45 protein-coding genes and 4 pseudogenes are annotated in these 48,263 nt (G+C 61.0%); 15 read left to right on the top strand and 34 right to left on the bottom strand.

What is annotated here, in order from left to right:
• Nucleotides 1-539 precede the first annotated feature (539 nt).
• Entirely contained in the window at nt 540-2,219 is a 1,680-nt protein-coding gene (locus WCA85_RS26230) for a putative bifunctional diguanylate cyclase/phosphodiesterase (protein WP_424067781.1), read from the top strand.
• A gap of 192 nt (nt 2,220-2,411) precedes the next feature.
• Here the strand turns inward: WCA85_RS26230 and WCA85_RS26235 are convergent, their stop codons facing one another.
• From WCA85_RS26235 to WCA85_RS26255, 5 genes are all read right to left on the bottom strand, one after another.
• The gene (locus tag WCA85_RS26235; RefSeq protein WP_424067782.1) at nt 2,412-3,974 is read right to left on the bottom strand and encodes a methyl-accepting chemotaxis protein; all 1,563 of its coding nucleotides are present in this window, start codon (nt 3,972-3,974) and stop codon (nt 2,412-2,414) included.
• Nucleotides 3,975-4,079: 105 nt separating this feature from the next.
• Nucleotides 4,080-5,156: a porin gene (locus tag WCA85_RS26240; protein WP_424067783.1), complete on the bottom strand. Its 1,077-nt coding sequence runs from the start codon at nt 5,154-5,156 to the stop codon at nt 4,080-4,082.
• A 209-nt stretch (nt 5,157-5,365) separates the two neighbouring features.
• Complete coding sequence (locus WCA85_RS26245) at nt 5,366-5,977, bottom strand: CoxG family protein (protein WP_424067784.1); 612 nt, start codon at nt 5,975-5,977, stop codon at nt 5,366-5,368.
• Between the two features lie 275 nt (nt 5,978-6,252).
• The gene (locus WCA85_RS26250; RefSeq protein WP_424067824.1) at nt 6,253-6,648 is read right to left on the bottom strand and encodes a PaaI family thioesterase; all 396 of its coding nucleotides are present in this window, start codon (nt 6,646-6,648) and stop codon (nt 6,253-6,255) included.
• A gap of 69 nt (nt 6,649-6,717) precedes the next feature.
• Nucleotides 6,718-7,929, bottom strand: a complete 1,212-nt coding sequence (locus WCA85_RS26255) for an NADP-dependent isocitrate dehydrogenase (RefSeq protein ID WP_424067785.1) — start codon at nt 7,927-7,929, stop codon at nt 6,718-6,720.
• A 258-nt stretch (nt 7,930-8,187) separates the two neighbouring features.
• Here WCA85_RS26255 and WCA85_RS26260 point away from each other — a divergent pair, with 258 nt between their 5' ends.
• Complete coding sequence (locus WCA85_RS26260) at nt 8,188-9,183, top strand: LysR substrate-binding domain-containing protein (protein WP_424067786.1); 996 nt, start codon at nt 8,188-8,190, stop codon at nt 9,181-9,183.
• Nucleotides 9,159-10,736, top strand: a complete 1,578-nt coding sequence (locus tag WCA85_RS26265) for a class I adenylate-forming enzyme family protein (protein WP_424067787.1) — start codon at nt 9,159-9,161, stop codon at nt 10,734-10,736. Before WCA85_RS26260 ends, WCA85_RS26265 begins: the two co-directional genes overlap by 25 nt.
• Nucleotides 10,737-10,793: 57 nt before the next feature.
• On the opposite strand, the gene WCA85_RS26270 is transcribed toward WCA85_RS26265, so the two are convergent.
• The 7 genes from WCA85_RS26270 to WCA85_RS26300 all read right to left on the bottom strand — a co-directional run bounded on the left by WCA85_RS26270 (nt 10,794) and on the right by WCA85_RS26300 (nt 18,339).
• Entirely contained in the window at nt 10,794-11,819 is a 1,026-nt protein-coding gene (locus WCA85_RS26270) for an XdhC family protein (protein ID WP_424067788.1), read from the bottom strand.
• A 47-nt stretch (nt 11,820-11,866) separates the two neighbouring features.
• The gene (locus tag WCA85_RS26275) at nt 11,867-12,244 is read right to left on the bottom strand and encodes a RidA family protein (RefSeq protein WP_424067789.1); all 378 of its coding nucleotides are present in this window, start codon (nt 12,242-12,244) and stop codon (nt 11,867-11,869) included.
• A gap of 3 nt (nt 12,245-12,247) precedes the next feature.
• Nucleotides 12,248-13,648, bottom strand: a complete 1,401-nt coding sequence (locus WCA85_RS26280; protein ID WP_424067790.1) for an MFS transporter — start codon at nt 13,646-13,648, stop codon at nt 12,248-12,250.
• 64 nt (nt 13,649-13,712) lie between these two features.
• Entirely contained in the window at nt 13,713-14,201 is a 489-nt protein-coding gene (locus WCA85_RS26285; RefSeq protein WP_424067791.1) for a (2Fe-2S)-binding protein, read from the bottom strand.
• Between the two features lie 3 nt (nt 14,202-14,204).
• On the bottom strand, nt 14,205-16,508 hold the full coding sequence (locus tag WCA85_RS26290; RefSeq protein ID WP_424067792.1) for a xanthine dehydrogenase family protein molybdopterin-binding subunit: 2,304 nt from the start codon (nt 16,506-16,508) through the stop codon (nt 14,205-14,207).
• Entirely contained in the window at nt 16,505-17,383 is an 879-nt protein-coding gene (locus WCA85_RS26295) for an FAD binding domain-containing protein (RefSeq protein WP_122152437.1), read from the bottom strand. Before WCA85_RS26295 ends, WCA85_RS26290 begins: the two co-directional genes overlap by 4 nt.
• Nucleotides 17,384-17,502: 119 nt before the next feature.
• On the bottom strand, nt 17,503-18,339 hold the full coding sequence (locus WCA85_RS26300) for an alpha/beta fold hydrolase (RefSeq protein ID WP_424067793.1): 837 nt from the start codon (nt 18,337-18,339) through the stop codon (nt 17,503-17,505).
• Between the two features lie 137 nt (nt 18,340-18,476).
• Between WCA85_RS26300 and WCA85_RS26305 the strand changes: the two are divergent.
• From WCA85_RS26305 to WCA85_RS26335, 7 genes and pseudogenes are all read left to right on the top strand, one after another.
• Nucleotides 18,477-18,554: pseudogene (locus tag WCA85_RS26305) on the top strand (IS6 family transposase); the annotation flags it as partial.
• 207 nt (nt 18,555-18,761) lie between these two features.
• Nucleotides 18,762-19,454, top strand: coding sequence for a GntR family transcriptional regulator (locus WCA85_RS26310; protein ID WP_424067794.1), 693 nt, complete (start codon nt 18,762-18,764; stop codon nt 19,452-19,454).
• 84 nt (nt 19,455-19,538) lie between these two features.
• Entirely contained in the window at nt 19,539-20,540 is a 1,002-nt protein-coding gene (locus tag WCA85_RS26315; protein ID WP_424067795.1) for a TauD/TfdA dioxygenase family protein, read from the top strand.
• A 167-nt stretch (nt 20,541-20,707) separates the two neighbouring features.
• The gene (locus WCA85_RS26320) at nt 20,708-21,235 is read left to right on the top strand and encodes a 2,4'-dihydroxyacetophenone dioxygenase family protein (protein WP_424067796.1); all 528 of its coding nucleotides are present in this window, start codon (nt 20,708-20,710) and stop codon (nt 21,233-21,235) included.
• Between the two features lie 65 nt (nt 21,236-21,300).
• The gene (locus tag WCA85_RS26325) at nt 21,301-22,611 is read left to right on the top strand and encodes an MFS transporter (RefSeq protein WP_424067797.1); all 1,311 of its coding nucleotides are present in this window, start codon (nt 21,301-21,303) and stop codon (nt 22,609-22,611) included.
• 5 nt (nt 22,612-22,616) lie between these two features.
• Entirely contained in the window at nt 22,617-23,345 is a 729-nt protein-coding gene (locus WCA85_RS26330; RefSeq protein WP_424067798.1) for an SDR family NAD(P)-dependent oxidoreductase, read from the top strand.
• 167 nt (nt 23,346-23,512) lie between these two features.
• Nucleotides 23,513-24,244 (top strand): IS6 family transposase, encoded by a 732-nt coding sequence (locus tag WCA85_RS26335; protein WP_424067799.1) that lies wholly within the window; start codon nt 23,513-23,515, stop codon nt 24,242-24,244.
• A 134-nt stretch (nt 24,245-24,378) separates the two neighbouring features.
• Here WCA85_RS26335 and WCA85_RS26340 read toward each other — a convergent pair whose 3' ends face one another.
• From WCA85_RS26340 to WCA85_RS26370, 7 genes are all read right to left on the bottom strand, one after another.
• Complete coding sequence (locus WCA85_RS26340) at nt 24,379-25,875, bottom strand: M81 family metallopeptidase (protein WP_424067800.1); 1,497 nt, start codon at nt 25,873-25,875, stop codon at nt 24,379-24,381.
• The gene (locus tag WCA85_RS26345) at nt 25,872-27,170 is read right to left on the bottom strand and encodes a Zn-dependent hydrolase (protein ID WP_424067801.1); all 1,299 of its coding nucleotides are present in this window, start codon (nt 27,168-27,170) and stop codon (nt 25,872-25,874) included. The genes WCA85_RS26340 and WCA85_RS26345 overlap by 4 nt, the downstream gene beginning before the upstream one ends.
• Nucleotides 27,171-27,200: 30 nt before the next feature.
• On the bottom strand, nt 27,201-27,902 hold the full coding sequence (locus tag WCA85_RS26350; protein ID WP_424067802.1) for an ABC transporter ATP-binding protein: 702 nt from the start codon (nt 27,900-27,902) through the stop codon (nt 27,201-27,203).
• Entirely contained in the window at nt 27,899-28,666 is a 768-nt protein-coding gene (locus WCA85_RS26355) for an ABC transporter ATP-binding protein (protein WP_424067803.1), read from the bottom strand. Before WCA85_RS26355 ends, WCA85_RS26350 begins: the two co-directional genes overlap by 4 nt.
• Nucleotides 28,663-29,706 (bottom strand): branched-chain amino acid ABC transporter permease, encoded by a 1,044-nt coding sequence (locus tag WCA85_RS26360; RefSeq protein WP_424067804.1) that lies wholly within the window; start codon nt 29,704-29,706, stop codon nt 28,663-28,665. The genes WCA85_RS26355 and WCA85_RS26360 overlap by 4 nt, the downstream gene beginning before the upstream one ends.
• A complete protein-coding gene (locus WCA85_RS26365; RefSeq protein WP_424067805.1) occupies nt 29,703-30,563 on the bottom strand; it encodes a branched-chain amino acid ABC transporter permease in 861 nt (286 codons plus the stop codon). The genes WCA85_RS26360 and WCA85_RS26365 overlap by 4 nt, the downstream gene beginning before the upstream one ends.
• Before the next feature lie 113 nt (nt 30,564-30,676).
• On the bottom strand, nt 30,677-31,885 hold the full coding sequence (locus WCA85_RS26370; RefSeq protein ID WP_424067806.1) for an ABC transporter substrate-binding protein: 1,209 nt from the start codon (nt 31,883-31,885) through the stop codon (nt 30,677-30,679).
• 253 nt (nt 31,886-32,138) lie between these two features.
• On the opposite strand from WCA85_RS26370, the gene WCA85_RS26375 reads away from it, so the two are divergent.
• A complete protein-coding gene (locus tag WCA85_RS26375; protein WP_424067807.1) occupies nt 32,139-32,996 on the top strand; it encodes a FadR/GntR family transcriptional regulator in 858 nt (285 codons plus the stop codon).
• Nucleotides 32,997-33,023: 27 nt separating this feature from the next.
• On the opposite strand, the gene WCA85_RS26380 is transcribed toward WCA85_RS26375, so the two are convergent.
• On the bottom strand, nt 33,024-33,152 hold the full coding sequence (locus WCA85_RS26380) for an FGGY-family carbohydrate kinase (RefSeq protein WP_424067808.1): 129 nt from the start codon (nt 33,150-33,152) through the stop codon (nt 33,024-33,026).
• Nucleotides 33,153-33,209: 57 nt separating this feature from the next.
• Nucleotides 33,210-33,518, bottom strand: a pseudogene (locus WCA85_RS26385) (DDE-type integrase/transposase/recombinase); the annotation flags it as partial.
• A gap of 82 nt (nt 33,519-33,600) precedes the next feature.
• Here WCA85_RS26385 and WCA85_RS26390 point away from each other — a divergent pair.
• The 3 genes from WCA85_RS26390 to WCA85_RS26400 all read left to right on the top strand — a co-directional run bounded on the left by WCA85_RS26390 (nt 33,601) and on the right by WCA85_RS26400 (nt 35,521).
• A complete protein-coding gene (locus tag WCA85_RS26390) occupies nt 33,601-33,921 on the top strand; it encodes a hypothetical protein (RefSeq protein WP_424067809.1) in 321 nt (106 codons plus the stop codon).
• Between the two features lie 15 nt (nt 33,922-33,936).
• A complete protein-coding gene (locus WCA85_RS26395) occupies nt 33,937-34,380 on the top strand; it encodes a hypothetical protein (RefSeq protein ID WP_424067810.1) in 444 nt (147 codons plus the stop codon).
• A 70-nt stretch (nt 34,381-34,450) separates the two neighbouring features.
• Complete coding sequence (locus WCA85_RS26400; RefSeq protein WP_424067811.1) at nt 34,451-35,521, top strand: SagB/ThcOx family dehydrogenase; 1,071 nt, start codon at nt 34,451-34,453, stop codon at nt 35,519-35,521.
• Nucleotide 35,522: 1 nt separating this feature from the next.
• On the opposite strand, the gene WCA85_RS26405 is transcribed toward WCA85_RS26400, so the two are convergent.
• From WCA85_RS26405 to fliG, 11 genes and pseudogenes are all read right to left on the bottom strand, one after another.
• A complete protein-coding gene (locus WCA85_RS26405; protein ID WP_424067812.1) occupies nt 35,523-36,023 on the bottom strand; it encodes a universal stress protein in 501 nt (166 codons plus the stop codon).
• Nucleotides 36,024-36,205: 182 nt separating this feature from the next.
• Nucleotides 36,206-36,427, bottom strand: coding sequence for a CDGSH iron-sulfur domain-containing protein (locus WCA85_RS26410; RefSeq protein WP_424067813.1), 222 nt, complete (start codon nt 36,425-36,427; stop codon nt 36,206-36,208).
• Entirely contained in the window at nt 36,424-36,933 is a 510-nt protein-coding gene (locus WCA85_RS26415) for a putative 2OG-Fe(II) oxygenase (protein WP_424067814.1), read from the bottom strand. The genes WCA85_RS26410 and WCA85_RS26415 overlap by 4 nt, the downstream gene beginning before the upstream one ends.
• Before the next feature lie 918 nt (nt 36,934-37,851).
• Complete coding sequence (locus tag WCA85_RS26420; protein WP_424067815.1) at nt 37,852-38,298, bottom strand: copper chaperone PCu(A)C; 447 nt, start codon at nt 38,296-38,298, stop codon at nt 37,852-37,854.
• A gap of 27 nt (nt 38,299-38,325) precedes the next feature.
• The gene (locus tag WCA85_RS26425) at nt 38,326-38,460 is read right to left on the bottom strand and encodes a hypothetical protein (RefSeq protein ID WP_424067816.1); all 135 of its coding nucleotides are present in this window, start codon (nt 38,458-38,460) and stop codon (nt 38,326-38,328) included.
• 558 nt (nt 38,461-39,018) lie between these two features.
• The gene (locus WCA85_RS26430; protein ID WP_424067817.1) at nt 39,019-40,062 is read right to left on the bottom strand and encodes a lysylphosphatidylglycerol synthase domain-containing protein; all 1,044 of its coding nucleotides are present in this window, start codon (nt 40,060-40,062) and stop codon (nt 39,019-39,021) included.
• Nucleotides 40,063-40,066: 4 nt separating this feature from the next.
• A pseudogene (locus tag WCA85_RS26435) lies at nt 40,067-40,489 on the bottom strand (bacteriohopanetetrol glucosamine biosynthesis glycosyltransferase HpnI); the annotation flags it as partial.
• A 483-nt stretch (nt 40,490-40,972) separates the two neighbouring features.
• Nucleotides 40,973-41,572 (bottom strand): hypothetical protein, encoded by a 600-nt coding sequence (locus tag WCA85_RS26440; RefSeq protein WP_424067818.1) that lies wholly within the window; start codon nt 41,570-41,572, stop codon nt 40,973-40,975.
• Nucleotides 41,573-41,786: 214 nt separating this feature from the next.
• Nucleotides 41,787-42,023: a hypothetical protein gene (locus WCA85_RS26445; protein ID WP_424067819.1), complete on the bottom strand. Its 237-nt coding sequence runs from the start codon at nt 42,021-42,023 to the stop codon at nt 41,787-41,789.
• A gap of 299 nt (nt 42,024-42,322) precedes the next feature.
• The gene (locus WCA85_RS26450) at nt 42,323-42,529 is read right to left on the bottom strand and encodes a hypothetical protein (protein ID WP_424067820.1); all 207 of its coding nucleotides are present in this window, start codon (nt 42,527-42,529) and stop codon (nt 42,323-42,325) included.
• A 47-nt stretch (nt 42,530-42,576) separates the two neighbouring features.
• Entirely contained in the window at nt 42,577-43,572 is a 996-nt protein-coding gene (gene fliG / locus WCA85_RS26455) for a flagellar motor switch protein FliG (protein ID WP_424067821.1), read from the bottom strand.
• Between the two features lie 580 nt (nt 43,573-44,152).
• On the opposite strand from fliG, the pseudogene WCA85_RS26460 reads away from it, so the two are divergent.
• Nucleotides 44,153-44,401, top strand: a pseudogene (locus WCA85_RS26460) (response regulator); the annotation flags it as partial.
• A 446-nt stretch (nt 44,402-44,847) separates the two neighbouring features.
• Here the strand turns inward: WCA85_RS26460 and WCA85_RS26465 are convergent.
• A complete protein-coding gene (locus WCA85_RS26465; protein WP_424067822.1) occupies nt 44,848-46,362 on the bottom strand; it encodes a putative bifunctional diguanylate cyclase/phosphodiesterase in 1,515 nt (504 codons plus the stop codon).
• A gap of 143 nt (nt 46,363-46,505) precedes the next feature.
• Nucleotides 46,506-48,089 (bottom strand): glutamine-hydrolyzing GMP synthase, encoded by a 1,584-nt coding sequence (gene guaA, locus WCA85_RS26470; protein ID WP_424067823.1) that lies wholly within the window; start codon nt 48,087-48,089, stop codon nt 46,506-46,508.
• Nucleotides 48,090-48,263 lie beyond the last annotated feature (174 nt).

A 48,263-nucleotide genomic window follows, 5' to 3' on the forward strand; every position in this document is an offset into this window, starting at 1 on the left:
CGGACGCGGCGCAGCAGGCCATGTTCGCGCACATTGATTTTGTGGGGCGACAGTTCACCATCTTGGGAATCTGAAACCAGGCGCCGATCGCTGTCGTTGGCAGTCCATGGCCAGATGGGTTTCCGACTGAAAAAGCGCACCTAGAGGATCATCGCTCTCGCGCCGGATGGGGCTGCCTTTTGGAGTTTCCAATGCAACGGTGCAACATGGTCGAAATGGATGATAACGCTTAAGACTGCTAACGCCCATCAAGCGCCATTCGACTGCGCCGGAGCTCGTCTCCGTACGACTACAGCAGTCGCACGGGCCTCCGCACGCGCCGCCCGTGAATATGCACTGAGCGCGTGCGCGCACGCCGCATCGCAGCCCTACCCAGAACGGCGCAGCGTTGCACTGACCGCGTTGTGCAGCACTGGGCGGCGCCCTCTCGCCGAAGCTTTTCAGTTCACAAACACTTTCTATCCCTCTACGATACGCAATATTGGCGGTTTCAGACATAGGGCGGGACCGCGGCCCGGTCCGTCAAGGGAGACAAACGCGTGGAAGATTTTCAATTGCTCGACCACATCACGGACGGGGTAATGTCGCTCGATCGCGAGTGGAAGTTTCGAAACATCAACCGCACCGCTGCGCGGCTGCTGAAACGTCGATCCGAGGACCTACTGGGTCGCGAGATCTGGGCCGAATACCCAGACCTCATCGGGTCAACCTACGAAACGGCCTATCGGCAGGCGGCCGAGACAGGTATGCCCAGCACCGCGACCGATTTCTACGCGCCGCTCGCTACCTGGTTCGAAGTGCGGGCGTTTCCATGCGACGACGGCGTCATCGTGCTGGTTCGCGATGTCACCGAAGCGCGCGCGATCTCCGAACGCTTGTCGCGCCAAGCCACGCATGATGAACTGACCGGCCTCATCAACCGGCGGGAACTGCTGCTGCGCCTGAACCGCCTCATCGACGAAGGCGCGGCCGCTTCAGTCGATCTACTCTTCATCGACCTTGACCGCTTCAAGGATATCAACGATTCATTTGGCCACGCAGCGGGCGATGAAGTGCTGCGTGTCATCGGCGAGCGTCTTTCGGAAACGTTTACCGAAGGCGCCCATGTTTCGCGCATCGGCGGTGACGAATTCGTAATTTTCCTCGTCGACGCGCCCGAGGGCGAGGCCGCGCGCGTCGCGCACGACATCACCGTACGCATGCGCGAGCCAATTCAGACGCCGTGCGTGCGGGCCCCGGTGGGCGCGAGCATCGGTGTGGCACGCTACCCCATGTTGGCATCGAATGCGGACGAGCTGCTGCGTAACGCGGACACCGCGATGTATTATGCAAAGCGCGCGGGCGGTTCGCATGTGTGGTCATTTGGCAAGGAGGATGCGCAGCGCCTCTCGCATCGCCTGCGGCTACGCGCAGATCTGGAGAGCGCGAGCGCCGCGCGCCAGTTCGAACTGTACTACCAGCCACAACTGGACCTGCATACTGGTCGCGTCTACGGAGCCGAGGCGCTTCTGCGATGGAACCATCCGCAACTGGGGTTGCTCGCGCCGGCCGACTTCCTCGACGTGCTGCTTGAATCGCCGGCCTACGAGGCGACGGGCGAATGGCTAATTCGGCTCGCGTTCCGCCAGGCGGCGCAATGGCAAGCGACGAACCGAATGCCGTTCAAGGTCGCCGTCAATCTCTCGGCCACGACGATCCAAAACTGCGATCTCGCCGCACTCGTTTCCGAGGCGGCCGAGGCGTCCGGCGTATGCGCTTCCGTACTCGACATCGAGGTGACGGAGACTGCTGTCATGAGCGACTTCGCTGCCGCGTCGCGCGCGCTTTCGGCTGTGCGAAGGCTCGGCGTGACCGTCTCGCTCGACGATTTCGGCACCGGCTACTCCAGCCTCGCATACCTCATACGGCTACCTGTCGATCGCCTCAAGATCGACAAGTCGTTCGTGCAGGAACTCACTGTTAAGGAGACCTGTCGCCAGGCACGCGTTATGGTCGAAGCGATGGTGGCGCTCGCGCGGGCGCTGGGCATGCGAACGGTCGCGGAAGGCATCGAGACCGAAACACAACTCGTCCTCGTCAAGGAGCTCGGGTGCGATGCCGTGCAGGGATACTTCATTGGCAAGCCGGTATCGGCAGCGCGCATCGAACCTTATGCAGAGATGCGGTTTGGCCCCGTCGCGACTGCGTTTTCGTCGTCGCAGGGCTCACGAAGCCGATAGCGCCAACGATCAACCCGTAGTCGCCCGGTTCACATTTCTTCTGGTTGCGCCAGGTGAGCCGGCATCTGGGTACTAGCGGATGCGTGAACATACGTTTCACCCCCCTCGATCGGGCGGGCGCGTCCGTGCGCGGGCCAAACGCGATCCGCGTCTGGCCCGCCATGGGTAGGAGAACACCGGTGATTGCCCCTCCTACGGCATGTTGAGGGCTCCTTCTTCAAGCTGGAACACCGCCACGGCGGTCTGCAGCTTGTCGGCCTGGTCTTCGAGCGATTGAGCCGCTGCAGCCGCCTCTTCCACCAGCGCCGCGTTCTGCTGCGTCACTTCGTCCATCTGCGAGACCGCGCGCGCCACCTGGTCGATACCGTTGCTCTGCTCCTCGGAGGCTGCGGCGATCTCGCCCATGATGCCGGTGACACGCTGCACCGAACTAATGATCTCCGCCATCGTGCGACCCGCCTGGTCGACCAGCGCCGAGCCGGACTGCACCCGCTCCACTGAGGTATCGATCAATACCTTGATTTCCTTGGCCGCCGCCGACGAGCGCTGCGCGAGACTCCGCACCTCTGCCGCCACCACCGCGAAGCCGCGGCCCTCTTCGCCGGCGCGTGCCGCTTCGACCGCGGCATTGAGCGCCAGAATGTTGGTCTGGAAGGCAATCCCCTCGATGATCGTTATGATATCGGCGATCTTCGCGGAGCTCTGATTGATGTCGCCCATCGTCCCGACCACCTGCCCGACCACCGCGCTGCCGCGGTTGGCGATCTCCGACGCATTCGCGGCCAGCGAGCTTGCCTGGCGAGCGCTTTCGGCGTTGTGCTTAACGGTTTCGGTCAACTGTTCCATGCTCGATGCGGTTTCCTGCAAGGCCGACGCCTGCTCCTCCGTGCGGGAAGACAGATCGAGGTTACCCGCGGCGATCTGGCGCGTGGCCGTCGCAATCGATTCGCTGCCGACGCGCACGGAACGAACCGTTTCGGTCAGGCTACGCTGCATCTTTGCGATACCCGAGAGCAGGAAGCCCATTTCGTCACGCGAGCGCACCTCAACGGGGCGGCACAGATCACCCGCCGCGATCGCGTCAAAATGTTCAAGCGCATCGGCCAGCGGTTGGGTAATCGCCCGGCGCAGCGTCACATACGAGAACAGCGCCGCTGCCAGTCCCAACACGAGCTCACCGATGCTAACGAAGCGGAATGCTCCGAAGGTGCTTTGCGCCGCGCGGTACCCCTCGTGGGCGCCGGTAAACTGAAACTTGCGCAACCCGTCGTCGGCCGCCGCCATATCGCTATAGGCGGCTTGCACCTGTCTCACGCCGTCTCCGAGTTTCGGTTTGTCGTTCGCCAGGACGCTGGCCGCGAACGCATCCATCGACCGATGCAACGCATCGCGTTTGCCCACGACGTCCTGCGCGAGCCGATCTTCGTCCGTGCTGCGCGGAAGATCGAGATACTTCCTCCACCACATGTCCGACGTGGCGCGCATCGCGTGTGCGCGTTCAAGCACGGCGGCCACGTCTGGGGTCCCGCTCAGGATGGCTCCCTGATCGAGCGCGAAACGTTCGTGCGCCGCGAAAATCTCGGCGTTGGCGATGGCGACGGCGCTTGGCATCTGAGTGGTCAACGTCTCGTTATAGGCGGCGTTTGAGCGACTCATGCCGAGCAGACCGAGAACACTGGTGACCACCAGCAGCGCTGCAAGAAACGCCATCGTCAGGCCGATCCGTGCTTTTATCGTGATGCCCTTGTTCAGCATACTTGCTCCTGTGACTTATCTGGCGGGCGGTGATTGGGTTCGATGTCGTCGTCGCCAAACCGGTGCGCCAGCACGCGCCATGCGGGCGGGCGCAAACCGGTAGCCTCAAAAGAAATGGTGCACACCCACGCGAAACGCAGTCTGGTTCGGCCCGTTCGCGGCCGCCAGAAGCGGCATCGCCGCATTGCCCACGCCGTCCGCATGCTGATATGTAACTTGGGCGTAGATGATCGTGCGCTTGGAAAGCGAATACACGTCTCCTACGCCCACTTCGTCATACCGTGTGTCCCCGAGCCACGATACATATCCACCCATCGTCAAGGTATTCGCGAAGTTGGTGTTGTAGTCAGCACCCAGTTCGACCGTGCGCATTCGCACGGAGTCGGCCGCGGTCGCGAGGTTTACCTGCGTGACCACGCCATGGACCTGGAGCTTGTCCGTCGCCTTGTATAACGCGGAAAGACCCGCGATGTCCTGACGTTGCGCGGTAAAGAGTGCCCCGTTGGCAAATGATTCGCCAAGGAAGCTCTTTTCGCCCAGACCCGAGATGAGATTGATCACATGGTTTCGCCAACTGCTATACACCGCGGATGCGCGGAACGGCCCCCGGGAATAGACAAGATCCGCGCTGTAGACCCTGCCGGGCTGTGTACTTGAATCGTCGAAGCCGTAAATGCCGCTCGCGTTGAACCCGTCAATCGTCGGCGTCGTGTATTTCACCGAGTTGTTGATCGAGTCGCCGGTGATGCCCAGATTGTCGAGATTGGCGGGATGAAAGAGATAAAAATTGTATTGCAAGCTACCGTTCGAATTGACCCGCAGCGCATCGGTCGCCAGATCAAGTTGGCGACCAAGCGTGAGCGTCCCGTAACGAGGACTCGATAGCCCTACCCACGCGAACTGACTGAATGCATCTCCGGCAATCGTCCCCTGGCCAGTGTTGGATTTAAAGCCGTTTTGCAGGGCAAAGACGGCGCTCAACTGATTGCCGAGGTCCTCCGTCCCGCGAATACCGTAGAAGTCTGGAACAGCAACCGGACCCACCGTGGCAGTCCGGCTACCTTGCGCGTTGGTGTCGAAGGTGATGCCTTCATCGATGCTACCGTACAACGTCACACTGCTTTGAGCATGAGCCCCGGTATTCAAAGTCGCAAGCAGAAGTGCCAGAAGCGTTTTTCTCATTTAGTTGGTCTCCTCGTTATTAGATTCGGATTGGGTGTCGGCGTGCTGGCATGTTCGTGTGCATGGCCAGATGGGTATTTTTTATTTCGTTAACCTAATTTATTGCTCTAATCTGTCGCCCGTCCGTAGGTTGGCGATGTACTTATCGCGCGGCGCTGGAAGGTCTCGAAACGCTTCGCAAGACACCTCAACTTCCACGATCCGGCCGATCAATGCATCCGGTAGGCCGCGAAGGCGGCAATCACCACGACCAGTCCGATTGCAACATGCCATATGCGACGGCCGCTCGCGGTCCCCTTTGCAACGGGCCGCGCTGGCTCCGTGCGCGGCCGCGTCTCCACGGACGGGTCCATTGACGCCAGGTCGGGTTGCGCGTCAGCCGGTCCCGTAATCGCCACGGTGAAATGACGGAAGAAATCTTCTGCCATCTTTCTCGCGACGCCATCGATCAAACGCGCCCCTACCTGCGCGAGTCGGCCACCCACCTGAGCGTGCGCACGATAAACTAGCCGTGTACCGTCGCCCTCGGCCAGGAGATTCACATACGCGCCTCCCTTGCCAAACCCGGCCGCGCCGCCGGAACCTTCGAAAGTCAACGAATACGACTCGGGAGCCTGCAGATCCGTCAATGTCAGCTTGCCGTTAAAGCGTGCCTTGACAGGACCGACCGCCACCGCCATCACCACCTTGTAGTGGTTCTCTTCAACACGCTCCAGCGACTCGCATCCCGGCACGCAGACACGCAGTATTTCTGGATCATTCAGCGCTTCCCATACGCGCTCACGCGGCAACTGCAAGATCTGTTCGCCCGTCAATTCCATGCTGGTCTCCTTTTGCTACGGACAACGCGCGGCTTGCTCGCCAGGGGCGACATCGGCGCTGCGGTTGAGCCGTGAGTTGGGTGCCATCTCGCCCGGACCACGTCCTTTCCTTCCATGCTGCAGAAGTGGTATCGAGACGGCTGGTTAGCTACGTTGGTGCGTGCCACGCGTCGATTCAGAACAATGACGCACCGGAAAATTGCCCGCAAACGATGCTCTTTCATACGCGAGATGAGTTTCTTTCATACCCGCCCGGGAAACCTAGCGCACATGCGTCAGGTAGTCGAGCGTGCGTACTTGAACGTCCCTTGGGCCGTTGCAATCAGTGTCCTGTCGTCTACCCACGCTTCGCCCCGGGCGAAAAAAATCGACCTGCCTTTGCGCTCCAGAAAGCCTTTGGCGGTAGCGGTATGGCCGAGGCCCTTGTCGAGGAAATTCAGCGTCAGCGAAAGCGTGACGCCATGGATCGGCCGATCTCGCTCGGCGCTATATAGGCCGGAATAGCCGCACGCGGCATCGAGCAGCGTGGCAATCACGCCGCCCTGCAACACTTCCTGTCGGTTCAGCAGCCCCGGCTTTACCTGAACCCGGAATTCGGCGTAGCCCTCACGCCACGCGGTGCGCTCAACGCCCAGCGTTTTGAGGAACGGATTGTCAACCACGTCGCTAATCAAGATAGTTCTCCACGCGAGCCATCGTGTCGAGTCTGGGGCCGCTGTCGGCACGTTCGCTGTGACGCATCAGATCAGCCGGGATTTCAGGTTCGCCGCCGCGTGCCGCACGAATGCCTCCGCGCTCACTGACGGATGGGCCACGCCAATCAATGACGCCAGATCGCGCGTCATCGTGCCCGCCTCGATCAGATCGACGCAGGTCCGCTCGAGCACGACTGCAAAATTCATCACATCGGGGGTACCGTCGAGCCGGCCCCTATGCCACAGCGCTCGCGTCCAGGCAAAGATGGTGGCAAGCGGATTCGTCGACGTCGGCTCACCGCGCTGGTGTTGCCGGTAATGACGTACCGCGGTGCCGTGTGCGGTTTCCGTTTCAACGCAACATCCGTCGGGCGACATCAGCAGTGAGGTCATCAGCCCTGCCGACCCGTATCCCTGGGCCATGTAGTCCGACTGCACATCGCCATCGTAGTTTTTGCAGGCCCACAGATAACCGCCAGAAGACTTCAGACTGAATGCGACCATATCGTCGATCAGACGCGGCTCATAGACGAGGGCCGCCTGCGCATACGCCTCGGAAAACTCGCTGAACACTTCGTTGAATATCTCCTTGAACCGGCCGTCGTATTGCTTGAGCACGGTGCCTTTGTGCGAGAAATAGACCGGGTAGCCGCGCTGCAAACCAACGTTGAAACACGCTCGCGCAAAGCCGCGGATCGAGTCGTCCACATTGAAGAGGCCAAGCGCCACTCCAGCGCCTCGGAATTCGTGCAGCGTGTGGGTCATCGGCGCGGCGCCGTCGGCCGGCTCATACACGAGCTTAACGAGGCCGGGACCGGGCACGACGAGTTCCTGTGCCCGATACTGCTCGCCAAACGCGTGGCGTGCGACGATGACCGGCTTCGACCAATGCGGCACCAGCCGCGGCACGTTCGGGCAAATCACGGGCTCACGGAAGATCGTGCCGTCGAGCACATTGCGGATCGTGCCGTTCGGCGACGCATAGAGGCGCGTCAGCCCGAACTCCTGCTGGCGCGCGCGATCCGGGGTAATGGTCGAGCATTTCAGCGAAACGCCATACTCCTTCGCTGCATTCGCGGCGTCGAGGGTAACGCGGTCGTCGGTATGCTCGCGGTTCTGGATTGACAGGTCGAACTGCTTCAATTGCACGTCGACAAATGGCAGGATCAACTGGTCGCGAACCCATTGCCACAAGATGCGCGCCATTTCGTCGCCTTCCATTTCGACGATAGGGTTGTTTACTTTTACCTTGACCATGGGGAGTCACTGCGGTGTGGAAATCGATAGGGGTGAAGAGTGCATGAGCGCTTTACTCCCGCGCAAACTAAGTTTTCTCATGTTCCACATGAGAAAGTTTCATTTCCGCCCAGCAGGCGGAGCGCCGATCATCGCGTCTTCGACGATGCGCGGCTCCGCTGCTCTTTCCTTTGGCACGGCATGCCGACGCCCTGACGCGCCCTAAAAAAGACGACTACAATCAGTCACCTAACCACTCCGCCCGTTTTCGGATGCCGAATGAGACCGTACATTCCCTCCTTGCAAAGCCTGCTCGCTTTCGAGGCTGCATCGCGGCACCTCAGCTTTACACGCGCCGCCCAGGAGCTCGAACTCACTCAAACCGCTATCAGTCACCAGATCAAGACGCTTGAGGAGCGGCTCGGCATCAAACTGTTCACGCGGCGGCGCAACTTGCTGGCCCTCACGCCAGCGGCACGGGAATATCTGCAATCCGTGCATGAGGCAATTAACCTGCTGTCGCGCGCCACGGCCCAGGCGCGGAAGAAAAAGTCGAACACGGTGCTGACCGTAACCTGCTTGCCCACCTATGCGGTGCAATGCCTGATTCCCGCACTGCCGGATTTCCAGCGCGCGTACCCAGATATCACCGTGCATGTCGCAACGAGTGCGACTTTCGACGAGTTCGAACGCAACAGCTACGACGTAGCGATTCGCTACGGCTCCGGACGCTGGGCATCGGTCCGGGCGGACCGCCTGCACGGCGAGGAATTTTTTCCGGTATGCGCGCCATCCGTGCTGCAGGAGGCCGGCGAATTTGCGTCGATCGCCGAAGGGCTCTCGCGCTTCCGGCAGATTCGCACGTATTTCTACTCGATGTATCAGGACGACTGGCCCGCATGGCTCGAAGCAGCGGTTCACGAGCCGGTCGAATTTGCCGGCGAAGCCGTGTTTCACCTGCAATTGACATCGCTTGCTGCCGCAGTCCATGGCGTGGGCCTGGTGATCGGACGCACTCCGCTCATCGATGCCGATCTCGCAAGCGGTCGGCTCGTCGAGCCATTCAAGGTGCGCGTCCCGTCCAATTCGGCCTATTACGTCGCGTCGCGGATCGACAAGGCGAAACTGAAAAAGGTCGAGCTGTTCCGCGAATGGGCGCTCGGTACGCTCGGCGGCGACACAAGCGGCATCGATACCGGTGCAGGGCAAGCAGCGCCCTCTGTGACGTCCCTTGACCAACCGGCAGGCTCATGCGCGTCAGCCGTAGCGCATTAGTGGATTCGCGCTTCCGCAGCGTCGGCGCACTGCTCGATGAGCATCGTCGCCGCACACCAGACAAGGCGGCCCTCATCGACGTTGAACGCGACCTCACGATTCGTTTCGGCGAACTGGTCAGCCTCGTCGATGGCGTGGCCAGACAGTTGCAGCGGCACGGCGCGCGCAAGGGATCGCGCATCGTACTCGCAGGCAGCGAGGGGTTGGAAAAGCTGCTGCTATGGCTCGGCATCTGGCGCATCGGCGCCGTGGCTTGTCCGCTCGACATTGCCTTCATCGCGCCAGCCGCCGCGACGCATACCCTGAAGGTGCTCGATGCATCGCTGATCCTATTATCCACGCAAGCCGACGCAACCACGCTTCCCCCAACGAATGCGAAGCTCGTGCGGTATGGCTCATGGCCCGCTAATGGCCGGCAAGAAGCCGCCGACGTGGTGCGCTTCGATGCCGACGAGGCCCGCAGTCCAGAGCCCCTGGCTGATAGTGGCTCAATAGGCGACGTAGCGTCGATGTGCTGCACGTCGGGCACTACGGGCATGCCGAAGGTCGTGGTCTACGATCACGCCTGCTATTGGCTCAACGGGCTCGACAGCATCGATCTGCTCGGCCTCGAGCCCAACGACCGCGCCCTCGAATATCGCTCGTTCGACTGGTACTCCGCCCAGATCCTTAGTTTGATGCCGTTTCTGCAGATTGGCTCGACGCTGTGCGTCGCGCGCCGGTTCTCGCGCAGCCAGTTTGCCGGCTGGCTAGACCGGCACCGCGTCACGGTTTGTGCAGGCGTGCCGACCGTCTTGAACCTGTTGCTGGAGGCTCCCGTCGATTTCAATAGCGCGAGCCTTGCGTCGCTGCGTGTGATGACGTGCAGCACCGCACCGCTGTCGCTGGTGCAGTGGAGCCGCTTCGAGGAAAGATACGGCATCCACGTGATCAACCTGTACGGCTCGTCCGAAGCCGGCTGGATGTGCGGCAACCGCGCGCATCGCCGCAAGCTCGGCACGGTCGGATATCCTGCAGCCCATATCGAGTTTCAGATAGTGGACGTGAACGGTGCACCATGCCCGCCGGAGCAGGAGGGTCAAGTGGTCGTGAGCGGGCCGAAGCTCGCACTCGGCGTGCGGCGGGCGGATGGCACGCTGGACGCGATCCGCGGTGCCGCACTGCATACACGCGACATGGGCACGCAAGACTCCGAAGGCTTCATACGGGTGTCCGGCCGCATGGACGATCTCATCATCCGCGGCGGAGTGAAGATCGTGCCACGGGAAATCGAGGATGTAGTGTTCACGCATCCCCTGGTAAAGGACGCTGCCGCGCTCGGTGTGCCGGACCCGATCTACGGACAGGAACCCGTCTGCTTCATCGTGCCGCATCCGGGCGTAAAGCTCGAAGCCGCCGAACTTCTGATGCATTGCCGCACGCTTCTGCCGCGTGAGAAGCTCCCCAAGCATATTTATATCGTCGAAGCACTGCCGCGAAGCGCGCGCGGCAAGATTCTGCGTGACACCCTGCGCCGCGAGTGGTGGACCGCCGCGCACGGGCAAGACAAGTAGCCACGCGAACTTCGCCGTACCGTACCATCCACGGCAACCTTGACTCGTTATGCCGGGTCAGGCAGGTTCGGCAAGCACTGGACACACCTGGCTCTCATCCGCTGCGTCTTTCGCCTGTTCGACGCCGAGCGCCGCCGGCAGCATCACGCCATTGCGCGCTGCAGTCATTTCAGCGGCGATCGATACCGCGATTTCCGGCGGCGTCCTGCTGCCGATAAAAACGCCTGCCGGCCCGCGCAAGCGTGCAAGCTGCGTATCGTTCACATCGAACAGCTTGAGGCGCTCGCGCCGTTTGTCGCTGTTCGCGCGTGAGCCGATTGCCGCCACATAGAAGGCATCGGTCTTCAAGGCGTCCATGAGCGCCAGATCGTCGAGCTTCGGGTCGTGCGTGAGTGCGACCACTGCGCTGTGCGCATCAAGCCGCATATCCTGCACAGTGTCGTCCGGCATCGTATGCACGATTGTCACGCCGGGCAGATTCCATTCTTCAAAGTAAGCGTCGCGCGGATCGCACACCGTCACCTGGTAACCCAGACCGCTGGCGATCGCGGCCAGAAAACGCGACAGGTCTCCCGCGCCGATCAGCAACAGGCGATAGCGCGGTCCATGGATGGTCACGAGCGTCTTGCCGTCAAAGCGCAACTGTTCGTCAGCCAATGCGCGCCGCAAACGCGTTCGTCCGCTGACAAGATCCAGTTCGCGTGCAATCAGTTCGCCGCCGCTTACCCGCCTGGCCAGATCGGCGAGGGCCGACGAGCCGGATAGCGGTTCGAGCACCAACTGCATGCCGCCGCCGCAGGGCAAACCGAAACGACGCGCCTCGTCCGCGGTCACGCCGTAGGTGACCGCCTCCGGACGGTCGCTCCTGAACAGCCCCTGCCGCGTCCGCTCGATCAGGTCGTCCTCGATGCAGCCGCCCGACACCGACCCGCACACCAAACCATCATCGCGCAATACGAGGGTCGAGCCGACTGGCCGCGGGCTCGATCCCCACGTACGGGTCACAGTGGCGAGCACCACTCGCCGTCCGGCCCGCAGCCAGTCGATGCTGTGCTCAAGTACCGAAAGGTCGACGCTATCCATCTTTTATCTCCTGCCCATCCGATCCCGCACCGCGCCCTCGCCCGACTTCACGTGCCGGTGTGGGCAACCATCTGCAACTCGACGAGAAAGCCGTGATGCAGTTCAGGGACCGGCACGACGGCGCGCGCGGGCCGGTGCTCGCCGAAGTACGCTGCGTACAGGCGGTTAAAGTGCGGCCAGTTCTCAATGCCCACGATGTACGCCGTGCATTGGACCACGTCGGTAAGCGCACAGCCCGCGGCGCGTAGCACGCGCTCGCAATGTTGCAGTGTGGCGAACACCTCACGCTCGAAATTGTCAGGGCCGTCTGCAGACACGCCGGGACCCGGCAGCATCCCGGACACGAACGTAAAGCCGCCGGCCTGGACAGCCTGTGAGTAATGGCCGCCGGGCGCCGGCGCATCGGGAGTGAAAATGAAGTTCATCGTTTAGACATTCTCCGGCAGGGGTTTGCCGCGTGTTTCCGGCAGGAACGGCGCCAGCACCAGGCCGACGAGATAAATGAATCCGACCGTGACCGCCGCATGTCCGTATCCGCCGAAGCGCGAAATGAGCGTGCCGGCAACGAGCGGACCAGACCATGCGAGAAAGCGCGGTACATTGAAACAGAATGCGATCGCGGTTCCCCGGATGCGTGTCGGATACAGCTCGGGTAGCCAGGTGGGCATCCACGTGTACTGACCGAGACTGAAAAACCCCGTCACACACGCTACCGCGAGCAACAGCCCGATGTCATGGGTCCACATGAAGAGAACCGGCGTCAGCAGGAAGGCCATGGCGAAGAACAGGAACGTGACGCGCTTGCGGCCGTATGCGTCGGCCAGAAAGCCGAGACCGATATAGCCGGCGATCGCTCCGGCGTTATACGCCATACCCGCAAAGCTGGCCCATCTAGACGCGGACAGTCCCGCGTGCAACGCAACCGAACCGATGTAAGGCGGCACCCAGGTAGAAATGCCCCACCAGCCGAGCGTCGTGCTGAGCGACATTAGCACGGCGATCACGGTGCGCCGGCGCAGCTCGGGTACTGCGAACAGGTCGACCAGCGTAAAGCGCGTGAGCGCCTGTTCGTGTTCGTCGAGCGCGACACCTGAACGCTTGCGGGCCAGCGTCTCGCGGCGATCCTTGTCGACGCGTTGCCATTGTTCGGATTCCGGAATTCCTGCACGCATCCACAGCGTGGCCAGACCAGGCAGAACGCCGATCAGATACATGTAGCGCCATGCGTGTTGGCCCACGCCACTCATGAAAAGCCAGACGAGCGAGGCGATGAAAAAGCCCGTGCCGAGGCCGCATTGCATCAGGCCCGCTCCCTTGCCGCGGTGACGGTCTGGCCAGATTTCGGCCGTCATCGCGGTGCCCGTCGCCCATTCCGAACCCATCGCCAGACCGACGATGAAGCGCAGCGCAGCAAATGACTCCCAGTTCCACGAGAAGGCGCTCAGGCCAGTGGTCAGCGAGTACGCGAGAATAGCTACCATCATCATGCGCTTGCGGCCGATATAGTCGGTCAGCACCCCGCCGATCAGACCGCCGAGACCCCATCCCAGCAGAGTCAACGCGATTACCAGACCTGCATAGAACGGAATTTGCGCATGCATGGCCGGATCGAGCAACTGGCTAAGCGCGCCGCCCACCGTCAGGATGAGCGCATAGGTTTCATAGCCATCGAAAAACCAGCCGAGATTGGAGGCGAGCAGCGCGCTCCATTGTTGCCTGTTGATGGACCGGTACCAGACGACGCCCGGTTCGGCACGGTGCGGCGCCTGGCCAGACACCGCGCGCACTTCAGGTGCACCGCCGCCAGGACGCTCTACAGGTTGTTGCATCGACAGTCTCCTTCATTCTTGTTATGCCGCTTTCGCGCCAGATACTGCATGGGACACGCCGCCTTTACGCGAGTGTCTGTTTGCGCATCTGCGCAGCCAGTTTTACTGCCTCGATAATTTCCGGATACGCTGCGCAACGACACAGGTTGCCGGACAGGTAGTGGCGAATTTCCGCTTCGCTGGGATCGGGATTGCGGTCCAGCAACTGGCGGCTCATCAGAATGAAGCCCGACGTACAGAAACCACACTGAAACGCTCCGCATTCGATAAACGCCTGCTGCACCGGATCGAGTTGCCCATCGGAATCGAGATGTTCGACGGTGACGACCTCGCCGCCGTCGGCCATGGCCGCAAGAAAGAGGCAGCCGGAGACGCTCTCGCCATTCACCAGCACCGTGCAGCAGCCGCACAACCCCTGACCGCAGCTCTCGCGGGCGCCGTACAGTGCGAAACGCTGCCGCAACACTTCGAGGATCGTGTGATGCGGCTCGATTTCAGCGCTGACTCGTTCGCCGTTCAGGACAAAATGGATCGTAATGGATGTGGCGCTCATGTCTTATTCCTCTGGCATCGGCTCGTGCTTCGCTGCGCACAGCGCGCGAAAAACCGCTTCTGGGGTCAACGGCAATGATGTCAGCCGCACACCGACCGCGTCTTCGATCGCCTCGGCAATGGCGGAGGCGACGCCGAACGTGGAGCTTTCGCCTACGCCCTTTGCGCCAAACGGCCCATTATGCTGATACGCATCGACAGTCTCGCGGCCGATCCTGGACGGAATGTCGTGGATGCCGGGAATCTTGTACTCGGCAAACGACGCATTACGCAACTGGCCGAGTTCGTCGAACTCCATGCGCTCGAACATCGTGATGCCCAGTTGCATGATCGCCGCGCCCGATATCTGGGTGTCGACCACCTTCGGGTTGATAGGCGTTCCGCAATCGACGACGTTTTCAAAGCGGATCAGCCTGAAGTGCCCGGTCTCCGTGTCGACTTCCACTTCGACGCCGCAGCCGCCCACCATCCAGTTCGGTGTGATGTTTTCCGACTGGCCCGTCTCATGTTCCGGCTTCGTATAGCTCGGAATAAAACTGCCGACGCCGACGATATTGCCCGCCTGCATCCCGTACTTGCGCCGCAGCAAGTCGCCGGCGGCGAGCGGGGCATTGGCCGGCATGCCGAGTTCCTCCGCGAGCTCGCGCAACTTCACAAGAGCGTCCTCGGCGGCGAGCCGCACCGCGTGGCCCATATGGAAAGTCGAGCGCGACCCCAGCGTCGCCATGTCGTAGGGCGTGACGTCCGTGTCAGGGCGGATGACCTTGATCGTTTCCGCCGCAATGCCGAGCACGTCGCCAGCCATCAGGGCAATCGCAGTGTCCGACGCCTGCCCCATGTCGACGGTGCTCGAATAAACCGTGCAACTACCGTCGCCCGAGAGGCTCACCATCGCCACCGAGGTGGTCGGAGCCACCAGCGCCTTGAAGCCGATGCCGATGCCGCGTCCGCGGCGCAGCGTGCCGCTACCCCGCCCGAATGGCGCGGTCCAGTTCATGCGCGCCGCCACGCGCTCGAGCACGAGATCGAGCGCCGCATCGCGCATTGGCGTGCCGGTGGCGTGCGCGCGACCTTCGCGCAGGATGTTGCGGCGGCGAAACTCGACCGGGTCAATCTTCAGCGCACGTGCGATCATGTCCGCGTGACTCTCGTACGCCCACACCATCTGCGGAATGCCGAAGCCGCGGAACGCGCCGGCCGGGGGCAGGTTCGTATAGACCGCATACGAATCGATCGATACGTTCTCGATGTCGTACGGCCCTGATGCCGTAAAGCCAGACTTCTGCGTCACCCGCGGGCCGATGTCCGCATAGGCACCGCCGTTCCACCAGACATCGCATTTGCGCCCGGTGATCCGGCCGTCGGCGGACACGGCGGTCTTCATGCGAAACGTCGTTGCGTGCTTGGTGATCGTGAAGAACTGCTCTTCCATCGTCAGCGCGACTTTCACGGGGCGGCGCGCGAGCAACGCCAGCGCCGTCACCAATGCTTCGAGCTTGATATAGAGCTTCGCGCCAAAGCCGCCGCCGAGCAGCGCGGTCCTCACCCGCACTCGATTTTCTGCCCAGCCGAGCAGACGCGCGATCTCGATGCGCACGAACGACGGGCTTTGCGACGCGGTGTGAATGGTAATCGTGCCGTCGCCCGGTTCGGCCAGCGACACCATCGGCTCGAGCGGCGTATGCATTACCTGCTGCGTGGTGAAGGTGTCCTCGAACACGTGCGCGGCCGCCGCGAACGCGGCTTCGACGTCGCCGCGCCGCAACTGGAAGTCGAGCGCCACGTTGGTGCCCTTGCGGCCCGCGAGATGCTTCAGATCCGGGAAAGTGCCGGCCGGTTTCAATATATCGTGAACCAGCACGTCCGAGCTCGCCGCTTCGACTTCGTTGAACACGGCGGGCAGCTCTTCGTATTCCGTGACGATCAGATGCGTCGCTTCTTCGGCTATATGCGGGTCCGCCGCCAGCACCACCGCGACCGGCTCGCCGACATAGCGCACCTTGTCGAGCGCGAGGATCGGCTGATCGTGAAAGGCTGGCCCGAAGTACGGGTCCGGAATGACGCGCAGGATGTCCTGTGCCGTATAGACGCCGTACACGCCTTCCATGTCGCGCGCGGCGCTGACATCGATAGACACGATGCGGCCATGCGCAAGCGTGCTACGGAATATCTTGCCGTATAGCATGCGTGGCAGGACGAGGTTGTGAATGTACTCGGCGCGGCCCGTGACTTTGGCACGCGCCTCAAGCCGGTTCAACGACCGGCCCACCTGCCTAGTCGCCTCCGGCGTGGTTTGGGTTGTGGTCATGCGTGATCCTTTCTGGCAGATGCGTCGAGTGCGATGCGTACCGCTCGTCCGAGATAAACCGTCAGCAAATGCTTCTTGTAGCTGGCCGAGCCGTGCGGGTCGCCGACGATATCCAGCTCTGCCGCGCCAGCCTCGCCCGCCCGGCGCAGCATGGCGTCATCGGGCACAGCGCCCTTGAGAACCGCTTCGGCGCCGCTCAGACGTGTCGGCTTGTCGGTGGCGGCACCGACGATGACATTCGCCGTCCTGATCTGCTCGCCCTGCATGTCGAGCACGACCGCGACGCCCAGCGCGGGCCAGTCGTGAGCCGCACGCGTCGTAACTTTCATGTAGGCGGCCGGCCGGTTCGCCTGCGGCGGCACGATCACCCGCGAAATCAGTTCGTCTCGCGCGAGCACCGTCTCGTAGTAGCCGGTGCAAAGCTGCTCGACGGGGAAGGTCCGCTCGCCTTGCGGACCCGTCACCGTCACGCGCGCACCGAGCGCGGTCAGCACCGGCGGCAGATCCATATGCGGATCGGCATGCCCAAGATTGCCGCCGATGGTCGCCACGTTACGCACGCGCACATTCGACAACGTGCGCAACGTGCGGGTCAGCAGCGGCCAGCCCTCCTTCACCAGATGAGAATGCTCAAGCGTCGCAAGGCGCGTCAGACCACCAATCTGCAATTCGCCGTTCGTGCCGATACTCACCTGTGAATAGACCGGTTCGATACCGCGCAGGCTGACTAGCCGGGTTGGTCGTAGCACTCCTGCCTTCATCATCAGCATCACGGCGGTGCCGCCGCCGACCGGCCGGATGTCCGGGTCCTCGGGATCGAGCAGCCCGATCGCCTGCTGCAGCGAACCGGGGGTGGCGAGTTCAAAAGGTGCCATCAAAAGCACTCCTGTCTGCTTACACGCGCGCTGCCGGAGCAGCCGCGCTGGGATTGGTCGAAAGCGCGCAAGGGTTGGAGCTGACGCTAAAGCAAGATCGCGTGCGTGGCGCGGGCATGTCAGGTGCAGGCCGTCCGTTCGAGCAGGCGGAATAATTCGTGGGCGACCAGATCCGGGCTTTCGAGCGGCGTGAGGTGACGCGCGCCCATCACCAGGGTATAGGTCGAACCAGGGATGCCCGCGTGCAACGCCTGCGCCATGGCAGGCGGCGCGGCATAGTCCTCCTCGCCGACGATCACACAGGCGGGGACAGTGACCTGCGGCAGCAGCGCACGTCCGTCGAAGGTGCCCAGCATGCGGCCAGTGGCAGCAAATGACGCCACTTCGTTGCGCAAGAAGGTGTCGACGCAGCGTTCGACAACCTCGGGATGCGCCGCACGGAATGCGTCGCTAAACCAGCGCGTGGTCTGAAAATCGACGAGTGGTGCGAGTCCTTCGCGCTCTGCGTTCTCGGCGCGCACGTTCCAGTCTTGCGGGGCGCTTGGGCCATACCACGCGGTCGTGTCGATCAGCCCGACAGCGCGCGTCGCGTCGGGATAGGTCGCCGCGAATTGCAGCGAGACGCAACCGCCCATGGAAGCGCCTGCGATCACGACGCCGTTGAAATTCAGCGCGCCGATGACATCGTGGACATCCTGGGCGAAAATTTCGACCGTGTAAGGACCGGCCGGTTTGTCCGAGGCACCGTGGCCGCGGCAGTCGATGGTGAGAACCGACGCCTGCGGCGTTAACTGCTCGACCACCGGACGCCAGAAATCGCGGTCCATGGCCAGCGAATGAAGCAGGACCACGCGCGGCTGGCTGCCGCCAACTCCGTGAAGGCTATAGGCAATACGGGTGCCGTCGCGCACCGTAACGTAGGCTGACTCGACATCGCCGCTAGGTAGGGTTTTCATCGCGTGCTTTGCAGTTCCGTGAAATGCGGACACATTGCCCGCTAGCCGGATATTGCCAGGCCGCCCCGACCAGGGCAAACGACGATCTTTCATGCGGGACATGAAAACGATTCATCGGCGTCGGAACTGCGCCTTTGCAGCACTTCGCACTGAAACGACATCTGCTGCACGCTTATCTTTATCGCAAACACCTTGCGACCCCCTTCGCCGCATAGCGCGAATTTGCCAATGTCACCCGAAGTCCGTCGAATGCGTTGTGAGCCACAGTGTCTTATGCATCACCATCGATCGCGTCCCGCAAGTTGACAGTGCCCGCAACACAAATCGAAATCCGCGCTAAGGTAAGCTATGAGGTTGACGCATCTCGCGAACCACTTTACCGCATGCTTTAGGAGCCTTGTGCTGTCGTGCATATTACGGACATGAACGAAACCCCTGCTATCTCCGAACCGGTGCCGCGATCGAGCACCACGCTCAATCAGGAAGCGTACCGGCGGCTGGAGGAAATGATCGTTACCCTCGAACTCGCGCCCGGCTCGCTCGTATCCGAGTCGATCCTCAGTCGTCAGCTCGGCATCGGTACGACTCCGATACGCGAAGCCCTGCAGCGACTCGCGCGGGAGTACCTGGTCGACATCATCCCGCGGCGTGGCGTCGTCGTAACCACCATCGACGTCCGACGGCAGTTCGAGGTCCTCGAAACCCGGCGCGAACTCGACAGGCTGCTGAGTTCCGCTGCGGCCCGCCGCTCCAGCGCAATGGAGCGCAAATCGTTTGCAGAGAATCTTGAATACACGAACAAGGCGATCGGCGAGAACGACGTGCGCGAATTCCTGCGGCTCGATGCTGAGCTCAACCAGTTACTCTCGAAGGCGGCTCGCAACGGTACCGCTGCAGCCTTGGCCTCGACACTGCATACGGTATCGCGTCGCTTCTGGTTTTATCACCACGACCCACAAACCGCTCTCGTCCAGATCGGGCCGCTGCACGCGAATCTTGTCGAAGCGATTGCATCGGGCGACCCTGCCCTGGCCAGCACGGCATCAAACCGGCTCATCGACTATCTGGTCGAGTTCGCACACGCGACGTTGCCGCATCAACCCAATCCCGTCTGATTCAATCCGGCTGCGCCTGATCTTATGCTGCGCTGCAATTAAGGGTTAGCTCCTAGTTGCCGTGCGCAACATGACGGTTTTACTATGTTTCATCTCTGGCATGCCAGTGACATGCCAGTGCTGGACAACCACTTGGAGGAGACGATGGAGCAAACGGCGGCAGTCAAGGATTATGTGATCTCTCCCTTGGGAGAGGCGCTTGGAGCTGAAGTAACGGGGCTGGATCTCTCGAAGCCGTTGAGCGGCTCAGTCATCGGCGAACTGAAGAGAGCGATCGCTCAATACGGCGTGCTGTGCTTTCGCGACCAGACGCTGAGCGAGGCGCAGCAGATTGAATTCTCGAAGCAGTGGGGTCCGCTCGAGGATTTTCCGGAAGAAGACAAAACGGTGGCGGCCGCCACCGTCTACCACGTTGCGAACGTCTCTGCGGATGGGCAGAGTCTGCCCGAGACGGACTTCCGCGTGATCTACCAGAAGGTCAATGCGCGCTGGCATACCGACAGTTCCTACCGGTACGTGCCGGCATACGTGTCGCTGCTTTATGGCATCGAAGTCATGCCAAAAGGCGCGCCGGGTGGCCGCACCGGCTTCTCAAACATGATCGCGGCCTATGCTGCACTGCCCGAGGCGCTCAAGGACGAGATCGAACCGCTCCACATGGTTCACACATACGAATTCGGCCGGCGCCTTTTCCCCGAACTGCCGCCAGTTTCAAAACACGAGAAGGAGAGCGTGCCCCCGGTAAGCCAGCCCCTGGTGCGCGTCCATCCAGACCGCGGCAACCAGCGCTCGCTGTATTTCACGGCGAATGCCGGAAATGAGATCAGCGGCTTGACGCTGGAAGAAGGGCAGGCGCTGCACAGGAAGCTCGTCGAGCACATCTCGCAGCCGCAGTTCACGTACTTCCACGAGTGGAAGAAAGGCGATCTGGTCGTTTGGGATAACCGGACGATGCTGCACAAGGCGGAAGCCTACGACATGAGCAAGTATCGCCGTGTGTTCCGCCGCACCACTGTCGCGGGCGACGGTCCTGTCCTTGGGCCCTATTCCCGGGCCGTGGTCGGTAACAGGCGCGGCGCGACTTAACCCCTGCAAAGCGCGGGTCGCGCGGTGATGACGCGCGACCCGCGTAGCTGGCGTGAATGCTCGTGCTGCATGCGAGGACGGCCACTACCGATTTCCTTCGGCCGGCGCATCGAATTTCTATCCACGCGCCGGGACCGATATCCCACAAGAGTGACAAGGAGCCACGCATGGCTACAGCCAAACCCCCGGCGGATGCAATGACGCCGTATCAACTGCCCTTCCCCGAGGAGGCGGCGAAGGAGATCGTCGTTGGCTCGGCGATTCCTCAGGACGAGCGCCTCTGGGTTCCTCAGGCGGAGAACGTCTGGTTCCGGCCGCTCTGCCTGAACGTATCGACCGGTTACTGGATGAATCTGCTGCGCGTGCGCAAATCCGGCGTGTTGAGCCGCCACCGGCATCCGCAAGCCGTCCACGGCATGGTCCTGAAGGGACGCTGGCGCTACCTCGAGCATGACTGGGAGGCCACCGAGGGCAGCTATGTGTTCGAGCCGCCCGGCGAGACCCACACGCTCTACGTACCGGAAGATGTGGAGGAAATGATCACCTACTTCCAGGTCAACGGCGTGATGTTCTACTGCGACCCGTACGGCAACTACACCGGCTATGAAGACGTCTTCACCAAGGTCGACATGTGCCGCAAACATTTTGCAGCGGTTGGTCTGGGCGAAGATTACGTCGATCAGTTCATCCGTTAACAGCCAATAACACTCGACAATACCGGCCGAACCCACGGCACAAAAAAGCATCGGAGGAGACAACCATGCTTAAGAAAACATCGCGCCTGAAGCACATCCAGGTGGTCGCAATCACGTTTCTGACACTGGCCGGCACCGTCAACTATCTGGACAGAAGCACCCTCTCGATCGCGAACCACTCCGTGAGTCACGAGCTCGGCCTGTCTGCCTCGCAGATGGGTTTGCTGCTGTCGGCGTTCTCGTTCGCCTACGCCTTCTCGCAACTGCCAATCGGTATGCTGCTCGATCGCTTCGGCGCGCGCGTGATGCTGGGACTCGGCATGTTTGTCTGGTCGAGCGCGCAATTGTGCGGCGGTCTTGTGTCGAGTCTGCCGCAATTTCTCGTGGCTCGCGTCGCGCTGGGGTTGGGCGAGGCGCCGAACTTCCCTGCAGGCGCCAAAGTCGTCAGCGAATGGTTCGCCGTGCACGAACGCGGCCGGCCAACGGGCATCTTCATCACCTCCTCGACCATTGCACCTGCCATCGCCCCGCCCGTGCTCACGGTCATCATGTTGGTCTTCGGCTGGCGGACGATGTTCATCGTGATGGGCCTCCTGGGCATCGCCGTCTCGCTCGGCTGGTACCTGGTCTATCGGGATCGCCGCAAGGTACCGCTAGAGCAGGACGAAGTGGCCTTTCTTAGCGAGGGCGAGCCGGAGCAGCACGCCGAACGCCGCATGACGATGCGCGAGTGGCGCGGCCTGTTTAGCAAGGCGACCACATGGGGCATGATCTTCGGCAATATGGGCGTGATCTACATGGTGTGGCTCTATCTCACCTGGCTGCCCGCGTATCTCGAGCATGAACGGCATATATCCATTGCCAATACCGGCTGGCTCGTATCCATCCCCTACCTGTTTGGCACGCTCGGCATGCTGTCAAGCGGCTTCGTGTCCGACGGCCTGATGGCCCGGGGCGTGGCGCCGATGACAAGCAGCAAGTGGCCGATCTGCGTAGGTCTCGTCGGCGCAGCAGTGTTCACCGTACCCGCCGCATTCACGCCGAACCTGACGCTCGCGATGATTTACCTGTGCGCCGCGATGTACTTCGTCAACCTGGCTAGCGGCGCGTGCTGGACGCTGGCGACGTTCGCGGCGCCGCGTCACATGGTCGCCTCACTCGCCAGTATCCAGAATTTCGGCGGCTATTTCGGCGGATCGTTTGCGCCGTTCGTGACCGGCATCGTGGTGGACCGGACGCACTCTTTCGTCAACGCTTTCCTCATTAGTGCGATGGTCGCGTTCGCAGCGGCGCTGGTTTATATGTTTATCGTGAGAACCAGGATCGAGGACAGCGAAATGGCTGTCTCCACGGTTCCTGTTTCCGACTTTTCCTGACCAACATGACATTCGACACCAACCTTTTCAAAGGCAAGACTGCCGTCGTCGCGGGTGGTACGCAGGGCATCGGCGCCGGCATCGCCCAATGCTTCGCCCGGCTTGGCGCACATGTCGTCGCCGCAGGTATCATGCCGACCGATGCCCAGCGCGAAGCCCTTGGCCCGGGCATCGACGTCGTCGAGCTCGACGTCAGTGATGACGCAAGCGTAGCGGCACTTGTCGAGAAAGCGCCCGCAATCGACATGCTCATCAATTGCGCCGGCATGATCCGGCGCGGCGACGAACACGGCATTGATGTCTTCGAACGTGTGATTGCCGTGAACCTGAGCGGCACGATGCGCGTGTGCGCCGCGGCTCGCGAGCGGCTCAAGGCGAGCGGCGGCACGATCGTCAATACGGCTTCGATGCTGAGCTTTTTCGGTGGCGGACTCGTGCCAGCGTATAGCGCGAGCAAGGGCGGCGTCGTGCAGTTGACGAAGTCGCTTGCGATTGCCTACGCGGGCGACGGCATCCGCGTGAATGCGGTGGCACCCGGCTGGATTGCGACTCCATTGACCGAGGCGCTGCAAAAAGATGACATCCGTTCACAGGCGATCCTCGATCGCACGCCCATGAAGCGCTGGGGCCAGCCCAACGATGTCGCGCAAGTGGTCGCATTTCTGTGCTCGCCTGCGGCAGCGTTCATGACGGGTGCCGTCGTACCGGTTGATGGCGGGTATCTGGTGGCATAGTGGGTTCTGTTGCAGTAAGGCGTTCCGCTATGATGTGCGGAACGATACGAACGACTGCAAGCTCGATGAAGACGTTGAATCCGGCGGTGGCCCGAGTGCTCAAACGCCTGCATTGTCCGCTCGATGGGCGTTGTCACGTTGCTGAGCCGGTCGAGTAACATGTCGTGATGAAAAAGACGAAATCGCTCTATCACGGCCATCGCTTTCCGGCAGTCGTCATCAGTTGTGCAGTTCGCTGGTACTTTCGGTTTCAGTTGAGTCTGCGCGACATCGAAGAGCTACTGTTTGAACGTGTCGTGGTCGTGAGCTACGAGACGGTCCGTCGTTGGTGCGAGAAGTTTGGGGCAGGCTTCGCACGTCGCGTCAAGGCGGCTCGCCGCAGGCCGGGCACCACCTGGCATCTTGATGAAGTGTTTGTGTCGTTGCGCGGTGAGCCTCACCTGCTATGGCGTGCGGTTGATGAGCATGGCGCAGAGCTCGACATCCTGGTGCAGAAACGACGGGACAAGGCGGCCGCCAAACGGTTCTTCAGGCGCGTGCTTCGTTCATACCCGGTGCCGCGCAAGATCGTCACCGATCAGTTGCGCAGCTATCCGGCAGCGAAGGCCGACATCCCCGAACTGGCGAACGTCAAACACGTGTTCGTCAAGGCTGCAGCTCGCGTGAACAATCGGGCCGCGAATAGCCATCAACCTACGCGTGAACGTGAGCGGCGCATGCGTGGTTTCCGCGAGCCGAAACGGACTCCGGCCTTCCTGTCGAGCTTCGGCCTGATCCGGCAGCACTTCGCGCTCAAGCGACATCTGTTGCGCGCTTCGCTCTACCGCAAACAGCTCGCTGAGCGCTTTGTCGCATGGCATGGTTTCACCGAACTCGCCAAAAATCCGTCACCTGTCTGAGCAAACGCACCTCTTCCGCTGTATTGTGCCCCCGACGAATCAACGTGACAACGCCCTTCTGGTCCATGGTGCAAGAACCGTTTTGCAATACGCATCCGGCAAGACTGACAATCGTAGCCGATGGTTGCAGCAGCTCATCGTGACGTCCCATGCTCCCAGCTAGCCACACTATCTAGCGGATAGACCGGGCGCTTCACATGCTTGAACGCAAAGAGTCCGTAGTCCGAGCTCGTAACGCCGCGGCTATCGCATTCGACCAGCGAGGCTGCGATTGGCACGAACACAGGTCTGCAGTACATGCGCGACTTGAGAAGCAGGAAGCGCGCACGCCGTGGATCGATACCGACGCTTTCGAACACGCCCAAGTCCCACGGTTCATGCGTGCGTTCTGTCAGGACGAGTGTTGCCGCGCCGATGTCAAGCACCGCGGCACGGCCCATGAACGCGCGCTGGCCTGTGTACGTCGGACCGCTGATGGTGTATTCGCCGTCAGTCAGCGCGCGGACCACGCCCGTTACCCTCAATGGCGGCCTCAGCTGGATGGCCTCCCCCGCAATCTTGTTTCCAACGGCGACCGTCACGGTCGTGCCAACGCCGGCAGCCTGCAATATGCCGACGGCAGTGGGATCGCACAACGGCCCGCTTACGATGCCCTTGAGTCCCTGCCTCAGTGCTTCCTCGAGAAGGTCCATCGTGTCGCAGGTGCCACCCGACATGCAGTTGTCGCCATGGTCGAGCAGCAGCACGGGCTTGTCAGCCCCGAGTGCGAGCGTCGCCGCCCGAGCGACCGATTCGATGAGCGGCTCGCTACGGTAGACGAACTCATCGCGCTCATCCCAGATCTGCTGTGCGATGCGCTCTGCTACCTCATCGGCAGCCGAACGATCGCCGTCGCCTACCACGACGACGCTGATACAGGGTGCATGGATATCAGCCAGTGAAAAGCCTGACAACACCGACACCGCCAGCATCCCTTCGGCCTCAGCAGCGCGCGCGGCATCGACGGCGCGTTTCATGGCACCCTCCGCCGTAGCGCTGCGCAATGTGTGCGTAAGGAGCGGCGGCTGTCGCCAGGCGATCACCGGCCGTGCCCGCCCGTAGATCAGGTCGAACAGCAGACGCGCGGCGTGTGCGCCCGTTTCGTACATGTCGACGTGCGGATAGGTCTTGAAGCTGACGATTATGTCAGCGTGGTCGATCATCTTCTGCGTTACGTTGCCGTGCAGGTCAAGCGCAACCGCGATCGGTGCGTCGGGCAATACGGCACGCACGCGTTCGAGCAGGTCGCCCTCGCCATCGTTCGAATTCTCTGCGACCATCGCGCCATGCAGGTCGAGCAATACGGCGTCGCACCCGCTCGCGGCGGCGACGATGGCGTTACAGATTGCATCGTAGGCTGCCGCCGCAACGGGCCCGCTCGGGTTCGCCGAAGCGGAAACAGGCGTGACGATCTCGGCATGTTCGCGCTCGGCCGCATCGATAAACGCAGACATCGCGGTCTGCATGCCCTTGTTCTCGCGCCAGGCGTCCTCGCCGTAGCTCGGTCCACTGCGCCCGAAGGCTTCGAGTGGCGTCGCCACCGGCGAGAACGTGTTCGTCTCGTGGTTCATCCGCGCGATGAGAATCTTCATGAGGCGGCTCCTTCGACAGCTTGCGCGGCACGCAGCATCGCCTGCAGCAGCACATTGCAGCCCGCTTCCAGATGATCGGCACGGGCGTCCTCGATTTCGTTGTGGCTGATTCCGTCTTTGCACGGCACGAAAATCATCGCGGCCGGGGCGACGCGCGCGACATACACCGCGTCGTGACCCGCACCGCTGATCACGTCCATCGACGACAGGCCGAGCGCATCCGCGCCTTGGCGCACGGCGGCTACCATCGACGGCTCGAACGGCTGCGGCGCAAAGTAAACGACCTGTTCGACATCGATCGTCATGCTCTTCTTCGCGCCCGCTTGCGCGCATGCGTCGCGCAGCGCTGCGTCCATCGCGCTGAGCGACGCGTCGTCGGCCGCGCGCAGGTCGACCGTAAGCGTCACCCGGCCTGGAATGACATTGCGCGAATTCGGATGCACATCGACCCAGCCAACCGTACCGTGGCCGTGCGGCGCGTGATCAAGCGCGATGCGATTCACTGCGTGAATCAGATCCGCGGCGACGAGCAGCGCATCGCGGCGCAATTCCATCGGCGTCGGCCCGGCATGCGCTTCCATGCCGTGCACCGTGACGTCGTACCAGCGTTGTCCGAGCGCGCCTTGCACGACGCCGATCGTCGTTTCATTTGCCTCGAGCACCGGCCCCTGTTCGATATGCGCCTCGAAGTAGGCGCCCACGGCGTGCGGCGCAACCATCTCCGCGCCGTTGTAGCCGATTGCGGCCAGCGCGTCGCTCACCGCAATGCCTTCGCGATCGCGCTGCGCCAGCGCATGCTCAAGCGTGAAGGCGCCGGAGAACACGCCCGAGCCCATCATCACAGGCACGAAGCGCGAACCTTCCTCATTGGTCCAGACCACAACCTCGAGCGGCGCGTCCGTGTAGACGTTAGCCGCAGCTAGCGTGCGCAGAACTTCGAGGCCTGCGAGCACGCCGTAGTTTCCGTCGAACTTGCCTCCCGTCGGCTGCGTATCGATATGGCTGCCCGTCATGACAGGCGGCAAATCATCACGCAGCCCCGCGCGTCTGGCAAAGATATTGCCGATTGCATCCACCCGTATCGTGCAGCCAATCTCCTTTGCCCATGCGACGAAAAGATCGCGTCCCTCGCGGTCGAGTTCGGTGAGCGCGAGTCGGCAGACTCCACCTTTCGGCGTACCGCCGATTTTCGCCAGTTGCATCAGGCTGTCCCACAGACGCGGTCCGTCGACACGTAAGTCGGCGAGCGCAGGGGGATGCTGCGGCGCAATTGCGGTCAATTCATGAGCTTGCATCAGGTTTCCTTGCGACAAGAAGCGTGACGTTCAAACGACGCCCACGCCCAGATAGCGGTCCTTGATCGATTCATCGGCGATAAACGCTGCGTTGGTGCCTTCGTAGACGATCACGCCCTGCTCGATGATGTAGTGGCGATCGGCGAGTTGCGAGCACACTTCGAGGTTCTGCTCGACGAGCAGGATCGCGACACCCTCCTGTTTAATGAGCTTGAGTTGCGCGACGATCTCCTCGACGATCACAGGCGCCAGTCCTTCGACAGGCTCGTCGAGCATCAACAGGCGCGGATGATTCATCAGCGCGCGTCCGATCGCTAGCATCTGCTGTTCACCACCGGACAACTGGGCGCCGCCGTTCGTACGGCGTTCCTTCAGGCGGGGAAAGATGCGATAGATGTCGTTCAGTTGCCACGGCGAGTCCTTGCGCGCGCCGAGCCGCAGGTTTTCCTCAACGGAGAGCAGGCGAAAAATACCGCGATGCTCCGGCACGAAGCAGACGCCGCGCGATGCGATCCGATGCGGTGCCAGCTTGCCGATCGGCTCCCCCTTGAACGTCACCGTGCCGCGCAGCGGTGCGACGACGCCTGCGATGCTCTTGAGCGTAGTCGACTTGCCCGCCCCGTTGCGACCGAGCAAGGTCACGGTCTCGCCTTCGCCAACCTGCAGCGTCACACCCTGCAGGATGTGACTCTTGCCGTAAAAGCCGTGAATCTGCTGGACGTCCAGAATCATGCGCGGCCTCCGGTGATCATGTTGCCGAGGTAGGCGCTTCTGACTCGCTCGTCGCCGCGAATCTCGTCGGGGCGGCCTTCGACCAGCACTCGTCCCTGTTGCATCACCGTGATCGTGTCCGAGATGTCCATCACGATGCCCATGTTGTGTTCGATCAGCACGACCGTGTAGTCGTCGCGCAGGCCGCGGATCAACTGCTTCATGTCGTCGAGATCGTCGATGCCCATGCCCGAGGTTGGCTCGTCGAGAAAGATCGCCTTGGGGCGCGCGGCCAGCGCCATGCCGACTTCGAGGCGCCGCTGCTGGCCATGCGAGAGGGCCCCCGCAACAGTGTCGGCGAAGCGCTGCAACCCGAGGCGCTCCAGCACGCGGTCCACCACGTCCGCATGCTGCAGCGCGCCAAGCGGTGGCGTCCATGCGTTCAGCGCCCGCCGTGCGTCGACGCCCTGGGCTGCGAGCCTCAGGTTTTCGCGCACGCTCAGGTTCGCAAACAGGCTGGTGACCTGAAACGAGCGCGCGATGCCGCGGCGCACGCGCTTATGATCCGGTTCGTGCGTCACGTCGTGGCCGTCGAACACGATCTTGCCGGCTGTGATCGGCAGCGTGCCGGTCAGTACATGGAACAGGGTCGTCTTGCCTGCGCCGTTCGGTCCGATCACCGAATGCACGGTACGCGGCAGGATGCGCAGTTCGACATCGGACAGCGCCGTGAATTTGCCATAGCGCTTCACGACACCGCTCGCCTGCAGAATCGCCTCACTCATGTGCGCTCCTCGTCGGACTCCGTGGGCGCCGTGCGCCTTGTCGCCTGCACGATGCGCTCGCCGAGGCCCCACAGCCCACGCTGCATGTACATGCTAACGGCGATCAGAACGAGCCCAAGCAGCAGCAGCCAACGTGGCCACAAGGACGAGAGCCAGTCGGCGAACAGCACATAGAATGCCGCGCCCAGCACCGACGCAAACAGGTTGCCGGTGCCGCCGATTACCGTCATCACCACGATCATCTCGCTCGTGTGGTAATCGATATTGGACAGCGGCGCGATTCCCGTCATCAGCGCGTGCAGCGCGCCGGCGAGACCGGTTACCGCACCCGAGATCACGAACGCCATCAGTTTGAAGCGCTGGACGTTGTAGCCGACTGCGGCGGCACGCGCTTCGTTGTCGCGAATCGCCAATAGTGTGCGACCGAATACCGAGTGCGACACGCGCATCAGCAGCCAGAATGCGATCAGAAACAAAACCGCCACGAAGCCGTAGTATTGCCACGGCGACGCGAGCGGCACGAGGGTCTTGCCGAACAGCGCGAGACTGGGGCGTGGGATGTCAAGCAGGCCATTGTCGCCGCCGGTGAGATCAGGCGTGGTGTAGGCGAGAAAGTAGAACATCTGCCCGAACGCGAGCGTCAGCATGACGAAGTAAGTGCCTCGCTGGCGGATCGAGAACCACCCGACCAGCGCCGACGCCACTGCGCCGACGACGAGCGCCGCCAGCAGCGCCACCGGCACCGGCATGGCGGCGTTGGTCAGCACGAGCCCCGCGCTATAGCTGCCGAGCCCGAAGAAGATTCCCTGGCCGAACGACAGCAGGCCCGTAAAGCCAAGCAGCAGATTGCAGCCGAGCGCGGCGAGCGCGTACACCAGCACTTCGGTTGCGAGCGAACCCGAGCTCAGCACGAGCGGCAACACGCACACGACGAGCAACGCGAGCAGGATGAAACGATAGTGATGAAGCCCTTGCCTGAAGGTGCGCTTCGATGCGTGCGCCGACGTGTCGTTCGCGAGCGTCTTTGAACTGTCAGTCATGTGACCTTCCCGAGCAGACCGTTCGGACGCAGCAACAGGACGGCGGCCATCGCGACGTAGATCATCAGATGCGCGCCCTCGGGCCAGAGCGTACTCATCACGCTCTGCACGACGCCCACCAGCAGCCCGCCCACCAGCGCCCCCAGAAAATTGCCCATCCCGCCGATCACCACCACCACAAACGCGACGCTCAGCGCTTCGATACCCATGAACGGATCGACGCCGCGAATCGGCGCGGCGAGCACCCCCGCGAGCGCGGCGGTGCCTGCGCCAAGCGCGAACACAAGACTGAACACGCGCAGTACGTTGATGCCGAGCAGCGACACCATTTCGGTCGATTCGCTACCGGCGCGCACCGCACTGCCCAGGCGCGTGCCTTCGAGCACCCACCACAACAGCGCGGCCAGCACCGCAGTGAAGCCGATCACGAACAACCGGTATTTGGGGTAGACAAAGCTGCCCCAGATCACGACTCCGTTGAGTGCATCGGGCACCGGCACGTTATCGCCAATCGGCCCCCAGATCAGGATCACGCATTCCTGCAATACCAGCGCGAGGCCGACGGTCACGAGAATATGAAACTCGTGCTGCTGCGCGTAGACGTGGCGCAGGATCAGCTTCTCGACAACCCACGCGAGCGTGCCGACCACGATCGGCACGACCACCAGCGCGGTCCAGAAACTCATCGACCACTGCATCGCCTGGTAGCAGAAATACGCGCCGAGCAGGTAGAACGCCCCGTGCGCAAAGTTCACGAAACGCAACAGGCCAAAGACGATCGACAAGCCCACCGCAAGCAGGAAATACAGCATCCCCACTCCGATGCCGTTCACGATCTGCAGGAGATAAACGTTCATGGCGTCTGTCAGTGAAAGTTCCGGTGCGGGCAGCACGCGTCGTCCGCGTGCGCGTACGCCGTTTGCAAGACCCGCGTGCGCCGCCTGTTTACCGCGCGGTCAGGCTGGCCGCGTCATGCCATCTTGCAGTCGGTCTTTTCGAGCGGCAGGAACGACTGGCCGGAACTGACGATGTCCGCGAAATCATCAGCATTTTTCATCTTGTTCTTCGCCTTACCCCTAAGCAGATAGTAGTTCTTGATGACCTGGTGGTCACCTTTGCGAATTTCTTCCGGTCCCGTCAGGCCATCGTATTTCATGCCTTCGAGCACGGCTGCCACTTTCTTCGGATCGGCACTGCCCGCTTTAATGATGCCGTCGAGCAGGATCTTCGTACAGATATACGAGCCCGCGAGACTGTAATTGGGATTGGCTTTGAAGGCCGCATTGGCGCGTTTGACGAGGTCGCGGTTAAGCGGCGAGTCGATGCCGTGCCAGTACTGCGCGCCGAAGTACACGCCGTCGCAGAGATCGGCGCCCAGCGACTCGAATTGCTCGAGACCGGATGCCCAGGCAAGCAGGATCGTGCAATTGTTCTTCATGCCGAAACTCACGGCCTGGCGCAGCGTATCGGACGACTGCGAGCCGAAATTGAGGATCAGCAGTACGTCCGGCTTCGCGGCGACTGCGTTGGTCAAGTAGCCACTGAACTCCGTTTCGTTGAGCGAGTGGTAGCTGTTGCCCACATGCTCGATGCCCTTTTCCTGGAATACCGCTTTCGCAGCTGACAGCAACCCGTCGCCGAATACGTATTGCGGCGTAATGGTGTACCACCGTTTGGCCTTCGGCAACATCTGGATCAACGGGCGCACGGTCTGGTCGATCGCGCCGAAGGTCGGCACTGACCAGCGGAAGGTTGCGCTGTTGCAATCCTTGCCAGTGATTTCGTCGGCGCCGGCCGTCGTGATGAAGATGCCGCCATCCTTGTCGACTTCCTTGCCCATCGCAAGCGCTTCGGACGACAGGATGCCACCGGCGAAAAAGCGCACGTTCTTTTGTTGCGCGATTTCCTGCACGCGGCGCACCGCGGTCGCGGGCTTGCCTTCCGTATCGAGCAGCGTGTACGTAAGGGGCTCGCCGAGCACCTTGCCGTACTGCTCGATGGCAAGCTTCATGCCGAGATCGGCGTATTTGCCGTTTGCGGCAAACGGCCCCGACATCGGTACGGGGCAGGCGAACTGGAGCGGACCACCCTGGGCGAACGCGCTGCGCGCGACCAGCGAGCCGACCGCTCCCGGGACGGCCGACAGAGCGGCCAGCTTCAAGATATTCCGGCGATTCAAAATGACGCTCCTTGTGAGAAAGAGACACGTGCAACCGACTGCGAAATCGTGCTGGCCGCCTCGCTGTTTTTCCCTACCGTGCTGGCTTGGCGCTATTTATCATGATAAATAGAATAAACCCGATGCTAGGTATAATAAATTCGAGTGTCAATTAGGCAAAATTCCCGGTCGCAGCGAACCGGCCACCGCCAGATGCATCTGCAGGGACTGCCCTGCGCGAACTCAATCCGGGTGCAAACGAGGAGCAGCGAACATGGTCATGGATCGAGCCAAGGGCGGCGTCGCAATCGAAATCAAGCAGCAGAAGCGCCCCGATCTGGTCGCCGAGGAAATCAAGCGGCTGATCACCGAGAAAGATCTGAAGCCGGGCGACCGTTTGCCGCGCGAGGTCGAGTTGCAGCAACTTTTTTCAGTAAGCAAGAGCACGGTTCGCGAAGCGTTGAAATCGCTGGAGGTTCAGGGCCTCATCAAGGTAACGACCGGGCCGAACGGCGGCGGCACAGTGGTAGAGGTGCCGCTCGACCGCACGCTGCAGTTGCTGCAGAACTACCTGTTTTTCAAGGACGTGACGATCGACGACATCTACACCGTGCGTCAGTTACTCGAACCGGAACTCGCCGCGGGCGCAGTGCCGCATTTGACCGAAGAAGACTTCAGTGCGCTCGATGCGAGTATTGCGTGTTGTGATCGTCCCGCGTCGGCCCACGGCGGCAGCGATATCGTGAAGCAACGTCAGGAGGACGTAAATTTCCACGACATTCTCGCGGCCGCCAATCCGAATCCGTTCCTGCGCTTCAGTTGCGAGTTGATCAACGAGATGATCCGGCAATTGATCGAATTCCGAAACGACACCCCCCAGGTCGAGCACGAGCGTTTCGGTGAGGCGAACGTGACGATTCACAAGGCAATCACGAAGGCGGCCCGCGCACGCGATGTCGAAAAGGTGCGCGATTTGATGATGATCCATATGACTGAGGCGCCGCGCTACGTTAAGCAGATGAAGGGCAAATTGCGCGGCCGCCTGATTCTCGACTCTGAGATTCGCAAGCGCGCGCGGGCCGCCTCGGCGCAGGCGAATCCCCGCTCAAAGGAAAAGGTTGACGGAGGATAGAGAATGCCGACGACCGCCCTGCGTCGGTCACGTTTCGGTCCAGTACGATGTGCCGAGTCCGCTGGCTTCCTGACGGTCGGGAATATCGATCTGCATGCCGAGGACATCCGCAAACAACTGCGCCAGGATGGGGCTCGCTGACCCTCCACCGGTCAACCCCGCCTGCACTGCGGGAAATGCGCTGGACAGCGCATGCCGACCCCGAGCGGACGTCTAATGTCCTTTCATTTGCCCTTTCATGATCATGTGCATCGTCTTGATGCTGCCGAGAACGATGCGGGCGCAACGGAAATCCTTGAAACCCATCATGGGTCGGATGCGGCGTTTGATGGCCCGGTGGTCCTGCTCCACTATGTTGTTCAGATACTTGTTCTGACGAATCTTGATCGGTTTCTTACGTTCGGCGTTGAGCGCATGCAGCGCGGCCAGATTCGACCCACTTTAATCGATCGTCACGGTCTCCGGCTCGTCGTTCTGGCCGATCGCCTTTTCGAGGTAGCGTCGGGCCGCCGCCTCGTCGCGAAACAGCCCACCGACCGATAGTTAAGGCTCTTCGAGCGTAACAGGGCTACACTGAAAACAGGCTGAACCACGGAGCACTATCATGGACGACGCCACCCCCACCAGCACATTTCGTGGTCTTCCCCTGACGCCCGAGCAGGACGCAGAAGTCAGGCACTATATAAAACGGCAAAAGCAGCATGGCGCGCCGTGGGACACCCCGGAGTTGAAAGCCATGCTTCGCGACATGCTGGAGCCCCCCGGCGGCGGCGAAGACGGAGAACCTGGTGACGGCGTCGACGAAACGAAGGCCGCCACGGAACGCGCAACAGCCTCCATCGACGAGGCCATGGAACCCATCGAGGCCAGCGAAGAGCGAAACGCGGCTACGGAAACCGAGGGTATGAAGGGGCCCAGGCGTTAAATCCCAGGCGACGGCATGGACCGGCTAAAGCGTGCGCTACTTGAATATCACGAACGCAGCAAGCACCGCGTCAACTTCTACGCTCCGGGCCCCCAGGGTCTCGACTGGGCAGCCCAGCCGGATCCATTCCGGGTGTTTCACGACGCACCGCGCGTAGGTTTGCCGTTAGCGGCGGACGCCCTGGCTACGCGTTACAACGATCTGCGCTGCGGCGTCTTGCCACCCGCGCGCGCATTCGATCTATTCAATCTGGCCATTCTTTTCGAACTCTCGCTCGGCCTGTCTGCATGGAAGTCCTACGGCGCCCAGCGGTGGGCACTGCGCTGCAACCCTTCGAGCGGAAACCTGCATCCGACCGAGGGATATCTTCTGTGTCCGGCTCTTCACGGCTTGTCCGCAGGCACCTACCACTACGTGAGCCGGGATCACGCGCTTGAACATCGCGCGGCGATGGAATGAGGCGTTTTCGGAAAGCGGTGTCCTCGTTGGCATCAGTTCGATCCATTGGCGCGAGGCCTGGAAATATGGCATGCGCGCCTGGCGTTATTGTCAGCACGATTGCGGCCATGTCATCGCTGCGGTGAGTTATGCAGCCGCTGCGCTCGGCTGGCAGACGCGACTCGCGGAAGCAGTTGCGGATGATGCAGTGGCCGGCTTGCTCGGATTGGACCGCAGCGAAGATTTCGGGGGGGCCGAAGCAGAGGCGCCGGATGCTTTGCTCTGGATCGGCCCCCCTAGATCATCGCCTGAACTTGAGCGCATGCGTACCGCTTTGGAGAAGGCACAGTGGCATGGACACGCGAATCAGCTGAGCGCCGGACATGTGACCTGGCCGGATATCGATTCGATCCATATCGCCACACATAAGGCCCACACGCGCGAACGGCCCTCGCCGGATCCTCAACAGCGTCCGTCGCCCGCCCCACCCTCCCTCGACCTCAGCTTTGCCGCAATCGCACGGCAGCGTCGCAGTGCCGTGAATTTTGACGGCACCACGTTCATCACCGCGGCGGAGTTTTTCAGCATGCTGACGTGCCTCCTGGCACGACGCGACACGCCGCCGTGGAATGTGCTCACGTCCCCTGCTGCGGTGCATGCGGCGCTCCTGGTGCATCGGGTGGACGGTCTGGAGCCGGGCCTGTACATCCTCGTCAGGAATCATGAGGCGCTGGCAGCTCTCAAGCAGTCCCTGCGTCCAGAATGGCTTTGGCAAAAGACCGGGCCAGACGATCTACCGCTCTATTTTTTGCTGCCTTACGATTTGCGCGCCGCGGCAAAGTCGATCTGCTGTCACCAGGATATAGGCGCTGATTCCTGCTTTGCCCTGGCAATGATCGCGAGATTCGAAATCGCCTTGAAGCGGCCGTGGTGTTACCGCCACCTTTTCTGGGAATGCGGCATGCTCGGCCAGACGCTCTATCTCGAAGCGGAAGCCGCCGGCGTGCGGGCCACGGGGATTGGCTGCTTTTTTGATGATGAAATGCACACACTGCTCGGAGTGAAAGATCGTACCTGGCAAAGTCTGTATCATTTCACCGTCGGTGGCCCCGTGGAAGATCACCGCCTGTCGGCATCGACACCGTACGAGGTTCCGCCTTGAATCAAGGGTTATACGTCCCGGGACTGGTGGATTCCACTCTGCCGTGCATTGTGGTTTGCGCCGACTGCCGGACGACGAGGACAGGGATCTGACTGTGCGTCAGGACCTTCTGAGTCTCGCTGCCGAGCAACAAGGCGCGCATACCGCTTCGTCCGTGGGACGCCATGACGATGAGATCACAGTTTCGTTGTGCAGCGACGCTGATAATCGCCTCGTACGGGTGGGCGCGGTTCGTCGCAACCGTATCGCACTCGACACCTGCTTGCGCGGCCGCTCTGGTGATGACCGCGAGGTAGTCGTCCGCACGCCGCCGGGTCGACTGAACGACTCGCTCCTCTTCGTCGGCGATCATTTCGGTCCCGTACGCGAGGACATGAAATTCCGGGGTGACATGGAGCCCCGTGACTTTCGCGCCATTTTCCATCGCGAGCGTCATCGTCATCTGAATGGCGGCTTCGGAGAGTGCCGAGCCGTCGGTCGGCACTAGCAGATGCTTGAACATACGTTTCTCCCCGCGGTCCGGCGTTTACGCGTCGACATCCCTGTTCGTGGCGTGCCGCTCAAGCCAGGCACGCCTGAATCAGGGCGGCCTCTTTCAGTATAGTCACCTTGACGAGGGTCTGGTGCGCAGTCCAGATTCGTGACAAACATGATGCACGTCACGCTGGCCATTGACGCGATGCATCATGGTGTTTTGCCTTCATTTGGCGCTTCGTCGAGGTTGCTCAGAAACCCGGCCTTCTTGTGCGAACCGTCACAGAATGGCTTGTTCTGCGAGTAGCCGCATCTACATAGCCACACCTCATCCTTATCCACCTTGATAGGTTTTCCGCCCTGACTGGTGAGCGTGAAGTCGCCCTTGATATGATATGGACCGTCGTTCCGGGGGATGATTACTGTCGTCATTTGAGCCTCCAATGAGTGTGAAAATTCGACCTCGCAGGGCTGGCAGCCAGTCGTGGCCCCATAACGGCGGGCTCATGGTCCTGTCGTAGGCAGTGAGCATGACATTGAAACTGACGCTGCTGCACGGGCGAGCGCTCGTGTTCACCGACACCGAATACGGCCAGCCAGGCGGGGAACACGAGCAAGGTGCGGTCGCTCACGGTCACCACCACCTGGTCGGCGCTGTACGCCATCAATTTAATGACCGGAGGGCGAATAATGGCAGCCTGAGGGCGGGGATCGTGAAAACTGATCGCGTCGGCACCTTCCTGGGTTTGCACATAGCAGGCATTGGTCGGAAAATTGTTAGGATGGCTGTGCATGGCGTGTGCAGCGTTGGGGTCCAGCACGTTAACCCAGCACCCCGTGATGCGGAACGGGGCATCGGCCACCTTGATAAACGCGAGCACCTTGCTCACCGCGGCTTCGATACGGGTGATCAGCTCCGCACATTCGGATTTCCCCATAGCGCGTGCCCAGATCGCAAGGCAGCACCTGTGCGGGTTCCGCTACCAGCTCCCATCAAGGTTTCGGCATACGCAAGGAAATACCTGTGCTGGCCCAACTGTGGATAGGTCAGCCCGCGCAGTCAATTATAGGCTTTGGGCCGCAGCGTATTTTCAGAGAGTTCTCCGGTTGCGGATGCGGCCGATCTGTTTTTGAACAGCGCGCCGCTGCGCCAGGATCGAAGATGTCAACAGCGCAACTGCGGCGAAGCGGCGGCGTCCCTCTGCGTGACCTGTCCGCCAGCCTGATAAAGGAGCCTCCGTCATGTTGATTTATCCCGCCGCCTACCAGTCCATCAAGGGTTCCGCACTCGATGTGCGTTACCCGCGCGCATGCCCTGTCCCTTAGCAGCCCGCTTTGGACAACATGACGGCCTCACCTCGTTCTTCCCTTCTAGTTCATCAGCGCCGCGAAAGCGGGCGGCGACTGGTTGCATAGGTTTGGTTGAGTTGAGGAGCGTTTTCATGAGGGCCAGTTTGGCACAAGAACAAAACTATTCAGATAAGCAAACTTATGCCAATAGCACCGGTGCAAACCCAGATTGTAATCGCCCTGCCTCTTAAGTGAAGTGCACACCGCAACGTTGCCGGGCGCCGTGAAGGACCTCTGTGGAACCGCAGCCGCCTTCCGCCCCGACGTGACGTCGATGACTGATTGCGGGGTGTTTCGGACGTCCGCATTTTCCTGGCCACAACACGACTCGAAGCCTGCTGTTCACTGTTCTGCGTGCTCGTAAGTAATCTTGCGGCCGGCGTTCAGATGCGGTTCGCGTTCGAGAAAAAGACCCGCGAACATTGGGACAATGTCTGCCGCGGCGATCACGTTTGAGCGCAAATGTTGAATGCTCGCGCCACGGCAGATTGTTGGACTTCCGCTCGTCAGTCCGATGCTGCGCCGGCGCTTTTCACTGCGCATTCGCTTGTCACCTTCTCGCCGTCGCTGAACGAGAACGTCAGCGGGATCGACGTGCCGACCTTGAGCGGGTGCTTCGGCTTTTCGAGCATCACGTGGTAGCCGCCTGGCGCGAACCTGAGCGTGCCGTTCGCCGGGACCGTCGCCTTGGCGATCATGACCATGGTGGACGTGCTGCCATTGCTTTGGGACTGGTGAAGCATGGCCATGCCGAAGGCGTCGGTTTCAACGCCCGTCAGATCGACGGGCTTGCTGCTCATGTTCATGACGCTGAAATAGCCGCCGGATGGCAGGCCGCCGGGCAACGCGCGTATCCAGCAGTCCGAAACCATGACGGCCTTCGGTGCGGCGATGGCGGGCGTGACGCAGCCGCACAGCGCGGCGAGCAGCAGGGTCTTCAAAGTGATCCTCACGTTTATTCTTCAGTGACAGTGGTTCGGTTATTGATCGGGGTACACAGGGCTAACTGAACGGTTGAACGCCAGGCGATCGGAAAGCCAGACCGCGCCGGGTGTTGCACTCATCAGCGGAAACACCACGCCAAGCAGTACTAGCGCGATTGCCCAGGCACGCATCGGTGGTCCTGGCTTACTGTGCTAAGCGGGGCTTGCTGCATTTCATCCGCTGGGAGGTTTAGTAGGTGAATGATCCCCACGTGCCTGTGATCTACAGATGAGCCAGCGTAAGAAAGTTGCGCTGTGCAGGCAGGAAACACGGATTGATCGGATAACCGTGACACCGCTCGTGGATGAATGCTGGTGACACTTAACCCTAACGCCACCGTGGGACACAAACAAAGAGCAAATCGGCCTCCCAGGCGCTCCGCAGTGGAAATGCAAAGGTACTCAGGTTCACCTCGGACATCCCCTTGTCACGTCCACTACAGAAGGTCTGTGCGTAGCGCCGGCTAGAGTCCATCACGCTGTTCCACGACTCAAAGGGATTTCTGCTCGTAGCACTTACCCGGAACCTCCCATCGTGCTCCGTTACTACCGACGAGATCGTTGTGCAGGCACCAAGGAAGAGTACCGAAAAAAGCACAAAAAGCGTTTTCATCGACTACCCAGATGTCAGGAAACAGGATCCACATGCGCGTTCTCCAAGACAAGGTCAAGCGAGAAGCCAGGGCGGTGTTAGGTTCGCAAGTCTTTTGCTTCATTGCGGCTGCGCGCCACCCTTCTCAGCGAGAGCGCGTTGACCAGCCGGACATGTGCCTGGCCGGAGGATTCGGCAATCTGCCAGGCAAACAAACCCGGCACGAAGATCAGCAGGTCGCGAATCCGCCGGGCGCCTGCAAGCGCGAGGCAAGTTGAAGCGTCGAGCCCGAGCGCGCCGCCGATCAGGATGAAGCCACCCTCCTGCACCCCCAGCCCAGCCGGTACAAAAAACGCCGCACTACTGACCGCCTGAATCAGCGACTCGATCACTTCTGCCTCGGTAAAACTCACCCGCGCACCGAGAAAGTAAAGCGCCAGCCAGATCTCCAGCGCGGTCAATACACACTGCAGTGGTTGCCAGAAGAACAGATAGCGCAGCACCACGCCGCGGCGACGCCAGATGAGCTTGATCGACCGATCGATGTGCGCCGACTGGCCGACGAGCGCCGTAAGCTTCCCGCTGGTCGCGTGGTTCAGCATGCGCGTAATCCGCTCGAACGGGCTCGCGTGCTGCACCAGCGCAAACAGCACTAGCAGCGGCGTGAGCGCCACGATGCCCCAGGCCAGATCGGCGGCGAGGCGTAATGTGCCGGAGGCCATGTGAGCAAACAGGAAGCCAATGCCGACTAGCATGAATAGCAGCTGGCTGATCAGCGTGAGTTGCATATCGACCACCAGACTCGCCGCCGCAGTCGAGCCGCGCAAACCGCGTCGCCGCATCAGGCGAAACGACACCACCCCGCCGCCGATACGCGCCACCGGCATCATGCTGTTGACCGATTCGCGAAGCCAGACAAGATGCAACATGCGCGCGAGACCCGGTCGGCCCGCGCCGCGGATCAGGCTTTGCCAATCGCACGCGTTCGCGAGCATCGGCAGTACATGGGCGAGCCCCGCCAGCACCAACCCCGCGCCTGCAGCACGCATAAGGCCAAGCACCGCGCCTGGATTGTCGTGTACCACCAGCCAGAGCGATGCGATCAAACCAACCAGTGCTGCAAGACGACCAAGATGCTTCATTGCCCTACTCATCCTGAACCGGCGACAACAAACCGTCACCGTCTACCTTGAAGCTGAAGCCTCGCCAGATCACCCGTGTCGAGCAGAAGCTCGCCAGGAAGATCCAAAACGACACGATATCCCAGAACGGCAGCAGCCACAGGTCGCTATACGCTTGCCGCAGTGCATGATCGGACTGGACTTTCAACGCAAGGCGCGCGAGTAGCGCCGCCGCCACAAGCGGCCACGCCCATGCTGCCCCGCCCGAGAGTGCCGTAGCGAGCAATGCAAAAGCGAGTGGATGCGTCAACGACGAACCCAGATGCCCCACTGGGTTGACTGTCCGAATCGTCCGGCTCCAGCGCAATTCGTGCGCAATCAGCTTGGCGGCACTGGTCTCCACGCAGGCGTGCGACACCGCAAACGGCGGAATCACGACCTTCTCGCCAAACACGCCGCCCGTGCCGCTGAAGACCAGCATGTCGATTTGCGTGCCGGGCCAGCCCGCTTTTAGCGAGCGCGAGACAGCCGTAGCGAGCAGTACGTCGCCAATACGGCCCGTGCAGATAACAAGAACCGAGCGTGGAGGCGCCGCGTCAGAGAAGAATGACGCATGTAGTGCTCGAATAGCGCAACCACGGGACAGGATTGCCCGCACGGCTGTCACAAATGCGTTTCCAAGACGATATTTGATCTGGGCAGCGGTTGGTTGATAGGGCGATCCGTTCGTAGCCGACCATGATTATCGGTTGCAGCATCTCGTGGGTTTGAACCAGATAGGCATGCAGGAAGAAGGCACGGCTGTGCCTGAGCTTTAACGGTGCGCATGGAGTTTGGCGCGCTATCCGTCGAAGCGGGTCAATCTCACACATCATCCTGTAAGGTCCCGCAGCATAGCGGCCTCCGCTATTGCAACAGAGCCTTTATAGTTCTATTCAAGAAGCCTCGTTCGCTCCCGTTGCAGCGCACCTAGTTCACCGCCCTCATACAACTCGGCCACTACCGCCCCTCCGAGCCAGTGCATCACTAGCTTTGGATGTTCGCGCAGGTAGTTCCCTCTCGTTGTGAACTTGCCATCCATCGTGACGACTGCTGCTTCCCCTGCGGGACCACTGCACAGGTCCAGAACAATCCCGGCTCGGTCGTTCTGTTTCGAAAGCCAATCTTCGACTGAGAAATCGACTGCGTTTTCAATGCCGTGAGCGCATGCATTCCGCATTCGCCCCAAAACCCTGATGTACTTGACTGAGACCGGCTGTAGCAATCCCAACGCCGTCGCGAACTCAAGCCGCCCGGGCCGACCCAATGTCGACATACGGACAAATAGCTCCTCAAGCTCGCCGCCGAGCTTCTTAGTCAAGGCATGGACCAAGGCGGCTTCTATCAGTGCGTGTAACTGAATGACGAATGACCAATCCAGCTCTTCATAGATGGATCGCACAAAGCCTGGTGGCAGCCCGATCCCCTCCATCAGTTTCTGAACGTTCTGCTCTACAACGCCCCAACCGTTTTCGTCGCTATGGTCAGACATTTTTGCGGATACCCATTTAGAAAGTCAATCCGCCAGATTTGGGGCCTATCGCGCGCTAAGGCAATATTTGGCGCATGATCGAAACATGGTGCATCAAATTGCATCAGTAGAGGCCAATAGCGCGGATGCAGCGCCGCAAACGCAGAATCCGCAACCATTTCGTATTGCTCGACAACGAGGGTAACGATGAACGGGCGACCGCCACCGTCAATGATTATTCGAAGGGAGCTTTTTCCGGTTCGGCTGCATACTTGTCCTGGACCGCGCTCACGCAGTTGGTGAACTGCGTGCGGAAAGCGATGGAATCGGCGCTCGGCGGTGCGAGTCCATCCGACGTAACGTGCCACCCGCTGAATGTACGGGCGACATCAAGATCGAAGGATGCGCCCGGATCGTCCTCGAGAATCACTGTCTCGCGCACATCCCGACCCTGGGAGCGGATGATTGCCATGCATCCCTGGTGAAGCCGGCCAGGGAGGTGAGCGTTGCCGCTAGGCGGGGCGGCGCTGTACATCCGTAGTGACTCGAACTGCGACGGTGTCTCGGCGGAAACGAAAGCGACGTCGGCCTCTGAAATCCCGTCGCTGCAGCCGGTTACCGTGCTAAAAATCACAGCCGCGGTGATGCCGGCGAAAGTGAGTCGGAAACGGGATGGGCGATGGCGTGACATGGTTGGTGTAATTCGCGGTACGTGGCAGCGACGACCAATGCGACTCGACGCGCTTGGCTTAGACGCTTTCGTAAGCGGTCTCAAACGAGTGCCTCAATCATTTTTTGAAGTTCCTTTTCCAGGGCCAACGAAAGAGTGAGAGCCGATCCCCTTGAGTGTTTGCTGCGTTCCGCGGTACTCACGAAAATCGTCCCGACAAGGCGGCCGACCCGGCCGATAGCGCACCACTCATCGCCCACGCGATTGATGTCTATTTCATAGACGTAGCTTTTATAAGCCGTGAGCATGTCACCTCCGTACAAATCTGCTCGCAGGCGGCTGTGCCTTCCGGGATCTAGACATAGGCATCACCCGGCTTGTCGCCCAGCTGTATGTCGCCACTCGCGGCAAGGTCGCGTGCGACCTGCACAATCTTGCGCTGTTGCAATTCGACTTCTGCGAGGCGCACCGGGCCGCGTGCCTCCAGATCCTCGGAAAACAGGTCAGCCGCGCGTTGCGACATGTTCGCCGTGAATTTCTCACGTAGCGCAGGAGGCCCTACCTTCAGGGCGATCACTAATTCCTCCGTGCCGACAGATCGCAACAGTAGCTGAATTGCGCGATCATCCAATTCGGCCAGGTTCTCAAACGTGAACATCTCGTCAACGATCCGTTGCGCCAGATCGACGTCGTACCCGCGCACGTTTTCAATCACCGATTCTTCGTGCTGGTTTGACACGTAGTTGAGGATTTCCGCAGCGGCACGAACGCCTCCCACTGGTTTGCGTTTCACATGGTTGCTGCCAGACAGCAACCCCGTCATCACCTCATCGAGTTCACGCAAGGCGGACGGCTGGATACCGTCGAGCGTGGCGATGCGCAGCATCACGTCGGTGCGCGTCCTCTCGGTGAAGCATTCGAGTACATCAGATGCATGATCCGCATCCAGATGCACGAGGACCGTCGCAATGATCTGCGGGTGTTCATTTTTGACCAGTTCCGCGACGGCCGGCGCATCCAGCCACTTCAGGCCCTCGATGCCGCCACCGTCATCACCCAGCAGAATACGGTCGATCACGCCGCCGGCCCTCTCTTCGCCGAGCGCCCGGGTCAGCACCGACCGGATGTAATCCTTCGAGTCAAGCGATAGCGTGGTGTGTGTTTCTGCTTCCTTGATAAAGTCTTGCAGCACAGCGTCAACAGCACCGCGTGTAACATTTTTCAGCGCGGCCATCGCGGCACCGACTTTTTGCACTTCACGTGGACCGAGGAACCGGAAGGCTTTAGCCGCGTCGTCTTCGCCGAGCGACATCATCAACAAGGCGGCCTTGTGAATTCCCTCCGGGTTCATCGCCTCTCCCACGATTTACAGACGGCTAAAAATAGAGGCCCGGTCTTCGCTGCCATCATTCATGTGTAGTTCGAGCTCATTCGATTGAGACACTCGTTGCGCCGTTCATCCGCCGTGACCAGCTAGTGGCTCCCCGAACACGCCGGCTGTGACCCTGGTGTTCGCCAGGGAATGTGCAGCCTGGGGCGGTCATGCCAGTCCGCTAGCGCGTCCGCGCCGAATGACTGACCGGCTACCGCCGCCTGCTCGATGAGTGCCGCCGTATAGACAGGCAACGCTCAGGAGCAACGGTAGCCAAACCTTGTTTCATGGCGCAGCTTCTCGGTACGGATAAGCGGAAATATCGAAAGCGATTTCATTTTCCTTATAGCGATCGATCAGCCGACGCGCATCGTCCAGGTTCAAGGCACAGCTATACATAGCCGCATTGTGCGTTGATGGTAGCGGCCAAACCTGAAGGGAACCTTATGCAAGAAGACGGCATGTGCTTTCATGGTCCTGACATCGTTAAACTTGTAATAACGGGCGTTTGCATTACCGCGTCGGCAAAGTCGGCAGCCATCCATTTCAGCGCTCCAACGTGCGAATCCTCCTTGTCGAAGATGACGATCTGATTGGCAGTGGCGTCTTAGCTGGGCTTCGTCACGTGGGCTTTGCGGTCGACCGGGCTCCAGACGGCCGCCAGGCGAAGCTCGCGCTGGAAACCACTGACTACGCGCTGATCGTGCTGGATCTCGGACTACCCCGGGTCGCCGGCACCGAACTCCTGAAGTGGCTACGGGCCGACGGAAACGATGTGCCTGTTCTGGTTCTGGTGCAAATAGGCTCGGCGAATCGGTTAAAGTATTCGGCCCAACAATCTGGTGGACTGTAATGAGCAAGCGCAAAGACCTGGAGGCGCTCATTGGTGCCGTGAGCACGATTTCAGGCGTCGAATTGACGTATAGCGAAGTAAAAGCGTCAACACGGAGGCTCACGCTCTGTCCTGGCGGGCATTGGGTAGTGACAGAGTTACTTCGCTTTACGATATCGCGAGCGTGCTGTCGCTGCACGAGTCTGCGGCGACGCGGCGCGCGCACCGTAGGAAGCCGAGCGCCTCATCCTCTGGGCGATCGTCGAGTCCGGGACCGGGATTCGCCTCCCGTAAACGCTCACCGTCAGGATGCGCAAAAACGGACCATCATTGGCGGGGCATAATTTTGGAAAAGATACTCAAGAGGGACAGCGTTGAAACCGCTGCCGCCACAGTCTGAATGCTTTGCGTGTGCAATCAGCCTAATGCAACGACTGGGGCGAATGCTCATCCTGAGCCGGCGTGATGATGCGCGGCCCGATCAGAGCCAGGATTGCCGGGTCTGTGATGAAGTCGGCCGCCGAACTGGCGGCCAGAATCACCTCGGAAGGTTGCGGACGACTGATGGCGAATCCTTGAACATAATCTACATTCATTGCTTGCAGAATCTCGAGTGTGGTCGCGTCCTCGACCCATTCCGCGATGCTTTGCATTCCGAGATTGCGCGCCAATCCAACGACAGCCTCCACGATCGCCGCGTTCGCGGAGAGTTCGTTGATGCTTTTGATGAAGCCGCCGTCGATTTTTATCGCATCGGCAGGCAGATCCCTGAGGTAGGGAAACGAGGTATAGCCGGCGCCGAAATCATCGAGCGCGACCCTGGCACCAAGACGTTGCACACGATCGACAAGACGCCGGGTATTGTTCAGGTCATGTAGTGCGACCCCCTCCGTGATCTCGATGCATAGCAGCGGAACCACGTGCCGGTAACGATGGAAGAGTTCGTCGATCTCCGTGACGAAGTGTTCGTCGTTCAGCGATGCGCCACTGACGTTCACAGAAACAAAGTAGGTGTGGGTGAGCTTGTCGCGGTTGCGGTCAATCCACTCCAGGGTCGTTTCCATGACCCACTTGTCTAGCGCGGAGATCGTTCCATTGGCCTCCGCGGCCGCAATTGTCTTGCTGGGTGGAATCACCGTGCCGTCGGGGCCGCGCATCCGCAGCAATACTTCAAAGTCGAGCGCCTCATAAGGCGTCTTCATGGACATGATCGGCTGCATTTCCAGAAACAGCCCCGCCAACGGCAATTCGCCATTGAAACGCTCCATCAGGCTGAGCTCGCGTGCCCGCTCCACAAACATCGGAGCGTCGCGCCGATAAGCGACCACCTTCCCGTTACCGTTGAGCTTCGCTTCACGGCATGCACTATCAGCAGCAGAAATCGCCTCTTCCGTGCCCAGTCCCGCGGGCGCTTCGATAAGTCCCAGCGACGCGCGGACGTGGAACGCGCGTCGATCTATCTGGTATGGCCTCCGGTCGATCTCGTCGATGATCGTTTGCGATATCTGTGTTGCCAATTCGATCGGGATTGCACCGAACAGAATGACGAATTCATCGCCGCCAATGCGACAAACCCGGTCGGTCGGACGTAGCCCCGCTTCAACCCGCCGGCAGACCTGCTTCAGGACTTCATCACCAACATGATGACCGAACAGGTCGTTAAGCAGCTTGAAACGGTCCAGATCCAGATAAGCGATGACGCGTCTAGCGCTCTCGCCCGCCAATCCGCCAACTGTCTGCTCCATCAACTTGCCAATTCCACGCCGGTTCAACGCACCTGTCAACGGATCGTGGTCTGCCAAAAAAACTAACGCGTAGTTCGCCTGATGCCGTTCTGTGACGTCCTGCATTGAGCCCTCAAGCTGCGCACCAGCGTAGGCGACCTTGACCAGGAAGTGCCGCGGCTGCAGACCACCAGCGCCGGGTGCGGCCAGCATCTCCTCATACCCCACCGCATCCTCGCCGGCACGGATAGTCGCGTCTGCCGCAACAACGGATCATAACGGACAGTAACCCACTGTTTTTTAACGGAAAAACAGCAAAAACCGGACCTCCCGAAACGACTTGGGAACAGTCTAAATCATTCCCACTCGATCGTCGCCGGCGGCTTCCCCGAAATGTCGTACACAACCCGGTTGATACCGCGCACTTCGTTGATGATCCGGTTTGACACATGCCCCAGCAGTTCATGCGGCAGATGCGCCCAATGTGCGGTCATGAAATCAAGCGTCTGCACCGCGCGCAGCGCTACGACGTATTCATACGTACGGCCATCGCCCATCACGCCCACGCTCTTCACCGGCAGGAACACCGCGAAGGCCTGGCTCGTCAGGTCGTACCAGGACTTACCGGTTTCCTTGTCGATAAAGGTGCGCAGCGTCTCGATGAAAATCGCATCTGCACGGCGCAGCAGCTCAGCAAAATCACGCTTCACTTCGCCGAGAATCCGCACGCCCAAACCCGGACCCGGGAACGGGTGGCGATAGACCATCGCCGGCGGCAGACCGAGCTTCACACCCAGTTCGCGCACCTCGTCCTTGAACAGTTCGCGCAGCGGTTCGAGCAGCTTGAGATTCAGCGTTTCCGGCAGACCGCCCACGTTGTGGTGGCTCTTGATGGTCTGCGTGGCCTTCTTGCCCTTACCGGCCGATTCGATCACGTCCGGATAAATCGTGCCTTGCGCCAGCCACTTCGCGTCCGTCAACTTGGCAGCTTCGGCCTGGAATACTTCGACAAACTCCGCGCCGATGATCTTGCGCTTCGCTTCCGGATCGGTCACACCAGCGAGCTTGGACAGGAACACTTCGCTCGCATCGACGTGGATCACCTTTACGCCCAGGTGGTCGGCAAACGTCGCCATTACCTGCTCAGCTTCATTCAGACGCAGCAGACCGTGATCGACAAACACGCAGGTCAGCTGATCGCCAATCGCACGATGCAGCAGCGCCGCCGCCACCGACGAATCCACGCCGCCCGACAGGCCCAGAATCACGTGCTCGCTGCCCACCTGCTCGCGAATCTTCGCGACCGCTTCGTCGACGTAATGGCCCATTTCCCAATCGGGTTGCGCACCGCAAATCTTCAGCACGAAGCGCTCGAGCATGGCGCGCCCTTGCACGGTGTGCGTGACTTCCGGGTGCCATTGCAGACCATAGAAGTGACGCGCCTCGTCAGCCATTGCGGCGATCGGGCACGATTCGGTGGAAGCCATCAACTGGAAGCCCGCAGGCATTTCCAGCACCTTGTCGCCGTGGCTCATCCAGACCTTCAACATGCCGTGACCTTCCGGCGTAGAGAAATCGCTGATGCCTTCGAGCAGGCTGGTGTGGTTGCGGGCCCGCACTTCGGCATAACCGAATTCGCGCAGGTGACCGTTGTCCACTTTGCCGCCGAGTTGCTCGGCCATGGCCTGCATGCCGTAGCAGATACCGAGCACCGGCACGCCGAGTTCGAACACGGCTTGCGGCACGCGCGGCGTATCGGTCTCAGTGACCGAGCTTGGGCCGCCGGACAGGATCACGCCCTTCGGCGCGAAGTCGCGAATAAAGGCGGCGTCCACATCGTACGGATGGATTTCCGAGTACACGTTCGCCTCGCGGACGCGACGTGCAATCAGTTGGGTGACTTGCGAACCGAAGTCGAGAATCAGGATCTTGTCATGCATGGCAGCGGACGGAATCAAAAGTGAACGGATAAGGAAAGCCGCGCACAAGGCGCGGCGTTGAATTCAAAGCTGCCCTGCGTGTCGGGCGGTACGGGACGCAGCGTGGCCGTCAGCCATGGAACGGCGGCCGTGGCGCACCCGGTGCATCCGCAGCCGCGCTACGCGCTTCGGCGT

This window comes from Paraburkholderia sp., assembly GCF_049581445.1.
Lineage (GTDB): Bacteria > Pseudomonadota > Gammaproteobacteria > Burkholderiales > Burkholderiaceae > Paraburkholderia.

Coding starts and splice junctions, on each gene's coding strand:
- WCA85_RS26335 (WP_424067799.1), top strand. CDS start 23,513: ATGAAAAAGACGAAATCGCTCTATCACGGCCATCGCTTTCCGGCAGTC.
- WCA85_RS26355 (WP_424067803.1), bottom strand. CDS start 28,666: ATGAGTGAGGCGATTCTGCAGGCGAGCGGTGTCGTGAAGCGCTATGGC.
- WCA85_RS26325 (WP_424067797.1), top strand. CDS start 21,301: ATGCTTAAGAAAACATCGCGCCTGAAGCACATCCAGGTGGTCGCAATC.
- WCA85_RS26395 (WP_424067810.1), top strand. CDS start 33,937: ATGGACCGGCTAAAGCGTGCGCTACTTGAATATCACGAACGCAGCAAG.
- WCA85_RS26300 (WP_424067793.1), bottom strand. CDS start 18,339: ATGAAAACCCTACCTAGCGGCGATGTCGAGTCAGCCTACGTTACGGTG.
- guaA (WP_424067823.1), bottom strand. CDS start 48,089: ATGCATGACAAGATCCTGATTCTCGACTTCGGTTCGCAAGTCACCCAA.
- WCA85_RS26375 (WP_424067807.1), top strand. CDS start 32,139: ATGGTCATGGATCGAGCCAAGGGCGGCGTCGCAATCGAAATCAAGCAG.
- WCA85_RS26320 (WP_424067796.1), top strand. CDS start 20,708: ATGGCTACAGCCAAACCCCCGGCGGATGCAATGACGCCGTATCAACTG.
- WCA85_RS26315 (WP_424067795.1), top strand. CDS start 19,539: ATGTTTCATCTCTGGCATGCCAGTGACATGCCAGTGCTGGACAACCAC.
- WCA85_RS26440 (WP_424067818.1), bottom strand. CDS start 41,572: ATGTCTGACCATAGCGACGAAAACGGTTGGGGCGTTGTAGAGCAGAAC.
- WCA85_RS26285 (WP_424067791.1), bottom strand. CDS start 14,201: ATGAGCGCCACATCCATTACGATCCATTTTGTCCTGAACGGCGAACGA.
- WCA85_RS26330 (WP_424067798.1), top strand. CDS start 22,617: ATGACATTCGACACCAACCTTTTCAAAGGCAAGACTGCCGTCGTCGCG.
- WCA85_RS26255 (WP_424067785.1), bottom strand. CDS start 7,929: ATGGTCAAGGTAAAAGTAAACAACCCTATCGTCGAAATGGAAGGCGAC.
- WCA85_RS26270 (WP_424067788.1), bottom strand. CDS start 11,819: ATGGATAGCGTCGACCTTTCGGTACTTGAGCACAGCATCGACTGGCTG.
- WCA85_RS26430 (WP_424067817.1), bottom strand. CDS start 40,062: ATGAAGCATCTTGGTCGTCTTGCAGCACTGGTTGGTTTGATCGCATCG.
- WCA85_RS26265 (WP_424067787.1), top strand. CDS start 9,159: ATGCGCGTCAGCCGTAGCGCATTAGTGGATTCGCGCTTCCGCAGCGTC.
- WCA85_RS26410 (WP_424067813.1), bottom strand. CDS start 36,427: ATGACGACAGTAATCATCCCCCGGAACGACGGTCCATATCATATCAAG.
- WCA85_RS26400 (WP_424067811.1), top strand. CDS start 34,451: ATGCGCGCCTGGCGTTATTGTCAGCACGATTGCGGCCATGTCATCGCT.
- WCA85_RS26390 (WP_424067809.1), top strand. CDS start 33,601: ATGGACGACGCCACCCCCACCAGCACATTTCGTGGTCTTCCCCTGACG.
- WCA85_RS26415 (WP_424067814.1), bottom strand. CDS start 36,933: ATGGGGAAATCCGAATGTGCGGAGCTGATCACCCGTATCGAAGCCGCG.
- WCA85_RS26345 (WP_424067801.1), bottom strand. CDS start 27,170: ATGCAAGCTCATGAATTGACCGCAATTGCGCCGCAGCATCCCCCTGCG.
- WCA85_RS26450 (WP_424067820.1), bottom strand. CDS start 42,529: ATGCTCACGGCTTATAAAAGCTACGTCTATGAAATAGACATCAATCGC.
- WCA85_RS26295 (WP_122152437.1), bottom strand. CDS start 17,383: ATGGCACCTTTTGAACTCGCCACCCCCGGTTCGCTGCAGCAGGCGATC.
- WCA85_RS26350 (WP_424067802.1), bottom strand. CDS start 27,902: ATGATTCTGGACGTCCAGCAGATTCACGGCTTTTACGGCAAGAGTCAC.
- WCA85_RS26235 (WP_424067782.1), bottom strand. CDS start 3,974: ATGCTGAACAAGGGCATCACGATAAAAGCACGGATCGGCCTGACGATG.
- WCA85_RS26445 (WP_424067819.1), bottom strand. CDS start 42,023: ATGGCAATCATCCGCTCCCAGGGTCGGGATGTGCGCGAGACAGTGATT.
- WCA85_RS26360 (WP_424067804.1), bottom strand. CDS start 29,706: ATGACTGACAGTTCAAAGACGCTCGCGAACGACACGTCGGCGCACGCA.
- WCA85_RS26465 (WP_424067822.1), bottom strand. CDS start 46,362: ATGCTGGCCGCACCCGGCGCTGGTGGTCTGCAGCCGCGGCACTTCCTG.
- WCA85_RS26280 (WP_424067790.1), bottom strand. CDS start 13,648: ATGCAACAACCTGTAGAGCGTCCTGGCGGCGGTGCACCTGAAGTGCGC.
- WCA85_RS26245 (WP_424067784.1), bottom strand. CDS start 5,977: ATGGAATTGACGGGCGAACAGATCTTGCAGTTGCCGCGTGAGCGCGTA.
- WCA85_RS26275 (WP_424067789.1), bottom strand. CDS start 12,244: ATGAACTTCATTTTCACTCCCGATGCGCCGGCGCCCGGCGGCCATTAC.
- WCA85_RS26365 (WP_424067805.1), bottom strand. CDS start 30,563: ATGAACGTTTATCTCCTGCAGATCGTGAACGGCATCGGAGTGGGGATG.
- WCA85_RS26425 (WP_424067816.1), bottom strand. CDS start 38,460: ATGCGTGCCTGGGCAATCGCGCTAGTACTGCTTGGCGTGGTGTTTCCG.
- WCA85_RS26290 (WP_424067792.1), bottom strand. CDS start 16,508: ATGACCACAACCCAAACCACGCCGGAGGCGACTAGGCAGGTGGGCCGG.
- WCA85_RS26340 (WP_424067800.1), bottom strand. CDS start 25,875: ATGAAGATTCTCATCGCGCGGATGAACCACGAGACGAACACGTTCTCG.
- fliG (WP_424067821.1), bottom strand. CDS start 43,572: ATGAACCCGGAGGGAATTCACAAGGCCGCCTTGTTGATGATGTCGCTC.
- WCA85_RS26310 (WP_424067794.1), top strand. CDS start 18,762: ATGAACGAAACCCCTGCTATCTCCGAACCGGTGCCGCGATCGAGCACC.
- WCA85_RS26405 (WP_424067812.1), bottom strand. CDS start 36,023: ATGTTCAAGCATCTGCTAGTGCCGACCGACGGCTCGGCACTCTCCGAA.
- WCA85_RS26240 (WP_424067783.1), bottom strand. CDS start 5,156: ATGAGAAAAACGCTTCTGGCACTTCTGCTTGCGACTTTGAATACCGGG.
- WCA85_RS26260 (WP_424067786.1), top strand. CDS start 8,188: ATGAGACCGTACATTCCCTCCTTGCAAAGCCTGCTCGCTTTCGAGGCT.